The organism is Streptomyces sp. NPDC090025, assembly GCF_044748125.1.
GTDB lineage: Bacteria > Actinomycetota > Actinomycetes > Streptomycetales > Streptomycetaceae > Streptomyces.
Genome location: NZ_JBIVFL010000007.1, coordinates 254058 through 311728 on the forward strand (window position 1 = coordinate 254058; position 57671 = coordinate 311728).

47 protein-coding genes, 2 pseudogenes and 2 riboswitches (1 of these 51 only partly in view) are annotated in these 57671 nt (G+C 72.5%); of the genes and pseudogenes, 28 read left to right on the forward strand and 21 right to left on the reverse strand.

Annotated features, from left to right (window positions below):
- From ACIPXM_RS19070 to ACIPXM_RS19090, 5 genes and pseudogenes are all read right to left on the reverse strand, one after another.
- Positions 1–2397 (reverse strand): annotated as a pseudogene (locus ACIPXM_RS19070) (XRE family transcriptional regulator); the annotation flags it as partial.
- Between the two features lie 116 nt (positions 2398–2513).
- Positions 2514–2913: pseudogene (locus ACIPXM_RS19075) on the reverse strand (hypothetical protein); the annotation flags it as partial.
- A 514-nt stretch (positions 2914–3427) separates the two neighbouring features.
- Positions 3428–3595 carry a hypothetical protein gene (locus tag ACIPXM_RS19080; protein ID WP_401656684.1) on the reverse strand — a complete coding sequence of 56 codons (168 nt, stop codon included), beginning with the start codon at positions 3593–3595 and terminating at the stop codon, positions 3428–3430.
- A 183-nt stretch (positions 3596–3778) separates the two neighbouring features.
- Positions 3779–4414 (reverse strand): LuxR C-terminal-related transcriptional regulator, encoded by a 636-nt coding sequence (locus tag ACIPXM_RS19085; RefSeq protein ID WP_401656686.1) that lies wholly within the window; start codon positions 4412–4414, stop codon positions 3779–3781.
- Positions 4402–5634 carry a sensor histidine kinase gene (locus ACIPXM_RS19090; protein ID WP_401656688.1) on the reverse strand — a complete coding sequence of 411 codons (1233 nt, stop codon included), beginning with the start codon at positions 5632–5634 and terminating at the stop codon, positions 4402–4404. Before ACIPXM_RS19090 ends, ACIPXM_RS19085 begins: the two co-directional genes overlap by 13 nt.
- 184 nt (positions 5635–5818) lie before the next feature.
- Here ACIPXM_RS19090 and ACIPXM_RS19095 point away from each other — a divergent pair, with 184 nt between their 5' ends.
- The 4 genes from ACIPXM_RS19095 to ACIPXM_RS19110 all read left to right on the forward strand — a co-directional run bounded on the left by ACIPXM_RS19095 (position 5819) and on the right by ACIPXM_RS19110 (position 12921).
- Positions 5819–6544 carry an ABC transporter ATP-binding protein gene (locus ACIPXM_RS19095; protein ID WP_401656691.1) on the forward strand — a complete coding sequence of 242 codons (726 nt, stop codon included), beginning with the start codon at positions 5819–5821 and terminating at the stop codon, positions 6542–6544.
- Complete coding sequence (locus tag ACIPXM_RS19100) at positions 6541–8982, forward strand: FtsX-like permease family protein (RefSeq protein WP_401656693.1); 2442 nt, start codon at positions 6541–6543, stop codon at positions 8980–8982. Before ACIPXM_RS19095 ends, ACIPXM_RS19100 begins: the two co-directional genes overlap by 4 nt.
- Positions 8983–9227: 245 nt before the next feature.
- Entirely contained in the window at positions 9228–10319 is a 1092-nt protein-coding gene (locus ACIPXM_RS19105) for a serine hydrolase domain-containing protein (protein ID WP_401656696.1), read from the forward strand.
- Positions 10320–10599: 280 nt separating this feature from the next.
- Positions 10600–12921, forward strand: coding sequence for an alpha/beta fold hydrolase (locus tag ACIPXM_RS19110; protein ID WP_401656698.1), 2322 nt, complete (start codon positions 10600–10602; stop codon positions 12919–12921).
- 163 nt (positions 12922–13084) lie between these two features.
- Here the strand turns inward: ACIPXM_RS19110 and ACIPXM_RS19115 are convergent, their stop codons facing one another.
- Positions 13085–14275 (reverse strand): LLM class flavin-dependent oxidoreductase, encoded by a 1191-nt coding sequence (locus tag ACIPXM_RS19115; protein WP_401656700.1) that lies wholly within the window; start codon positions 14273–14275, stop codon positions 13085–13087.
- Positions 14276–14709: 434 nt separating this feature from the next.
- Between ACIPXM_RS19115 and ACIPXM_RS19120 the strand changes: the two genes are divergently transcribed.
- From ACIPXM_RS19120 to ACIPXM_RS19140, 5 genes are all read left to right on the forward strand, one after another.
- A complete protein-coding gene (locus tag ACIPXM_RS19120; protein WP_401656702.1) occupies positions 14710–15729 on the forward strand; it encodes an endonuclease/exonuclease/phosphatase family protein in 1020 nt (339 codons plus the stop codon).
- Positions 15730–15797: 68 nt separating this feature from the next.
- Positions 15798–16583: a two-component system response regulator CseB gene (cseB, locus tag ACIPXM_RS19125; protein ID WP_401656704.1), complete on the forward strand. Its 786-nt coding sequence runs from the start codon at positions 15798–15800 to the stop codon at positions 16581–16583.
- 26 nt (positions 16584–16609) lie between these two features.
- On the forward strand, positions 16610–17866 hold the full coding sequence (locus ACIPXM_RS19130) for a sensor histidine kinase (RefSeq protein ID WP_401656706.1): 1257 nt from the start codon (positions 16610–16612) through the stop codon (positions 17864–17866).
- 116 nt (positions 17867–17982) lie between these two features.
- Complete coding sequence (locus ACIPXM_RS19135; RefSeq protein WP_401656708.1) at positions 17983–19023, forward strand: D-alanyl-D-alanine carboxypeptidase family protein; 1041 nt, start codon at positions 17983–17985, stop codon at positions 19021–19023.
- 165 nt (positions 19024–19188) lie between these two features.
- Positions 19189–19578 carry a hypothetical protein gene (locus ACIPXM_RS19140; protein ID WP_401656710.1) on the forward strand — a complete coding sequence of 130 codons (390 nt, stop codon included), beginning with the start codon at positions 19189–19191 and terminating at the stop codon, positions 19576–19578.
- An 81-nt stretch (positions 19579–19659) separates the two neighbouring features.
- Here the strand turns inward: ACIPXM_RS19140 and ACIPXM_RS19145 are convergent, their stop codons facing one another.
- The 4 genes from ACIPXM_RS19145 to ACIPXM_RS19160 form a co-directional block, all read right to left on the reverse strand.
- Positions 19660–23280 (reverse strand): RICIN domain-containing protein, encoded by a 3621-nt coding sequence (locus ACIPXM_RS19145; RefSeq protein ID WP_401656712.1) that lies wholly within the window; start codon positions 23278–23280, stop codon positions 19660–19662.
- 149 nt (positions 23281–23429) lie between these two features.
- Positions 23430–24653: a bifunctional 2-methylcitrate synthase/citrate synthase gene (locus tag ACIPXM_RS19150; protein WP_401656714.1), complete on the reverse strand. Its 1224-nt coding sequence runs from the start codon at positions 24651–24653 to the stop codon at positions 23430–23432.
- Between the two features lie 21 nt (positions 24654–24674).
- Positions 24675–25580: a methylisocitrate lyase gene (gene prpB / locus ACIPXM_RS19155; RefSeq protein WP_401656716.1), complete on the reverse strand. Its 906-nt coding sequence runs from the start codon at positions 25578–25580 to the stop codon at positions 24675–24677.
- Positions 25580–27154 carry an MmgE/PrpD family protein gene (locus ACIPXM_RS19160; protein ID WP_401656718.1) on the reverse strand — a complete coding sequence of 525 codons (1575 nt, stop codon included), beginning with the start codon at positions 27152–27154 and terminating at the stop codon, positions 25580–25582. The genes prpB and ACIPXM_RS19160 overlap by 1 nt, the downstream gene beginning before the upstream one ends.
- 226 nt (positions 27155–27380) lie before the next feature.
- On the opposite strand from ACIPXM_RS19160, the gene ACIPXM_RS19165 reads away from it, so the two are divergent.
- Complete coding sequence (locus tag ACIPXM_RS19165; protein ID WP_401656720.1) at positions 27381–28820, forward strand: short-chain fatty acyl-CoA regulator family protein; 1440 nt, start codon at positions 27381–27383, stop codon at positions 28818–28820.
- 92 nt (positions 28821–28912) lie between these two features.
- A riboswitch (cobalamin riboswitch) is annotated at positions 28913–29146 on the forward strand.
- A gap of 164 nt (positions 29147–29310) precedes the next feature.
- Positions 29311–31650: a 5-methyltetrahydropteroyltriglutamate--homocysteine S-methyltransferase gene (metE, locus tag ACIPXM_RS19170; protein WP_401656722.1), complete on the forward strand. Its 2340-nt coding sequence runs from the start codon at positions 29311–29313 to the stop codon at positions 31648–31650.
- Between the two features lie 108 nt (positions 31651–31758).
- Here metE and ACIPXM_RS19175 read toward each other — a convergent pair whose 3' ends face one another.
- On the reverse strand, positions 31759–31935 hold the full coding sequence (locus ACIPXM_RS19175; RefSeq protein WP_401656724.1) for a hypothetical protein: 177 nt from the start codon (positions 31933–31935) through the stop codon (positions 31759–31761).
- A gap of 105 nt (positions 31936–32040) precedes the next feature.
- On the opposite strand from ACIPXM_RS19175, the gene ACIPXM_RS19180 reads away from it, so the two are divergent.
- From ACIPXM_RS19180 to ACIPXM_RS19205, 6 genes are all read left to right on the forward strand, one after another.
- On the forward strand, positions 32041–32394 hold the full coding sequence (locus ACIPXM_RS19180) for a hypothetical protein (RefSeq protein ID WP_401656726.1): 354 nt from the start codon (positions 32041–32043) through the stop codon (positions 32392–32394).
- Complete coding sequence (gene folP / locus ACIPXM_RS19185) at positions 32391–33290, forward strand: dihydropteroate synthase (protein WP_401656728.1); 900 nt, start codon at positions 32391–32393, stop codon at positions 33288–33290. Before ACIPXM_RS19180 ends, folP begins: the two co-directional genes overlap by 4 nt.
- A 73-nt stretch (positions 33291–33363) precedes the next feature.
- The gene (rpmF, locus tag ACIPXM_RS19190) at positions 33364–33534 is read left to right on the forward strand and encodes a 50S ribosomal protein L32 (RefSeq protein ID WP_401656730.1); all 171 of its coding nucleotides are present in this window, start codon (positions 33364–33366) and stop codon (positions 33532–33534) included.
- Positions 33535–33538: 4 nt separating this feature from the next.
- Positions 33539–34780, forward strand: a complete 1242-nt coding sequence (locus tag ACIPXM_RS19195; protein WP_401656733.1) for a GTP-binding protein — start codon at positions 33539–33541, stop codon at positions 34778–34780.
- Positions 34781–34980: 200 nt separating this feature from the next.
- On the forward strand, positions 34981–35640 hold the full coding sequence (locus ACIPXM_RS19200; protein ID WP_401656735.1) for a response regulator: 660 nt from the start codon (positions 34981–34983) through the stop codon (positions 35638–35640).
- Positions 35641–35684: 44 nt separating this feature from the next.
- Positions 35685–36893, forward strand: a complete 1209-nt coding sequence (locus tag ACIPXM_RS19205) for a sensor histidine kinase (RefSeq protein ID WP_401656737.1) — start codon at positions 35685–35687, stop codon at positions 36891–36893.
- 8 nt (positions 36894–36901) lie between these two features.
- On the opposite strand, the gene ACIPXM_RS19210 is transcribed toward ACIPXM_RS19205, so the two are convergent.
- On the reverse strand, positions 36902–37918 hold the full coding sequence (locus ACIPXM_RS19210; protein WP_401656739.1) for a GlxA family transcriptional regulator: 1017 nt from the start codon (positions 37916–37918) through the stop codon (positions 36902–36904).
- Positions 37919–38122: 204 nt separating this feature from the next.
- Between ACIPXM_RS19210 and ACIPXM_RS19215 the strand changes: the two genes are divergently transcribed.
- Complete coding sequence (locus ACIPXM_RS19215) at positions 38123–38539, forward strand: hypothetical protein (protein ID WP_401656741.1); 417 nt, start codon at positions 38123–38125, stop codon at positions 38537–38539.
- Positions 38536–38874, forward strand: coding sequence for a winged helix-turn-helix domain-containing protein (locus tag ACIPXM_RS19220; protein WP_401656743.1), 339 nt, complete (start codon positions 38536–38538; stop codon positions 38872–38874). The genes ACIPXM_RS19215 and ACIPXM_RS19220 overlap by 4 nt, the downstream gene beginning before the upstream one ends.
- Positions 38875–38965: 91 nt before the next feature.
- On the opposite strand, the gene ACIPXM_RS19225 is transcribed toward ACIPXM_RS19220, so the two are convergent.
- From ACIPXM_RS19225 to aceA, 3 genes are all read right to left on the reverse strand, one after another.
- Positions 38966–39883, reverse strand: coding sequence for a 3-hydroxybutyryl-CoA dehydrogenase (locus tag ACIPXM_RS19225; RefSeq protein WP_401656745.1), 918 nt, complete (start codon positions 39881–39883; stop codon positions 38966–38968).
- Positions 39880–41517: a malate synthase A gene (gene aceB, locus ACIPXM_RS19230; RefSeq protein WP_401656747.1), complete on the reverse strand. Its 1638-nt coding sequence runs from the start codon at positions 41515–41517 to the stop codon at positions 39880–39882. Before aceB ends, ACIPXM_RS19225 begins: the two co-directional genes overlap by 4 nt.
- 146 nt (positions 41518–41663) lie before the next feature.
- Positions 41664–42998: an isocitrate lyase gene (gene aceA, locus ACIPXM_RS19235; RefSeq protein WP_401656749.1), complete on the reverse strand. Its 1335-nt coding sequence runs from the start codon at positions 42996–42998 to the stop codon at positions 41664–41666.
- Between the two features lie 424 nt (positions 42999–43422).
- Here aceA and ACIPXM_RS19240 point away from each other — a divergent pair, with 424 nt between their 5' ends.
- The 5 genes from ACIPXM_RS19240 (at position 43423) to mmsB (ending at position 49933) form a co-directional block, all read left to right on the forward strand.
- Positions 43423–44835 (forward strand): short-chain fatty acyl-CoA regulator family protein, encoded by a 1413-nt coding sequence (locus tag ACIPXM_RS19240; protein ID WP_401656752.1) that lies wholly within the window; start codon positions 43423–43425, stop codon positions 44833–44835.
- Positions 44836–44900: 65 nt separating this feature from the next.
- A riboswitch (cobalamin riboswitch) is annotated at positions 44901–45086 on the forward strand.
- Between the two features lie 192 nt (positions 45087–45278).
- On the forward strand, positions 45279–46778 hold the full coding sequence (locus tag ACIPXM_RS19245; protein WP_401656754.1) for a CoA-acylating methylmalonate-semialdehyde dehydrogenase: 1500 nt from the start codon (positions 45279–45281) through the stop codon (positions 46776–46778).
- 4 nt (positions 46779–46782) lie between these two features.
- Positions 46783–47928, forward strand: coding sequence for an acyl-CoA dehydrogenase family protein (locus tag ACIPXM_RS19250; protein ID WP_401656756.1), 1146 nt, complete (start codon positions 46783–46785; stop codon positions 47926–47928).
- Positions 47925–49001 carry an enoyl-CoA hydratase/isomerase family protein gene (locus ACIPXM_RS19255; protein WP_401656758.1) on the forward strand — a complete coding sequence of 359 codons (1077 nt, stop codon included), beginning with the start codon at positions 47925–47927 and terminating at the stop codon, positions 48999–49001. Before ACIPXM_RS19250 ends, ACIPXM_RS19255 begins: the two co-directional genes overlap by 4 nt.
- Complete coding sequence (mmsB, locus tag ACIPXM_RS19260; protein WP_401656760.1) at positions 48995–49933, forward strand: 3-hydroxyisobutyrate dehydrogenase; 939 nt, start codon at positions 48995–48997, stop codon at positions 49931–49933. Before ACIPXM_RS19255 ends, mmsB begins: the two co-directional genes overlap by 7 nt.
- 24 nt (positions 49934–49957) lie before the next feature.
- Here mmsB and ACIPXM_RS19265 read toward each other — a convergent pair whose 3' ends face one another.
- Entirely contained in the window at positions 49958–50809 is an 852-nt protein-coding gene (locus tag ACIPXM_RS19265; protein ID WP_401656926.1) for a LysR family transcriptional regulator, read from the reverse strand.
- Positions 50810–50955: 146 nt separating this feature from the next.
- On the opposite strand from ACIPXM_RS19265, the gene ACIPXM_RS19270 reads away from it, so the two are divergent.
- Entirely contained in the window at positions 50956–51687 is a 732-nt protein-coding gene (locus ACIPXM_RS19270) for an SDR family oxidoreductase (RefSeq protein WP_401656763.1), read from the forward strand.
- Positions 51688–51727: 40 nt separating this feature from the next.
- Here ACIPXM_RS19270 and ACIPXM_RS19275 read toward each other — a convergent pair whose 3' ends face one another.
- The 3 genes from ACIPXM_RS19275 to ACIPXM_RS19285 form a co-directional block, all read right to left on the reverse strand.
- Entirely contained in the window at positions 51728–52144 is a 417-nt protein-coding gene (locus ACIPXM_RS19275) for a hypothetical protein (protein WP_401656765.1), read from the reverse strand.
- A 147-nt stretch (positions 52145–52291) separates the two neighbouring features.
- Positions 52292–53359 carry an NAD(P)/FAD-dependent oxidoreductase gene (locus ACIPXM_RS19280; protein WP_401656768.1) on the reverse strand — a complete coding sequence of 356 codons (1068 nt, stop codon included), beginning with the start codon at positions 53357–53359 and terminating at the stop codon, positions 52292–52294.
- A complete protein-coding gene (locus ACIPXM_RS19285) occupies positions 53356–54150 on the reverse strand; it encodes a hypothetical protein (RefSeq protein ID WP_401656770.1) in 795 nt (264 codons plus the stop codon). The genes ACIPXM_RS19280 and ACIPXM_RS19285 overlap by 4 nt, the downstream gene beginning before the upstream one ends.
- Before the next feature lie 464 nt (positions 54151–54614).
- Between ACIPXM_RS19285 and ACIPXM_RS19290 the strand changes: the two genes are divergently transcribed.
- Together ACIPXM_RS19290 and ACIPXM_RS19295 are read left to right on the forward strand one after the other, a co-directional pair.
- The gene (locus ACIPXM_RS19290; protein ID WP_401656772.1) at positions 54615–55127 is read left to right on the forward strand and encodes a MarR family winged helix-turn-helix transcriptional regulator; all 513 of its coding nucleotides are present in this window, start codon (positions 54615–54617) and stop codon (positions 55125–55127) included.
- A gap of 52 nt (positions 55128–55179) precedes the next feature.
- Complete coding sequence (locus ACIPXM_RS19295) at positions 55180–55788, forward strand: cysteine hydrolase family protein (protein WP_401656774.1); 609 nt, start codon at positions 55180–55182, stop codon at positions 55786–55788.
- Between the two features lie 20 nt (positions 55789–55808).
- On the opposite strand, the gene ACIPXM_RS19300 is transcribed toward ACIPXM_RS19295, so the two are convergent.
- Both ACIPXM_RS19300 and ACIPXM_RS19305 read right to left on the reverse strand, forming a co-directional pair.
- Complete coding sequence (locus ACIPXM_RS19300; protein ID WP_401656776.1) at positions 55809–56654, reverse strand: NAD(P)H-binding protein; 846 nt, start codon at positions 56652–56654, stop codon at positions 55809–55811.
- The gene (locus ACIPXM_RS19305; protein ID WP_401656778.1) at positions 56651–57091 is read right to left on the reverse strand and encodes a nuclear transport factor 2 family protein; all 441 of its coding nucleotides are present in this window, start codon (positions 57089–57091) and stop codon (positions 56651–56653) included. The genes ACIPXM_RS19300 and ACIPXM_RS19305 overlap by 4 nt, the downstream gene beginning before the upstream one ends.
- Positions 57092–57186: 95 nt before the next feature.
- On the opposite strand from ACIPXM_RS19305, the gene ACIPXM_RS19310 reads away from it, so the two are divergent.
- A protein-coding gene (locus ACIPXM_RS19310) for a TetR/AcrR family transcriptional regulator (protein WP_401656780.1) crosses the window boundary here: on the forward strand, positions 57187–57671 show its 5' portion. Its footprint extends 142 nt past the window's final position; only the first 485 of its 627 coding nucleotides appear in the window; its start codon is at positions 57187–57189; the stop codon falls past the right edge of the window.

Sequence of the window (57671 nt, forward strand, 5' to 3'; positions counted from 1 at the left end):
CGGCCCGAGCGGCGTGGGATGCGCGGGATCAGCGGTGTTCCACAGCCGCACCGTCTGGTCCCAACCCGCGGTGGCGAGGGTGCGGCCATCAGGACGGAACGTCAAGGAGACGCACCACTCGTGGGTGGGCAAGGGTGAGAAGAGCGCGGGATGCGCGGGATCTCGGACGTTCCACAACTGGATGCGATCCGTGGCAGCGGTCGCCAGGATACGGCCGTCGGGGCTGAAGGCCGTCGCGTCGACGGCCCTTCCGCCTCCGTGGTGGAGAGGCCGCGCGAGTGCGGTGGGACGTGTCGGGTCCTTGATGTTCCAGAGCCGGGCGGTGAAGTCCGTGCTGGCGGTGACGAGGGTACGACCGTCGGGGCTGAATGTCGCCGAGCTGATGGAGCTGGTGTGCCCCACCACCTGGGTCGGACGGCCGGAGCCGCCGACCTGCCAGAGCTGGGCCGTGTCGCCGTTGCTGTCGGCGGTGGCGAGGGTGTGGCCGTCGGGGCTGAAGCTCAGCACACCGGAATAACCGGCGTTGGTGGCGACCGTGACGGGGAGAGGAGCGTTCCCGGTGTTCACCAGAGCCGTCGCGGCTTGTGGCGATGCGCGAATGCGGTAAGCGGCGAGGTCGAGTTGGGCGGCCAGGGCGGGGTCGGCCTCCCGCATCTGCTGGGCCTGGGTGGTCAGCCCCGCGGCGATGGTGGTGTCACGTTGGCGCAGGGCGTCGGCGCGTTGTCGATCGGCGACGACGGCAATGGTCGCGGCAAGCACGGTCAGTACGCAGAGTGCGGCGACGGCAGCCCGTCCGGTTCTCCTGGCACGCCGTTCGTGGCGGCCGGACGCGTCGAGGAACTCCGTCACGTGCTTGTCCAGTTGCACGCCGTTCTGGTGTCTGCGGGTCCATTCGAGCGCGTTGGCGAGCCGGTTCCCCCGGTAGTGCCCGCTCGGGTCACGACCGTCCCGGTGCCAGGTCGTCGCGGCAATGGCCAGGTCCTGGTAGGTGAGCAGGCCCGCCCTGTCCTCGTCGATCCAGCGGCGCAGGCGCGGCCAGGCGTCCAACAGCGCTTCGTGGGTGATCTCGACGGTGGTGGCGTCCATGGTGATGAGCCGGGCTTGGGCCAGGGTCTCCAGCACGCTGTTCATGGCGGCGTGGGCACCCAGGTCGGCGCGCGGGACACGTCGCTTGGTGTCCCGGTCGCCGTCGCTGCCCGGAGCGACCAAGCGCAGGAAGAGGCCCCGGACGAGCTCGCGTTGCGGCTCGGCGAGCTGATCGTAGACGTGGTCGGCGGTGCGGGCCAGCGCGTGTGTGATACCGCCGACCGCTTCGTAGCCCGCCACGGTGAGGGTGGTTCCGCGCCGCCGGTGCCAGGTTTCGCGCAGCGCGTGGGAGACGAGAGGGAGTACGCCCGTCTGGCCTGCGGCGTCGGCGATGACGCGGGCGAGCAGGGCGCCTTCGACGGTGGCGCCGGAGCGGGTGGCGGGCAGACTGATGGCGCGTCGTAACTCCTCGGTGTTCATCGGCCCGATGAGGAGTTGCGCGTCGCGCAGGGCTTCGACGAGGGCCGGCTGCTCCGAGCAGCGGGAGTAGAAGTCGGCCCGCACTCCCAGGACAACGCGTGTGCGGCTGTTGGCCGCCTGCACGGCGGTGAGAAGTTGGGTGATGAAACCGCTCCGCTCCCGCTCCCCCGCGCACTGGGTGAAGGCTTCTTCGAACTGATCGACCACGATCAGGAGGTCCGCTTCGGCCGGGTGCTCGTGGAGCGCCTGGAGCACGTTCAGGTGCAGGGCGCGGGGGTTGTCCCGCAGCTCGGTGTGCACCTCGGTGGCGGAACGGTTGCTCAGCTTGGCCAGATGAGTGGCGCACTCCTCCAGCGGGTGAGCCCCGGGGGTGAGGAGAAGAGCCGGCCATGGCCACGGCTCCGGTGCGCTCCGGCCGGAGGAGCCGCTGCCCAGGAGACCGGCGCGCAGGAGTGAGGACTTGCCTGATCCCGATGCGCCGAACACGGCGAGGAACCGGCTGGTACGCACGCGGGAGACGATCTCTTCGGTGAGGCGTTCCCTCCCGAAGTACCGGTCGGCGTCCTCGGGCTGGAAAGCGCTGAGTCCGGCATACGGGCAGGACCCGTCGTCCACCGCGGACGGTTCGGCGGGTGCCGGGTCGGCGGCGATCTCGGCCGCGGCGTCGCGCCAGCGGGCCTCCCATTCCACGGCGTCGCCGTGGCAGGCTCGGACGTAGGCCAGGGTCACGTCGAGGCTCGGGAGCTTGTGCCCGCCCGCCGCGTCGGCGAGCGTCGTGGAGGAGTAGTTGGCCAGGGCGGCCAACTTCCGGTACGGGGGGCTGCCGGCTGTCCGCCGCAACTGCCGCAGACCCGACGCGAACCGGGTCAGGGCATCGTCCCTGTCCTCCAACGGACGCTCTCCACGGGGCATGTTCGCTCTTTTCGGCCAGGGTACGGGTGGGCGGGTGGATCAACGACGGCGCCCCGATGACGTCGTGGGGCGGATCGCAGGTTGGCTCGGAGTGATCACTGGCTTGTCTGGCTCTGATGACGAGGCGGGTAGGTGGTCGGTTGCCTGGCGAGGCGTCGAAGCTCTCGGGCGAGCCGCGCGACCAGTTGCGGGGAGCGGCGGCGGGCGCGCGGGCAGCCCGCTCCGACGTACGGGCCAGGGCGCGGCCAGCCCTCGTCAGCGACGGAGAGGCGGCGGAGGTCCCTGGGGTGGCGGGAGCCGGTCGGGGACATGCCGGTGTCGCCGTCGCGGCGGGCCGGCGGATCGAGGACCAGGCGGCCTTGGCGGACTCGCTCGCGAGCCGTGGCGAGAGCGTGGTCGCCGCATCCGGCCGCCGTACGGGTAGATGCCGGCGGCCCTGCTGCGGCCGAACTTGAGGTGCATCGGGGCACCGCGGTGGATGAGCTCAGCCATCTCCGCAACGGTTTCCGACGCATTCACACCGCGCACGGAGGGCCGCCGCTGAGCGTCCCCTACGCCCGATCGCTCCCGGCGCGCCCCGTCGCCCCCCGCCCCAGGGAAAGTCGCACCAAGATCCGGACCGCTTCCGGACCAACCCCCTGCCAGAAAGCCTCGCCAACCATCATTTGGCCTGGTCAGCGCGGATGCAACTGCTGTACCACCAGCAGACGAAGAACATGCTGGTGTCGTACTCGCCGAAGAAGCTCGGCTTCTTCTAGGGCGTGTGTCGAAAGTAGCGCCGGCTGCCCGAAGGGCAGGCCCGGCGGTGTCCGGTGCGTGCGATCGCAAGGCGGAGGGTCGCCCCGATACTGGACGTATCGGGGCGAGCCCGACAACGCGGCGAGCGTGCGTGCCGGGCGCCGCCGGGCAGGCGGGACTTTCGACACACGCCCTAGAGCACCGGGTCGAGCGGAAGAGGCTGTCCGGATCGTTCCGGACAGCCTCTTCACCCGTTACCGGCTGGTGCGGATCACTCCTTGCTGCCGGTCAGCCACAGGCCGAGTGCCGAGCCGACGAAGACGACGCCCGAGCCCACCGAGGCCATGACCCTGGTGGTGCCGGTGTAGTCGGCGAACGTGCTGACGTACACCGCGGCGGCGGTGGAGAGGGCGAGCAGCAGCCAGAGTGCGGGCTTCATGGGGGTTCCTCCTGGGTGTCTCCCCGACGCCCCTCTGCGGGGCGGCGAGAGCGGGTCGCTTCGTCGTCCACTCTCGCCGCCGGCCCCTTCCCGGCACATCGGGTCCTGCTCCCGAACCGCAGGTGTAGCCCGCTACACCTGCGGGGTGGGGTCGGCGACCGCCGTCGTGGTCCGTGCCGGGGTTCATGCCTTCAGGTAGGCGAGGACCGCCAGGACCCGGCGGTGGCCGCTGTCGCTGGGGGGAAGGTTCAGCTTGGCGAGGATGTTGCCGATGTGCTTGCTGACCGAGCGCTCGGTGATGAACAGGGTGGTCGCGATCGTCGGGTTGTCGAGGCCCTGGGCCATGAGGCTGAGGACCTCGCGTTCCCGCGGGGACAGCGCGTCCAGGGGGTCGTGGCGGGTCATGAGCTGGGAGACCACGTCGGGGTCGAGCGCGGTGCCCCCGGCGGCGACCCGCTCCAGGGCCTGCTGGAACTCCTCGATGTGGGAGACCCGGTCCTTCAGCAGATAGCCGACGCCTGAGGCGCCCTGGCCCAGCAGTTCGGTGGCGTAGCTCTCCTCGACGTACTGGGACAGGACGAGGATGGGCAGACCCGGCATCAGTCTGCGGGCCTCGATGGCCGCTCTGAGGCCCTCGTCGCGGAATCCGGGGGGCAGTCGGACGTCGAGCACGGCCGCGTCGGGCCGGTGTTCGAGCAGCGTGGGCACCACCTCGGGCCCGCTCCCCACGACGGCGACGATCTCGTGGCCGACGTCCTCCAGCAACAGAACCAGGCCCTCGCGGAGCAGGACGTTGTCCTCCGCGATCACGATCCGCACGGCAGTACCACCTCAATCGTCGTTCCGGAACCGACAGGGCTGTCGATCCTCGTCGTACCGTCCAGGGCGGCGACGCGCTGGCGTACGCCGTCGAGTCCGCTTCCCTCGCCCGATCCCGGCACCGCGCCGCCACGCCCGTCGTCCTGGACGAGGACGTGCAGCCCGGTCCGGTCGTACCGGAGGGACACCCGCGCCTGCCGCGCTTCGCTGTGCCGGGCGATGTTGGTGAGGGCCTCGGCGACCACGAAGTAGGCGGCGGCCTCGACGGCGGCCGGCGGCCGGCGGGCGGGCTCGGGAAGGTCGAGGGCGACCGGGATCGTACGTCCCGCGGCGAGTGATCGGATGGCGCCGTTCAGCCCGCGGTCGGAGAGGATCGGCGGGTGGATGCCGCGGATCACCGTACGCAGCTGCACGAGTGCCTCGTCCACTGTCGTCCTGGCGTCGAGCATGAGTTTCCTGGCGCTCGCGGGGTCCTTGTCGAATTTGCGGTCGGCCAGGCCGAGACGCATGGCGACCGCGACGAGCTGCGCCTGGGTGCCGTCGTGCAAGTCCCGCTCGATCCTGCGGAGTTCCGATTCGTGTGCCTGGAGCGCCCCGGCCCGGGAGGCGGTCAGCTCCTCGATCCGGCGTTCGGCACCGGTCCAGTTCCCCAGCAGCACCTCCGCGATGCGGGTCTCCCACCGGGCGGCGGCGGGGGCCAGCCAGAGGAAGAGGAGGGCGAAGATCCAGACGCAGACCGCCGACAGGACGACCGCCTGCAGCCAGGTCGTCAGGGGGGCGGCGAGGAGGGTGAGGGTGCCGCTGGGGACGGTCCACCACCACATCGGGATCGAGAGGCTGAGCAGGAGGCTGAACAGGGCGCCGAGGACGAGGACGGGCAAGATCAGGCCGACCACGCCGTGGAGCAGCATCCACGCCACGTCCTTGCCGGTCCCGGAGGATCGCAGCAGTTGGAGGGTCTGCCGGCGGGCGCTGCCCTGGAGTGTGGGGTACGGGCGTCGCACCGGACGGCCGAGGCGTCGTTCCGCGCGGCGGCGCTCGGCGTCGGCGAGGGACCGCAGGGGGCGGATCGCCCAGGGCAGTACCGGCGCGACGATCAGCGCGACGCAGACGAGCGGCAACAGCACGCAGCCGGCCAGGGACGCCAGGGCGGTCGCGAGGCCGCCGAGGAGATACCGCGTGGAACGCAGGCTGTGACGTGCGCGTGCCTTCAGGTCCATGGATCACGACGGTACGCCACGATTGATTCCCTGCCCTACCTGCCCCGCTCCACCATCTTGGTGGAGCGGGCTACACCTCCGGTGCGGGGGCGTGACCGCTGCCGGCCTCCCCTCTCCCGAGCCTAGTTTCGAAGCCTGATCTTGACCGACCGAGGGCATCGAAGGGCCACACATCATGCGACGGATGACGACGAGCGGGGAGACACCGTACGCCGTGTCCCTGGACCAGGTTTCCAAGTCGTACGGCGAGGTGACCGCGCTGGAGCAGGTGAGCTGGGGGTTTCGTACCGGCAGCTTCACCGCGATCATGGGCCCGTCCGGCTCGGGCAAGAGCACGTTCCTGCACTGCGCGTCCGGTCTCGACCGGCCGACGAACGGGTCGGTCCGGCTGGGCGGTGTGGACATGGGCGGGCTTCGCGAAGCCGAGCTGACCCGGCTGCGCCGGGAGCGGATCGGTTTCGTCTTCCAGGGCTACAACCTGATGCCGTCGATGGACGTCGAGCGCAACATCACCCTCCCGCTGTCCCTCGGCGGCCGGAAGGCCGACCGGCAGTGGCTGGGGGAGATCGTCCACCGGGTCGGGATGGCGGGCCTGCTCGGGCACCTCCCGGCGCGGCTGTCGGGTGGCCAGCAGCAGCGTGTGGCGGTCGCCCGGGCACTGGTGACGCGCCCCGAGATCGTCTTCGCCGACGAGCCGACGGCCGCGCTCGACCCCAGGTCGGCCGGGCACGTCCTGAAGCTGCTGCGGGAGGCGGTCGACGAGATGGGACGGACCGTCGTCCTCGTCACCCACGATCCTGTGGCGGCCGCGTGGGCCGACAGCGTCGTCTTCCTCGGTGGGGGCCGGATCGTCGACGAACTGACCGCTCCGTCCGCGGCAGCCGTCCTGGCCCGCTGGGACTCGCTGTGAGGCGCGGGATCGCCGCAGGCGTGGCGGCGGCGCTGCTCTTCGCCGCCGCGCTGACGGGCGCGTTCGGTGTCCTCCTCGAATCGGCGCTGCGGGCGCACGGTGCGGTCGACCGCTACGCCCCGGCCGTGGCCGTCGTCGCCGCGAGCCAGCGGGTCGAGATGACCGTGGACTCCGGTGAGTCCGAGCGTACGGAGGTCAGGCCGCTGCTGGAACGGGCGCGGGTACCGATCGCCCCGGCCGAACGGCTGAAGGAGGTTCCGGGGGTCGTACGGGTCGTCGCGGACGTGTCCGTACCCGTCGTCGCCGCCGACGGCACCGGACTCACCGGTCACGGATGGGAGTCGACCCTGCTCGGCCCGTTCGAACTGCGGTCGGGGCGTGCCCCGCAGGCACCGAACGAGGTGGCGGTGCCGGCCGGGAGCGGCCTGGAGGTCGGGGACACCGTCCGGCTCCAGGCGGGAGGCCGGGCACCGGAGCCGTACCGGGTCAGCGGCCTGGTGTCGGCTGGTCCGGGGGCGGACGGCGCCGTCCGCGCGAGCGCGTGGTTCGACGACAGGACGGCGCGGACGCTCACCGGCCATCCCGGACACGCCGACGCGCTGGTGGTCCTCGGCGAAAAGGGCACGTCCCCCGAGGCGCTCGGCGCGGCGGCCCCGGGTCTGCTGGTCGCGACCGGTGCCGCACGCGGGGACGTCGAGAACCCGGGGGTGGCGGCGGCGCGGCTCGACCTGATCGGGGTGAGCGCGTCCATCGGCGGCATCGCCCTGCTGGTCGTGCTGCTGATCCTGACCGGGCTGCTGGACATCTCCGTACGGGACCGGACCCGCGAACTCGCGGTGATGCGCGCCATCGGCGCCACCCCCCGGCAGGTGCGGCGGCTGATCGTCCGCGGCATCCTGAAGGTCGCCGTGCCCGCCGCACTCCTGGGCGGCCTGGGATCGCTCGGGCTCGGCGCGGTCCTGCACCGGTTCATGGCCGATCACGGTGTCCTCCCGCGAGAGCTGTCGCTCGTACTGAGCCCGCTGCCCGTCGCCGGCACCATGCTGCTCACCGTGCTCACCGCGGTCGGCTCCGCCTGGCTCGCGGCCCGGCGCGTCTCCCGCGTCCGGCCGGTCGAGGCCCTGGGCGAGGCGGCGACGGAGCCGGCGCGGCTGCCGCGCTGGCGGATGGTCACCGGGCTCTTCTTCCTGGCCGTCGGGCTGGGCGCGGCCTCCACGGCGCTCGCCTTCGGCGGGCAGATCGCCAGGGCGGCCATGGGCGGACTGGCGCTCACCCTGATCTGGGCCGCCGCGCTGCTGGGTCCCTGGATCGCGCGGGCCGGGATCCGCGTCCTGAGCCCTCCGCTGCGGCTGCTCCTCCCGGTGCCGGGCCGACTCGCCGCGGAGACCGCCTCCGTCGCCGCCGTCCGGCTGGCGTCGGTGATCACACCGATCGCGCTGGCGCTCTCCTTCGGGGCCGGGCAGCTCTTCGTCCAGACCACGGCCGTCAACGCCACCCGCACCCAGGCGGCCGTCGGTCTGCTCGCGGACCACGTGCTCGTCGCGGACGGTCCGGGCGTGCCGAGCGCGGCGTACGAGGAGGTACGACGGACGCCCGGGGCGGACGCGGTGACGGCCGTCAAGCGCACCACCGTCGTGAAATCGGTCGGCGACCAGCTCCAGTCACTGCCCGCGCAGGGCCTCAAGGGCGCGTGGTCGAACCTGGATCCGGGCGTCACCTCGGGCTCGCTGGCGGCACTGCGCGACACCGACACCGTCGCGGTCAGCTCGAACGTCGGCGACAGCGACGACCTCGGCACGACCATGTCCTTCTGGCTCGGCGACGGCACTCCGATCCACCCCCGGGTGGTCGCCGTCTACGACCGTGGGATGGGCTTCGGCGACGTCCTGCTGCCGCACGATCTGGTCGCGGCGCACGTCACCGACGGCGGTCATGACGACTACCTGCTGGTGAGCGGGGACGCCGACCTCCGGCCGGTGACCCAGCGTCTCCCCGGGGTACACGCCACGTCCGCCGCCGAGTACGGCGCGGCGCTGACCGAGCAGGCGCGCGTGCAGGGGCTTCCGGGCCTGATGGCGGTCGCGGCCATCGCCCTGTTCACCTTGATCGGCGTGGTGACCACGCTGGCCGTCGCCACCGCGTCGCGCCGACGCGAGCTGGCCCTGCTCCGTCTGATCGGCGCGACGCGCCGCCAGGTCCTGTCCATGTTGCGCCTGGAGACGCTGCTCGTCCTCGGGACGGGCACGATCGTCGGCACACTGGTGGCGGCCCTGACCCTGTTGACCTTCGCCCTCGCGGTGACCGGGCTGCCCGCGCTGTCCGTCTCCCCCGCCGTCTGTGTCGCCATCCTGGGCGTGGTCGGCCTGGCGGGCATGTCGGCGGTCATGCTGCCGGCACGGCGGCTGGTACGGCGTCGCGGCTCGCCCCGGATCGAGTAGGCGGCCGCGCGTCCCGGGTGCGCCCGTCTTCGGACGGGCGCACGAGCGGGGAAGCCGTTCCTTCATGCGCCTCGACCGTCAAGGACCAGGCCGAGCCAGCGGCGGGCCCGTCGCACCACGGCCACCTCTCACTGACCCACTGATGTTGTTCCCCTACCGACAGGAGTTGTTCCATGCACGCAGGTGTCTCGCCGAGGTTCCGTCCCGCGCTTTCGCGAGGCGGCCGACGTAAGACCTTGATCGCCATGACCGTGCTCACCGGGGCCGTCATGACCGCCGGTGCGCTGTTCCCGTCCGCGGCCTCCGCCGCCAAGCCGGACCCCGTTCAGAAGAGCCTGAACACCTTGGTGGTCGACGACAAGATGCCCGCCGCGTCGGCGAGCGTCGTGGACCGCGAGGGCCGGACGCGTCACTACACGGCGGGTGTCGGTGACCTCAGGACCGGCGCGAAGGTACCCAAGGACGGGCAGGTACGGGCGGCCAGCAATACCAAGGCCTTCACCGCCGTGGTCGCGCTGCAGCTGGTCGCCGAGAAGAAGCTCGCCCTGGACGCCCCCGTCGACACCTACCTGCCCGGTCTGCTGCGCGGCGAAGGCGTCGACGGACGCCGCATCACCATCCGCCAACTCCTCCAGCACACCAGCGGCCTGCCCGAATACCTGGACAAGGGCGCGGTCCTCAAGGACCCGCAGAGGTACTACGAGCCGCGCGAGCTCCTCGACAGCGCCCTCGCACAGAAGGCCCACTTCTCCCCGGGCGCGAAGTGGGAGTACAACAACACGAACTACCTGGTCGCGGGCCTGATCATCCAGAAGGTCACCGGCCGCCCGCTGGGCGAGGAGATCAACCGGCGCGTCGTCGACCGCATCGGACTGCGCCACACCTACTTCCCCACCCCCGGAGACATGACCATCCGCGAGCCCCACGCCAGGGGCTACCACCGGGACACAGCCGACTCGCCCTGGCGCGATGTCACCGAACTCGACCCGTCCTGGGGCTGGGCCGCGGGTGCGGTGATCACCACCAACAGCGACCTCAACCGCTTCTACACCGCACTCCTCGGCGGCAGACTCCTGCCCCCGGCCCAGCTCGCCCAGATGCGCACCACCGTCCCCACGGGCGCCCCCGGTGTCGGTTACGGACTGGGCCTGACCAGCACGCCGTTGCCGTGCGGCGGCGTCTACTGGGGCCACGGCGGAACCATTCCGGGATCCTTCACCTCGGGAGGTGTCACGGAGGACGGCCGTGCCGTCAACATCGCACTGACCGCCATGCCGGCCGACAGCGCCACCGAACAGCACGCACAGGCCGCCGTCGACACGGCACTGTGCCGCTGAGTGGTGTGCAGCACCAGCAGACGAAGACATGCCCGCAAAGCCACCGGCTCGCGAGGCGGCGGGCGGTGTGGGGTGGGGTGGGGTGGGCGCCCGGGCGGCGCCCATCGGCGGCCCGGATCCAGTTCCTCAGCGTCTCGGTGTCCGCCCCGAGTTCACCGACGACCGACGGCGACCGACGGCGACCGACGCGATCGCCGCTCCCGGCCTCGACCGGTAAAACGCAACCGCGTGGCGGCTGAAACATGACCGACGGACGACGGCAGCGTTCGCGGACGAGTCTTTGTCCAGCAGCGGCGCAGGAGGACACGCCTCCTGCCGTCCGGTTCGGCCCGTCCCGGGTGTCGTCGCCACGAGGCGCCCGCCGGACCGCATCCGTACCACCACGTCGCCGTTTCCCACCGAAGAGGTGCAGATCATCTTGCGGTATTTGACCGTCCCATCGATCGCGGCCGGAATCAGCGTTGTCGCCTCGCTGATCACCCTGGCAGCCGTTCCCGCCGACGCCGCGTCCGCCCCGGCCCCGGAAGGCGTGCGGTGGGAGCTCTGCCGGGACGCCGTTTCGGACTGGAATCGCAACGACGACCGCAGCGAATGCGTGCTCATCCCCGTCCCCGTGGACTATTCCAAGCCCGAGGGCAGAAAAATCGACATCGCGGTGAGCCGGGTCAAGGCCACCGGAAAGCGCACCGGTGCTCTCTTCGGCAACCCCGGAGGACCCGGACTGGCCGGCACCCCGTCCGCCCATGAACTCCTCGGCAGCCGCCTGGGGCCCCTGAACGAGACATGGGACTTCATCGGTATCGACACCCGCGGGACCGGCTACAGCGCCCAGATCTCCTGCGATGAGCCTGAGTTCAAGGGGGGTGAGACAGAGAAGGAGATGTTCGAGATGCGGGCGGACGCGAAGCGCGCATGCATCGCCAAGGACCCGGAACTCGCGCTCTCCATCAGCATGGAGAATGCCGCCCGGGACATGGACCGCATCCGGCAGGTGCTGGGATTCGACAAGATCAACTTCTACGGAAACTCCGGCGGGACGGCGCTGGGCGCGGTCTATCGCTCCATGTTCGACAAGCGCGTCGACCGCATGTGGCTGGACTCGATCATGTCCCCGGTCGGGCAGAGCGCAGCGGTCGAGGCAGAGGTGGCCGCCACCGACGCCGGGTACCGGCGGTTCTTCACGTGGCTGGCCGGAAAGGACTCCACCTACGGGTTCGGAACCTCGCCCAAGAGGGTCGAATCCGCCTTGAAGAAGCTGCAGGCGAAGGTCGGACGGGAAGAATTCGCCGCCCTCCTGGACAGCAACCTGGAAGCCATCCCTGACCGGTGGGAGCGATCAGCCGCGAAGTTGGCGGAGGTCCGGGACAGCGGAGCGGAGGTGACCGCCACGCAGCGGAACGCGGACCGGAATGCGGACCGGAAGTCCTTCGGCTTCGGAGAGATGGGGCGCAATTACGGCTTCACCCACGACGCCTTCATGTGCAATGCCAGCACCGATGGCCGGACGTATGCCGATCTCGTCCGTATCAGGAAGGAACGGCAGGCGAAGTACCCCTTCTCCACCGACTTCAACAACGATCCCGTCGCGAACTGCGCCGGCTGGCCCGCGGGCAGGTCGTGGGACTTGAAGCCTGGAAAGAGCCGACTTCAGCTGTCCGGCCACAAGTTCGAACTCGTCACGCCCTATGTATGGGCCAAGATGATGCACAAGAAGATCGGCGGATCGTTGCTGACCGTCATGGACGCGGAGCACTCCACCATGAAGTCCAAGGACCTCGCGTGCGGCTCCAAGGTGCTCGACTTCTTCCGGGACGGCACACCCGCGAAGGGCAGCTGCCCCGGTTTCCCGGCCGACCGGACGGGCCCCCCGGGACCGGCCGGCAACATGGCGGGAACCGTGAAACTCCCGTACTGCTCCGCTTCGCTGGTCCGCCCCCGCACCGCCCGTGACGAGGACAAGGCGCTCCTCCTCACGAACGGGCACTGCCACCCTGCGGGACGGCCGAAGCCGGGTGAAGTGATCACCGGCAAGAACGCCCCCATCGAAGGCACCGTCATGAGCCCGGCAGGCCGCGAACTCGGCCCGGTGACCGGGCGGGTCCTCTACGCCACGATGACGGGAACCGACATCACGCTGGCACAACTGGACTCCACGTACGCGGAGATCCAGCAGAAGTACAAGGTCGAGGCATTCCCGCTGGCCTCGTCCTCGCCCGTACCCGGGCAGAAGATCAAGGTGGCGTCCAGCTTCCTGGAGAGCGTCTGGTCGTGCCAGGCCGAGGCCGTGGTCCCGACCCTCAAGGAGGGCGACTACACCTCGACCCGCGCCATCCGTTACGCGAAGGAATGCGACACCCGGCCCGGGAGCTCCGGCTCGCCGGTCATCGACGCCGAGACCCGGGAGCTCGTCGCCGTGAACAGCACCAGCAACCGCGACGGCAAGGAGTGCGAACTGAACAACCCCTGCGAGGTCGACGGGACGGGCACCACCGTCCACCAGGGACGCGGGTACGCCACCGAGACCGCGGCGATCGCCGGGTGCATCGGGGACGCCAACACCCTGGATCTCAAGCGCCAGGAGTGCACCCTGCCCAAGCCCTGACCTGAGCCCACCTCACCTCACCCCCTCCCTTGACCTCCCCCCCCTTCCGCCCCTCCGTCCCACGGTCCCTTCCCGAAGGGAGCCCGGGGCGGAGGGGTGGGGCATGGGCGGACGGCATGGGCGGCCTCGGGGCGCGACGCCTCCGAGGCCGCCCCGGATCACCTCATCCTCGTCCGGGAACGTCACCGAGGCCGTCGGCCCTGGCCGCCCGCTCGGCGTCGTGACGGGTCCTCGCCTCGTCGAGCGCGTCGCCCATGCGCTGGTACAGCACCTTCCTGCGCCCGGCCGCGAGGGCCCGTGCGGCGTCGAGGCGTTCGAGACTGCCCTGGAAGTGCGGGGCGACCTGCTGCGCGAAGAGTTCGTAGTGCCGCCGGGTGGCGTCCGGCCTCGCCCATTCGTGCGCCATCATGAGGTAGCAGCCGAAGCCGCGGGACTGCTCCTGGAGTTGGCGGATGTGCCGGATCGCGTCGTCCGGTGTTCCGATGACGCCGACGCCGGACTCGTTGATCCAGTCGATGCGTTCCTTCAGCGTCGAGCCGCCGGGCTCGAAGTGCGGCACCGCGGCTTCGTACTGCAGGTAGCGGCACCAGTCGTCGAGTCCGTACGCGACGTCCTCGTATGCCTGTTCCTTCGTTTCGGCGACGTGCACGGGCCCGACGAGTCGCCATGCGGCGCGGTCGGGGGTGGTGCCGAACTGCCGGGCCCGTTCTTCCATCACGTCCCAGTGCGCGGCGAGCAGGTCGAGGTCCCCCGTCAGGGTCGCGCCGATGGACAGCAGCGCAAGCCCGTGCTTGCCCGCGATCCGGGGTCCGGAGGGCGATGCGATCGCCGCGACGCCGACTTCGAAGCAGGGCGTGGAGTACGGGCGTAACTGGCACCTGGCTTCGACCAGTTGGTAGCGGTCGGTCTTCCTGGTGACGGGCTCGTCCCCGGTGAGCAGCTGGATGAGGACGTCGGTGTCCTCTTCCAGCGCGGCCCGCTGCGAGACCGGATCGATGCCGATCATCGCCGCGTCCGTCGGGAGGGAGCCGGGGCCGAGGCCGAGCATGAACCGGCCCCGGGTGAGGTGATCGAGCAGGATCGCGCGGTCCGCCACCCAGAGCGGGTTGTGGTAGGGGAGGGAGAGCACGCCGGTCCCCAGCTTGATGTGCGTGGTCCGGGCCGCGACGTGCGCGATGAAGATCTCGGGGCTGGCGATCAACTCCGATCCGCCGGAGTGGTGTTCACCGATCCAGGCTTCGTCGTAGCCGAGCTCGTCGAGCTGCTGGAGGGTGGCCACGTCCCGCGCGAGGGCGGTCACGGGATTCTGCCCTTGAGCGGTGTGGAACGGCGCCATGAAGATTCCGAAGCGCATCTCAGATCCTTCCGTCACATCAGAGACCGGACCGGCGCCGCACCGGTGGAGGGCGCCCTTGCGTACGGTTCACACGTGCGTACGGTTCGTCCTTCGGGCGGTACGGGGACGCCCCGCCCATGCCTCGATGGCCGAACCGGCGTGTCCCCGGAGCCGGGAGGTGACACCACTGCGTCACCGGCCGAGTGCGGAGCGACACCATGATCGAGGCTAGCAAGCCGCCCGCGGCCCGGGGGCCGGAACGCCGGGAAGGCGGCGGGAAGCTCCGTACGGCGAGCCGTGCCGGTCGTTTCCCCGGGGCTGCCGCCACCGATACGTACCTGAAACAAAGCCGTGGGGCGCTCGAATCGCTGGTCACGTCGGCCGGAAGCGTGGCCACGCGACTCTGGGGCCGTACCCGATTCCCGGTGTACGTGATGCCGGAGGTCCTAGTCGTGTTGAGCACTCCCCACCGTCCCGGTCCCGCCGCCCCGACGGAGCCCGCCGAACCGCGCCCTGACGATGCCGGGGCAGGCGAGGCCCGTGTCCGCGCGGGCCGTCGTGGACGGCTGATCGCCGGTTTCGCGGTCTGCGCGGCCCTGCTGATGGCCCTGCTGATGGCCCTGCACGCCTGGATCCCCAACGGGTTCGGCCAGCTCGGCAGCCTGTTCGAGACCTTCCTGCCGTGGGCCGGGCTGAGCGTTCCCGTTCTGCTCGCCCTCGCGGCGGTCCGGCGCTCCCGGATCGCGGCCGTCGCCGTGATCGCGCCCGCGGTCGTCTGGGGCGCGCTCTTCCACGGTGTGCTGGCCGACAAGGGCTCCGCGGGTGGAGACCTGACCGTGGTCACCCACAACGTGGACGAGGCGAACCCCGACCCGGCGGGCACCGCGCGTGCCCTCGCCCGGTCCGGGGCGCACGTCCTCGCCCTGGAGGAGCTGTCCGCCAGGAGCACACCCGTGTACGAGCGGGAACTGGCCGCCGCCTACCCGTACCACTCGGTCCACCTCGGCATCGGGCTGTGGAGCACCTACCCGCTGCGCCAGGTGGAACCCGTGCCGATCATGCCCTGGACCCGTGCGGTACGGGCCACGGTCGACACCCCGCAGGGGCCGGTCGCCGTGTTCGCCGCCCATCTCGCGTCGGTACGGGTGACCCCCGGCGGCTTCGCCACCGCCCGCCGCAACGAGGCGGGCAGGAATCTCGCCGAGGCCGTACGGGCCGAGAAACTGCCCCGCGTCATCGTGATGGGCGACTTCAACGGAGCGTACGAGGACACCGCGCTCGGCCCGCTCACCTCGCAGTTGCGTTCCGCGCACGGCGAGGCGGGCGCGGGGTTCGGTCTCACCTGGCCGGCGTCGTTCCCGTTGGTGCGGATCGACCAGATCCTCGTCCGGGGCGTCAGCCCCGCCTCCGCCTGGTCGCTTCCGGCCACCAGCAGCGACCACCTGCCCGTCGCGGCCTCGCTGCGGCTGTGACCGCGGCGCCCGGCCCGCTGACTACGATGAACCAGAACACATGAACCAGAACATACGAAGCGGAACATATGCCCGCCCATGAGCAGAACGGTGGCCGGTCGGCCGTCCGAGCACCAGGCCCCGTCAGCGTCCTCGTCGTCGAGGACGACGCCGTCATCCGCCGTGCCGTCCAGCTCTTCCTGGAGCGCTACGGCTATCAGGTCGCCGTGGCCGCCGACGGCCTGGCCGGTCTTGAGGCGTTCCGGGCCGGCGCCCATGACCTGCTGATCCTGGACGTCATGCTGCCCGAGCTCGACGGCATCGGGCTGTGCCAGCGCATCCGGGAGGAGAGCCTGGTCCCGATCCTGATGATGTCCGCCCGCGGTGACGCCCTCGACGTCGTCGCGGGCCTGGAGGCGGGCGCCGACGACTACGTCGTCAAACCCGTCGACACCGCCGTCCTCGTCGCCCGCATCCGCATGCTGCTGCGCCGCGCGAGCTTCGGACGGCCCGAGGCGGCGGAGAAACCGCCGGCCCGCCATCCGGACACTCAGGGGCGCGCGAGCCGAGCCGGTGCGGCGGCCCCCGGCGTGCTGGTGTTCGGCGACCTGACCGTGGACACCGCCGGTCTGGAGGTGCACCGGGACGGCCGACAGGTCCCGCTGACCCCGACCGAACTGCGCCTCCTGCTGGAGCTCGCCGCCGCACCCGGCACCGTCCTCGACCGCCGACGGCTGCTCCGCGACGTCTGGGACTACGGCTGGGAGGGCGACTCCCGGGTCGTGGACCTGTGCGTGCTGCGCCTGCGCAAGAAGATCGGAACCGGCCGGATCGAGACCGTGCGCGGCTTCGGCTACAAACTCGTCCGCGACTGACCGACCCGAGAGACCGAACCCGGCCCATGGCACTCCTCAACCCCCGCGCCCTGCGCTGGAAGATCGCGGCCCTGACCGCGGCCGCCTGCTGCGCGGTCGCCGCGGTGATCGGCGTACTCGTCCACCAGGCCATCTCGGAACGCGGCAACCGCACAGGCCAGGAGCGCGTCGCCGCCCGGCTGGCCGCCGCGGAACGCGAGTACACCCGTACGGGCACGGCGCCCCCGGACATCGAGATCACTTCCCCGCAGAAACTGGAGGCGCCCCTCGCCCGCGCGCTGGCGGCCAAGGACCCGAACGGCCTGTTCGCGACCTGGTACGACCAGAAGCCTCCCAACTGGTACTGGCTGTGGGCGGCCCAGCCCGTCGCGGGCGACCGGGTGCTCGTCGCGCGGACCGACATGAGCACCGAGGTGCGCAGCCTCCAGCTCCTGGACCGCAGCATCATCAAGGCCGTGCTCGCCGCCCTCGCCGTCGTCGTGCCGCTGGCCGCGCTGGCCACCGAACCGATGAACCGCCGACTGCGGCACGGTTCGCGCACCGCCCGGGCCATCGCCGACGGCGACCTCGACGCCCGGATCGGATCCCGCGGCCGGGCCCGTGACGAGATCGCCGAGATGTCGGCCGCCATGGACGTGATGGCCGGAGCCCTGCAACGCAAGCTGGAGAACGAGCGGCGGTTCACCGCGGACGTCGCCCATGAACTGCGCACCCCGTTGATGGGCCTGTCCACCGCGGCGGGGCTGCTCCCCCAGGACGACGAGGCGGCGGATCTGGTACGCGACCGGGCCCAGGCGCTGAACGGTCTGGTCGAGGACCTCCTGGAGATCTCCCGGCTCGACGCCGGCGCCGAACGGGCCAGGACCGACGTCGTCCCCCTCGGGGACCTGGTCGCCGACGTCGTACGCCGGACCGGGACGCGGACCGCCGTCACGGCCAGGGACGCCGAGGTCGTGGAGACCGACCCGCGAAGGGTGGAGCGGATCGTGGTCAATCTGGTGACCAACGCGCACCGGCACGGCGCCGCCCCGGTCGAGGTCACCGTCACCGGCACGCGGATCGTCGTACGGGACCACGGCCCCGGCTTTCCCGCCACGCTGCTCGCCGAAGGGCCGCAGCGCTTCCGTACGGGGAGCGCCGAGCGGGGACGCGGCCACGGCCTCGGCCTCACCATCGCGCTGGGGCAGGCGGATGTCCTCGGCGCGCGGCTGACGTTCGCCGACGCCCCCGGCGGAGGCGCTCTCGCCACCCTCGACCTGGCCGCGCCCCCGGCTGAAACGTAACCGCAATACGACCCCGTGGCGGCGGAAACAGGGGCGCGCGAGGCCGGAAGCACGGGCCCTCGAAGGTGAGTTCAGGTGCGGGACACGCACCGGAGCCGCCCGGGAGGGACCCCACCATGTCCGACAGCACCCACCGTCACCGCCCCCGCCGTCACCACGCTCTTCTTCGCCGAACCGGTCTGCGCCGACCCGCCGCCCTGTACCTGTCCGCCGTCCTCCTGATCGGCGGCACGGCCGGTTGTCAGACCCTCGGCCTCGGCGGCGCGGAGTCGTCCGGCCTCAGCGCCGCGGGCAGCACGGACGGCGCGGGCGTCGCTCCGGATGCCGCGCTGAGCCGGGCGATGGACCTGCCGTGGCCGACGGAGGGCCAGGCGAGCGCGGCGGTCGAAGGCGTCGGAAGCCTCGGGACCAAAGGCGACCAGACACCGGTGCCGATCGCCAGCATCACCAAGGTCATGACCGCGTACGTGATCCTCACCGACCACCCGATGGCGGCGGGACAGCAGGGCAAGGCGGTGACCGCCGACCAGCAGGCCGCCGACGAGTCGTTCTCCGCGAGCGAATCGACCGCCCCGCTCGTGGCCGACCGGGCGTACACCCAGCGCCAGCTCCTGGAGCTCATGATGCTGCCGTCCGGCAACAACGTGGCCCGGCTGCTTGCCCGCTGGGATGCCGGAAGCCAGGAGGAGTTCGCCGAGAAGATGAACCGGGCCGCCGCGAAGCTCGGCATGGACCGCACCGTCTACACCGGCGCCTCGGGCATCGAGCCCACCACACGGAGTACGGCGACCGACCAGCTGAAGCTGGCCCGCGCCGTCATGAAGAACGAGACCTTCCGCCAGATCGTCGCCACTCCCGCCATGACCGCCCCCGGCGTCGGCGTGCGGATCGCCAACAGCAACCGGCTCCTCGGCCAGGACGGCGTGATCGGCCTGAAGACCGGCTCCTCCACCCCGGCCGGCGGCAACCTCATGTGGGCCGCCACCAAGGAGATCGGGGGCACCTCCCACCTGATCCTCGGTGTCGTCCTCCACCAGCGGGCGGGCACCAACCCCACCCAGGCCATGTCGGCCGCCTTCGACGCGAGCCGCACGCTGATCACGGCGATTCGCAGCGGGCTGCCGCGGGCTCTCTCCCGGGGCCTCGCGGTGCGGTGATCCGCGCGGCCGGGGAGCAGCGGACCGGAAACCGGGCCAGGAGGCGACCGGGAAACGGACCTGGCGCATCCGCATCCTGTCGTGATCGGACAAGACGAACCCCGCCCGACGTCGTCACTCTGAGCACCGCACGAACTCGTCCCACACCGGACTCAGGAGTCGATGATGAAGTTCAGACGTACCCTCAGCCTCGCGCTCTCCACCGCCGCCCTGATCGGTGCCGGCCTGGCCGGCACCGGCACCGCCCACGCCGCGTACGGCTGCGGAGGCCAGCTCTGGACGACCGTGTCCTCCGGCGTCGTCCGGGTGGAGCTGTACCGGGAGTCCGCCGACTGGTGCGCGGTCGCCGTGCATGTGAACGGCACCTACGGCACGTACTTCGCGACGTCCGTCCAGATCGAGGGCAGCGAGGGCGGCCTCAGCATCCTCGACTCCGGCAACTTCCGCTACTACGCGGGGCCGACGCGCTACCCGCGTGACGGGATGCCGGTCCGGGCGATCGGCTGGAGCTCGCGCACCGGCACCGTCCAGACCCGCTTCACCGACGTCGGCTGACGCCGGCCGAGGTCACCGGGTGACCCGGCGGGGCGGATCCCGGCCGGCCGACCGACCGGGATCCGCCTCGCCAGAACCTGGTCAGCGGTTGTTCAGGTTGATCCTCCAGAGCTGGCCGAGGTAGTTCGACGGCTCCTTGAGGGCCAGCGGTTCGCCCTCCGCCATCGCCGTCACCATCGTTCCGTCGAGGGCGCTGACGATGCGGTACCAGCCGCCGCCGGCCGGTTCGAGGCGCCACTGCTCGCCCTTGTTGTCGGCGACCGCGTCCATCAGGGTGACGGTCCCGTCCTGGGCGTCGTAGGAGACGTGCCGGGTGCCGAGGGCCATCGGGGCGAGGCGCCAGACGCCCTCGGTGCCGGGGTCGGCGCGCAGGTCCCAGATCTGGTTGTTCTTGCAGCGGCAGGGGGTCCAGCCGAGGATCTTGGTTCCCGCCGAGGTGTCTCCCGCGGTGAGGTCCATGGCCAGGCCGGTGGCGGACTGGAGGGTCACCCGGTCGTTGTCCTTGGGCGCGATGCCGCCCTCCCACTCCTCCGGAGCGGTGGCGCACTCGGTGGTGACCAGGGCGCCGTCCTCCCCCGGCTTCAGGCACTGGTCGTTGAAGACGGAGCGCAGGGTGTCACCGTAGTGGTACCACTGCTGGTTGTTCCCGCCGTTGCACTCCCACTGCAGGACTTCGAGGTTGGTGCGGTCGTAGTCCAGGCACTGCCCGGAGCTCTGGTTGACGAAGAAGAAGGCTCCGTGCGGGTCGGTGGCCGGATCCGCTGCCGCTGCCGCCGGGGCCGCACCGGCGCGGGAAGCGGGGGCGGTCACCGAGGCGCGGGCCTGCCACTGCTGGTCCTTGCCGTCGGCGCAGGCCGCGAGCCGGACCTGCTCCGCCTGGGCGCCGCTGACGCAGGTCTGCGCGGCGGACGACACGATCTGGCCGGTCGCGGAGGTGGACCAGCCGTCCGCGTGGGTCTGCGCCGCCACGGTGCCGGGCGCCTCGAACCACCACTGCTGGTTCATGTCGTACGTGCAGTGCTCGACGCTCAGCCAGCTCTGGTGGTCGTCCTTGCCGATCAGGCCCGGGTTCTGGCTGAGGCAGCCGATGATGTCGTACGCGCCCTGCCCGTTGCTCTCGTACGCGTAGAGCTGCGAGGAGCCGTCGTACAGCGTGTGGCCGACGGCCCACGAGACGGGCTTTCCGCCGCCGCCCGGCACGAGCTTCGCCCACCTGCGGCTGTCGTCGATGTGCAGGAAGTTGTCGCCGGACTTGATGGTGGCGACCGCGCGGACCGGCACGCCGGGGAGCAGTTCGCCGTCCAGCTTCTGGAAGTTGTCCACGTGCCACCGCTGGCGGGCGGAGCCGTCGGCGGCGGTGGCCTTGCCCCAGGCGCCGGCGCCTCCCCAGTCGGCGTCGATCAGGTCTCCGGTGGCGGCGTTGCGCAGCCGCATGTCCATGCTCACCGGGCCCGTCGCGCCGCCCGGCCACAGGGTGTCACCGTCCTTGTCGGCGACCTCGACCTGGTCGGGCGTGGCACCGGCCTGTCCGGAGCAGGTGAAGTAGCCACGCGAGCGCCAGCTGGTGGCGTCCATGGCCTTGGCCACGCAGGTGCCCAGGGCCTGCTGGCCGAAGGCGTTGGGGTGGATGGCCTCCTGCTTGTCCCCCTGGGCGTACGGGAGCCAGGTGGCGAGGCCGGGGATCCAGCGCACCCATTCGGCGGTCTTGGCCTGCGGCGGGTTGCCCGGCGCGTTCAGTTCGGACGCCTGGGACGATGCCTTGGCGCACAGTTCGTGTCCCGCGAAGGCGTTCTGGGTGTTGAGGAAGATGATGTTCTGCTCGTGCGCGGCGTCGGCGAGGGCCTCGTTCAGTTGCGGGACGACCTCGTAGTGCAGCCAGTCGAGGTCCGGGTCGAGCAGGGCGCAGCCGCCGGTCATCATGCGGGCCCAGCTCAACGCCTTCGACGGGTAGCGGTTGTTCTCCACCGAGGACACCGGGTTGGGGTACGCCTGCAGGATGATCTTCGGGTTCTCCTGGCCGGCGTCGCTCAGCGTCTCCTTGATCTTGACGATCGCCTTGGTGACCTTCTCCTGGATGCCCCTCGTCTTCGTGTAGACGTCGGAACGGCCGTTGGTGCTGCACGCCTTGTTGCCGACGTAGCCGACGACGCAGTTGAAGCCGATGTCGGAGAAACCGAGGTCGTTGCCGCCGATCGACAGCACCACGTACTTCACGTTGTTCTCGGCGGCGATCTTGGCGAGTTGCTTCACCTGTGGCTCTTCGCCCTTGAAGACGTTGTCCGTGACGTCCGTGGTGGTCGCGCCGGAGCAGGCGATGTTGAAGCGGCGTTCGGCCGGGATGCCGAGCACGTCGCCGATGCTCTTGATCGGCGCGAGATCGGAGCGGTGGCACATGTCGCCGCCCGCCGCCGTCTCGCCGTAGACCCGCTTGGGGTCGTGCTCGCAGACCTCGTCCTTGCCGGTGCCGGTGCAGTCGAAGGCCGCCCGGTCGGTGCCGAAGGCGGAGCCCTGGCGGCTGCGGTAGGACAGCTCGGGCGCGCCGTTGCCCTGCCAGCGTCCGCCCTCTCCGGAGATGTAGCTGTCGCCCATGGAGACCACCGCGTCGCCGCCGGTGCACGACTCCCCGGCCGCGGCCGCGCTCTGCGCGGTACGGGCGTCCAGGGCCGCCAGGGCGCCGGGGCTGTAGAGGGTCCGGCTGTCCCAGTCGGCCCTGCACTCACGCATGCCGGTGGGCGCGAAGCGGATGGGCCGGTGGTCCGATCCGCCGTTGCTGCTGATGGAGACGGCGAGGTCGGTGAGCGCCTCGCTGGACGTCATGAAGTCGATGGCGTAGCCGGACTGCTGGGTCGGTACGGGGACGCCGTTCGGCTTGCCGTTGCGGGTCCCGTAGTAGGTGTTGCCCCGGACCTGGGCGCGGAAGGACTGGGCGTCGGAGTTGAAGTCGCCCATGATCCGCCAGGGTTCGTTGCCGACGGCGTCGGCGACCGCCTGGGTCAGCGCCTTGGCGTGCGGGTTGGGCGTCGCGCCGGAACGTATGGAGGCGGCGTGGATGTTGAAGTACCAGGTGCCGTTGACGCGCACGCCGACCGCCGGACGCGAGCGCAGCCACTTGCCGTTGTCCCCGCGCGGGGTGACGATCTTGATGTCCTGGAGCGCGTCGAAGTTCGCGCCGACACTGCTGTTGACCCATACGGCCATCGACTTCTGCGTGTTGTTCTGGGTGTCCGGGTCCTCGTCGGGCCCGCTGCCGCCGGTGCCCCAGAGGCCCTTGTCGAGGATGTCCACCCAGAAGACCTGGCCGGAGGGCTCACCGCGGCTGCCGGAGCCGTATTTCTGCGTGAAGACGCGGTACTTCAGGCTCGGCAGTCCGCCGGGCGTGGTGGAGGTGTCACTCGTGTTGCTCAGCCGGGTCAGCTCGTCGTGGGTGACGAATTGCACCGGCGGGGTGTTGACCTCCTGCAGGGCCAGGATGTCGGCTTCCTTCATCATGTAGTCCCTGACGGCTTGCCATTTGTTTCCGCCCTGGGCGTTCCAGGTCACCGAGCGAAGGTCGGTCCTGGGCGCGGCCTGCGCCTGCGTGGCGGTCAGCAAGGAGACTAAGGAAGCGAGCAGGGCGCAGGTGACGACGAGCGCGAGATCCCGGACAAGGATTCGACGCGCGGCGCCGCCTCGCGGCGGGGACAGCGACGTGGTGAAGGCCATGGTTCCCTCTGACGATCGGACGTATCCATTCCATAGGCCGGCCCGGCGGGCCGACTCTGCAACATTGATGCAGGGCGAACGCAACCGATAGTTGCAATCGAAAAGTTGCCCGATTCGAGTTCACCTATGGCCGGGGAACCAGGGGTGGTTCAGCGGCCGCCCGCCGACCCCGTCGCCGCCACCGAGCTGGAGCGGGAGCCGTCGGGCAGCGGGCGCTGAGCCGGGCCCGTGTAGGCGCCGAGCGGGCGGATCAGGGCGTTGTGTTCGAGCTGTTCGGTGATGTGGGCGGTCCAGCCGGTGATCCTGCTCATCACGAACAGCGGGGTGAAGGCCGGGATGTCGAAGCCCATCAGGTGGTAGGCGAGCCCTGCCGGGTAGTCGAGGTTCGGGTGGAGGCCCTTGCGGGCGAGCATGGCGTGGCGCAGGGCCGTGTGGAGGGTGGCCAGGCGGGTCACGTCCGGGCTCGCGGCGCGGGCGACGAGTTCGTCGGTGGCCGCCTGCATGATGGGGACGCGGGAGTCTCCGTGTTTGTAGACGCGGTGCCCGAAGCCCATGACCGTACGGCCGGAGGCGAGGGCGTCGTCGAGCCAGTCGCCCGCCCGCTCGGGGTCGCCGATCTCGTGGAGCATGTGCATCACGGCCTCGTTGGCGCCGCCGTGCAGGGGGCCCTTCAGGGCGCCGATCGCGGCGGTGACCGCGCTGTAGAGGTCGGAGAGTGTGGAGGTGACCACACGGGCGGTGAACGTCGAGGCGTTGAAGCTGTGTTCGGCGTACAGGATGAGCGAGATCTCGAAGCAGCGCACGACCGCCGGGTCGGGGACCTCGCCGAAGCACATGTGGAAGAAGTTCTCGGCGTAACCGAGCGACGGGTCGGGCTGGACGGGCGGGAGGCCGCGCCTGCGGCGGTGGTCGGCGGCGACGACCACCGGGAGCTTCGCCAGCAGGGAGAGGGACTTGGCCCGGTTGGCGGCGGCGCTGCCGTCGTCCTCGGTGGGGTCCTTTGAGCCGAAGAAGCTGACGGCGGTGCGCAGCACGTCCATCGGGTGGCAGGTCTCGGGCAGCCGCGCGAGGACCTCGGCGGTGGTGCGGTCGAGCGGGCGCAGGGCCCGCTCCTGGGCCTGGAATTCCCGGAGTTGGGCGGCGTCGGGCAGTTCGCCGTGCCAGAGGAGGTGGGCGACCTCCTCGAAGCTGCGGCGGGCGGCGAGGTCCTGGACGGGATAGCCACGGTAGGTGAGGGAGTTGGTCTCCGCGATCACGGTGGAGATGGAGGTGGTGTCGACGACGACACCGGCCAGGCCCCGGTGGATCCCGGGCGCGGATGCGGGTGCGGATGCGGGCGCGGATGCGGATGCGGGCGCGGTGGTGGCGGTCATGGTGGTGGCCTCCGTCGGGGGTCAGTCGCCGGGCGGGAGGGTGAAGTCGAGGACGCCCGCGTCGAAGGTGGCGTAGTCCGCGTAGCCGAGGACCTCGTACAGCCGTGAGCGGGTCTGCATCCGGGGCAGCAGGGATTCCTGGGTCCCCCGCGCCGCGAGCGTGCGCAGGCCGTCCTCGATCGCGCCCATGGCGAGGCGGAAGAGGGTGACGGGGTACAGCGCGATGTTGTAGCCGAGGTCCTCCAGGGTCGCCGCGTCGAGCAGCGGGCCCTTGCCGAACTCGGTCATGTTGGCGAGCAGCGACACGTCGACGGCCTTGCGGAAGGCCGCGAACTCGGCCTCGTCGGCGAGCGCTTCGGGGAAGATCGCGTCGGCGCCCGCGTCGACGTACGCCTTGGCGCGGTCGATCGCCGCGTCGAGTCCCTCCACCGCGCGGGCGTCGGTCCTGGCCATCAGGAGGAAGTCCGGGTCGCGCCGGGCGTCGGCGGCGGCGCGGACGCGGCGGGCCATGTCGGCGCGCGGGACGACGGTCTTGCCGTCGAGGTGTCCGCAGCGTTTGGGGTTGACCTGGTCCTCCAGGTGGAGTCCGGCCAGCCCGGCGTCCTCCATGAGCTGCAGGGTCCGGGCGGCGTTCATCGGCTCGCCGAAGCCGGTGTCGGCGTCGACGAGGACCGGCAGATCGGTGACGCGGGTGACCTGCTGGGCCCGGGCCGCGATCTCCACGGAGGTGGTGAGGCCGATGTCGGGCAGTCCGAGGTCGGCGGCGAGGACCGCGCCGGAGAGGTACGCGGCGTCGAAGCCGGTCTCCTCAATGAGCCGCGCCGAGTACGGGTTGATCGCGCCCGGCATCTTCAACAGCCGCCCGGAGGCGAGCTGTTCGCGGAAGCGGCGGCGCCGCTCGGCGGGCGTGGTGCGGGTGTGCAGCATCAGAACAGGCCCTTCGGCAGGGTCGCGTCGTACGCGGCCACGGCGTCGGTGTCGACGGCCGGGAAGAGCTCGGCGAGGCCCGCCGTGTCCAGCTCGGCGAGCCGGGCCGCGGCGGTCAGGAAGCGGTCCTGGGCGGCGGGGGTGACGATGCCGTCGGTGAGGGTGCGGAACTTGGCGGTGTAGCCCGCCCGGTCGAAGGGCCGGGCGCCCGCGGGGTGGGCGTCGGCGACGGCGAGCGCGTCCTCGACGACGGTGCCGTCGTCGAGGGTGAGCACCGCCCGGCCGCCGAAGGCCCGGCGCGCCGGGTCCGGGTCGTGGTAGCGGCGGGTCCAGGCCGGGTCCTCGACGGTGGAGGTCTTCCGCCAGAGTTCGACGGTGGCGGGCCGCCGGGCGCGCTCGGGGGCGTACGAGCGCTCGTGGTGCCAGCCGCCGTCCTCCAGGGCGACGGCGAAGATGTACGGCACCGAGTGGTCGAGGGTCTCGCGGCTGGCGGTCGGGTCGTACTTCTGCGGGTCGCCGGAGCCGGAGCCGATCACATGGTGGGTGTGGTGGCTGGTGTGCAGGACGACCGAACGGATCCGGCCCGTCGGGCCGGCCTTCTCCCGCAGGCCGCGGGCCAGGTCGATGACGGCCTGGGCCTGGTACTCGGCGGAGTGCTCCTTGGTGTACGTGTCGAGGATCGCCCGGCGGGCCTCGCCGGGGCCCGGCAGCGTCACCGTGTACGACGCGCCCGGCCCGTCCAGGAGCCAGGCGAGGAAGCCGTCCTCGCCCTCGTAGATCGGCGAGGGGGATCCCTCGCCGCGCAGGGCGCGGTCCACGGCCTCGATCGCGGCCTTGCCGGCGAAGGCCGGTGCGAACGCCTTCCAGCTGGAGATCTCGCCCTTGCGGGACTGCCGGGTCGCGGTCGTGGTGTGCACGGCCTGCTGGACGGCCTGGTACACGGTCCCGGTGTCGAGCCGGAGCATGGCCCCGATGCCCGCGGCGGTCGCGGCGCCGAGGTGGGCGACGTGGTCGATCCGGTGGGCGTGCAGGCAGATGCCCTTGACCAGGGCGACGTGGATCTCGTACGCGGCGGTGATGCCGCGCAGCAGGTCGGCGCCGGTGCGCCCGGTGTGCTGGGCGACGGCGAGCAGCGGCGGGATGTTGTCGCCGGGGTGGGAGTAGTCGGCGGCCAGGTAGGTGTCGTGGAAGTCCAGTTCACGGACGGCGGTGCCGTTGGCCCAGGCGGCCCACTCGGGCGACAGCCGGGTCCCGGCGGGCAGGCCGAAGGCCGAGGCTCCGCCGACCGGACCGGTGGCTCGCCCGGCGTCCCCGGGTCCGCCCGGGCCCGTGCCGCGGCCGCGTGCCTGGGCGCTCGCCTGGGCGCGGGCGACGGCCACCGGGCGGCGGCGCAGCGCGGCGACGGCCACCGAGGCGTTGTCGATGACACGGTTGATCACCATCTCGGACGCCTCGGGGTCGAGGTCCGGGGCGTCCTGGGTGCCGGTGGCCACGGCGGCCAGCTTCCAGGCGAGTTGTTCCTCGCGCGGCAGCCGGTCGGCGCTGGGGTGGACGCGTACCTGGTGGTCGATCACGGGGCTCCTCACGGTGGCGGGTCGGCGTACGGCCTGCGGCGGACGGTCCGCGGCGAGCGGGGCGTCCGCCGGTGAGTCTTCCCCGCTCGCGGGCCCGGGGCGACGGCTCCACCCTGCGGAATCCCTCCATGCGAAGGCTGCGAATCTGCGAATTTTGCGAAATCTGCGGATGCTACCTTCGCAGCCCAGGGTGAGCCGAGGAACGAGCGGAGAGGAGCCCGGCGCGATGGCACGGCCGGCCGGACGGAAGATCTACGCCCACGCGAAACTGCGCAGGCTGCGCCGCGAGCGGGGCATGAACCAGGTGGAGCTGGCCCGGGCCCTGGGGCTGTCCACGAGCTATCTCAATCAGCTTGAACACAGTCAACGGCCGCTCACCGCACCGGTGTTGTTGCGGATCGCGGAAGTCTTCGGCGTCGAGCCGGAGTTCTTCTCCGAGGCGGGCGAGGAGCGGCTCGCGACCGATCTGCGCACCGCGCTCGGCGACGAGGCGTGCGGGGTCGCCGTCCCGCCGGAGGAGATCGCCGACGTGGCGCGCGACCATCCCGAGCTGGCCCGCGCCCTGGTCGCCCTGCACCAGCGCTATCGGAGCGCCTCCGAGCAGGTCGCCGCGCTGGCCGCGCCGGAGGACTCGGCGGGTCTGCTGCCGGCCGAACCGCACGACGAGGTACGGGACTTCTTCTACGCGCACCACAACCATTTCGCCGCTCTGGAGGCGGAGGCCGAGCGGACCGCCGAGGCGCTGGGGCTCGGCGTGGCCGGGCGGGCCGGGCGCGCGGCCGACGCGCTCACCGGCCGGCTCGCGGCCCGGCACGGGGTCACGGTGGTCCAGGCGGGTCCCGAACGGGCGGCGGACGCGCGGCGTTTCGACGCGGCCAACGGCCTGCTGCTGCTCTCGCCCTGGCTCACCGAGGGACAGCGCGCCTTCCAACTGGCCACCCAGCTGGCGTTCCTGGAGCACGGGCCGCTGCTCGACGCGCTGGTGTCCGCCGCCGGGCTCGCGTCGCCGCAGGCGGAGGGACTGGCCCGGATCGGCCTCGCCGACTACTTCGCGGGCGCGGTGCTCATGCCGTACACCGTGTTCCACACGGCGGCCGAGCGGGTGCGCTACGACATCGAACTGCTCCAGGCGCTGTTCGGCGTCGGTTTCGAGACGGTCTGCCACCGGCTCAGCACGCTCCAGCGGCACGAGCGGCGCGGGGTGCCGTTCTCCTTCCTGCGGGCCGACCGCGCGGGCAACATCTCCAAGCGGCAGTCCGCCACCGACTTCCACTTCTCGCGGTTCGGCGGCACCTGCCCGCTGTGGACGGTGTACGGGGCGTTCTCGGCGCCCGGCCGGATCCTCACCCAGGTCGCCGAGATGCCCGACGGCAAGCGGTACTTCTGGATCGCCCGTACGGTGACCCGCGGCGGCTTCGGCCATCACGCGCCGCGCGCCGAGTTCGCCGTCGCCCTCGGGTGCGAGCTGCGGCACGCGTCCCGGCTGGTGTACGCGGAGGGCGTCGCCCTGCACGAGCCGTCGGCCGCCACGCCGATCGGCCTGGGCTGCCGGATCTGCGAGCGCCGGGACTGCGCCCAGCGGGCCCGGCCGCCGGCCGGTGGCGGTCTCGCCGTCGACCCCGACCGGCGCACCCATGTGCCGTACCCGGTGGTCGCCGACGGCTGAGCGTGGCGCCGGGGAGCCGGCCCCTCCCCCATGTCGTCTCATTCTTGCGTCCGAATAGTGGGAATAGCTCGCCGCAGGGCGATCCGGGCCCCTAGTCTGGCCGGGCAGCTGGTTCGCCCCGTCCGCCAGGCGGGATGCGTCGCAAGAGGGAACCCGGTGGGAATCCGGGACTGCCCCGCAGCGGTGAGTGGGAACGACCGCCGTCATACGCACTGGGTCCGACGTACCGGGCCTGGGAAGCGACGGCCAGTAGGAAGGCCCGCCGGGTTCGCCCCGGCAGGACGTGCCCGCGAGTCCGAAGACCTGCCCGTTGCCCGCGCCCGGACGATTCCGTGTGCGGCCATTCCGGTGACCTCGTGGGCGGGTCGGCGTACACAGCGAGCGGCAGGTCCGGGCGTCTCCCGGACGTGGGCCGCACGTTCTGTCGTTCCCTTCGCGTCCGCTTCCCTCGCCGGGATGTTCCTGGACACAGCTCGCGAAGGAGAGTTCCGTGACAGCCGAGCCCGCAGCCGCGGCAGTACGCGCCACCGTGTACGGCTACCCCCGCCAGGGGGCGAACCGTGAACTGAAGAAGGCGATCGAGGGGTACTGGAAGGGCCGGGTCAGCGCCGACGCCCTCCGGACCACGGCAGCCGACCTGCGCCGGTCGAACTGGCGGGAGCTGGCCGACGCCGGGCTCACCGAGGTGCCGACCGGCGACTTCTCGTACTACGACCACATGCTCGACACCAGCGTGATGCTCGGCGCGATCCCCGACCGGCACCGCGAGGCCGTCGCCGCCGACACCCTCGACGGCTACTTCGCGATGGCCCGCGGCACCCAGGACGTGGCGCCGCTGGAGATGACCAAGTGGTTCGACACCAACTACCACTACCTGGTGCCCGAGTTGGGCCCTGACACGGTGTTCGCCGCGGACTCCGGCAAGCAGGTCGCCGAGCTGACGGAGGCCCTCGCGCTCGGGCTCACCGCGCGGCCGGTCCTCGTCGGCCCGATCACCTATCTGCTGCTCGCCAAGCCCGCGCCGGGCGTGGCCGCCGACTTCGAGCCGCTGACGCTGCTCGACCGGCTGCTCCCGGTGTACGCGGAGGTGCTGGCCGACCTGCGCGCGGCGGGCGCGGAGTGGGTCCAGCTCGACGAGCCCGCCCTGGTCCAGGACCGCACCCCGGCCGAGCTGAACGCCGCCGCCCGCGCCTACCGCGACCTCGGCGCGCTCACCGACCGGTCCAAGCTGCTCGTCGCCGGCTACTTCGGCCGGCTGGGCGAGGCCCTCCAGGTCCTCGCGGCCTCCCCCGTCGAGGGCCTGGCGCTCGACTTCACCGACAGCGGCGCCGCCAACCTCGACGACCTCGCCGCCGTCGGCGGTCTGCCCGGCAAGCGGCTCGTCGCGGGTGTCGTCAACGGCCGCAACATCTGGATCAACGACCACCAGAAGTCCCTCGCCACCCTCGGCACCCTGCTCGGTCTCGCCGGCCAGGTGGACGTGGCGGCCTCCTGCTCGCTGCTGCACGTCCCGTACGACGCCGCCGCCGAGCGCGACATCGACCCGGAGATCCGCGGCTGGCTGGCCTTCGCCCGGCAGAAGACCACGGAGATCGCCGTGCTCGCCCGCGGCCTGTCGCAGGGCACCGACGCCATCGGCGCCGAACTGGCCGCGAACCGGGCCGCCCTGGCCTCCCGCGCGAACTCCCCGCTCACCCGCGACCCGGCCGTCCGGGCCCGCACCGCCGCGGTCACCGACGCCGACGGCCGCCGCGCCCAGCCGTACCCGGAGCGGGCCGCCGCCCAGCGCGCCCAGCTCGGCCTGCCGGTGCTGCCGACCACCACCATCGGCTCGTTCCCGCAGACCGACGAGCTGCGGGTGGCGCGGGCGGACCTGCGGGCCGGGCGGATCGACGCCGCCGGGTACGAGGAGCGCATCAAGGACGAGATCCGCGAGGTCATCTCCTTCCAGGAGAAGACCGGCGTCGACGTCCTCGTGCACGGCGAGCCCGAACGCAACGACATGGTCCAGTACTTCGCCGAGCAGCTGACCGGCTACCTCGCCACCCAGCACGGCTGGGTCCAGTCGTACGGCACCCGCTACGTCCGCCCGCCGGTCCTCGCCGGGGACATCTCGCGGCCCGAGCCGATGACCGTGCGCTGGACCTCGTACGCCCAGGCGCAGACCGACCGGCCGGTGAAGGGCATGCTGACCGGGCCGGTCACGATGCTCGCCTGGTCGTTCGTCCGCGACGACCAGCCGCTCGGCGAGACCGCCCGGCAGGTGGCGCTCGCGCTGCGCGACGAGGTCAACGATCTTGAGGCGGCGGGCACTTCGGTGATCCAGGTCGACGAGCCCGCGCTGCGCGAGACCCTGCCGCTGCGGGCCGCCGAGCACGCCGCGTACCTGGACTGGGCGACCGAGTCGTTCCGGCTCACGACCAGCGGGGTCCGGCCGGACACCCAGATCCACACCCACATGTGCTACGCCGAGTTCGGTGACATCGTCCAGGCCATCGACGACCTGGACGCCGATGTGATCAGCCTGGAGGCCGCGCGTTCCCACATGCAGGTGGCGGACGAGCTGGCCGAGCACGGCTATCCGCGCGAGGCGGGCCCCGGTGTCTGGGACATCCACTCGCCGCGGGTGCCGAGCGCCGAGGAGGCCGCCGGGCTGCTGCGGAAGGGCTTGGCGGCGATCCCGGCCGAGCGGCTGTGGGTGAACCCCGACTGCGGCCTGAAGACCCGCGGTTGGGCCGAGACCCGCGCCTCCCTGGAGAACCTCGTCGCCGCCGCCCGTGACGTCCGCGCGGAGCTGGCGGAGCTGACGGACGGGACCGCCAAGGGCTGACGCCCCCGCCGGTCCGGGTGGGACGCCCGCCGCGTCCCGCCCGGACCACCCCCTGCCGGACACCAGCGGCGCGGCCCGGCCGACGCGGTCGCGCGGCGACGGGAGGTCTCAGGTGGCGAAGGCCCGGAAGGGCGCGAAGGGGCCGAGGCCGCGGCAGGTCCTGGTCGACGGGCGGCCCATGGTGGTCCTGACGCCGAAGGAGTACGCCGATCCGGTGGCCCTGCGTCGCCAGCTGGGCGATCTCGGCGCCCGGCTGCGGGTGGTGAGCGACACGCTCCGGGACACCACCGGATTCCTCGCGGCGCTGGTCGCCGCGCTCGACGCGGAGCCCGGGGCCGGGGCCCGCGCCGCCCCCGCCGAGAGCCGTTCAGAAGCCCGAAGAAGGACGACATGCCCACCCATCCACCGGCCCACCGCGTCGAGGTGCTCGGCCCGCCGGGCGACCGGCACGACGAGATCCTCACCCCCGCCGCGCTCGCCTTCCTGGCCCGGCTCGACGCGGCCTTCGCCGAGCGCCGCCGCAGGATCCTCACCGCGCGCCGGCACCGCCGCGACCTGCTCGCCTCGGGCTCGCCGCTCGGCCTCCCCCGCGCCACCTCGGGTGTCCGCGACGACCCGCACTGGCGGGTCGCCCCACCGGCCCCCGACCTGACCGACCGCCGGGTGGAACTCATCGCCCCGCCCACCCCGCGGGCGGCCGCGAACGCGCTCGGCTCCGGCGCCCGCCGGACGGTGGCGTCATGAGCGGCGTCGGCCACGGGAAGCGCCGTACCGTCGCGGGGCTGCCGGACTGGGACCGGTGCGCGGTGATGGGGGTCGTCAACGTCACCCCTGATTCGTTCTCGGACGGCGGCAGGTGGTTCGACGCGAGCACGGCCGTGAAGCACGGGCTCGACCTGGTGGCCGAGGGGGCGGATCTGGTGGACGTGGGCGGTGAGTCGACCCGGCCCGGTGCCTCGCGGATCGACGAGGGCGAGGAGCTGCGCCGGGTGATCCCCGTCGTACGGGATCTGGCCGCCGAGGGGGTCCTGGTGTCCGTCGACACCATGCGGGCCTCCGTCGCGGCGCGGGCGGTGGCGGCCGGGGCGGTGCTTGTCAACGACGTCAGCGGCGGCCTGGCGGACCCCGCCATGGTCCCGGCCGTGGCGGGCTGCGGCGTCCCGTTCGTGGTGATGCACTGGCGCGGCTTCAGCCACGACATGAACCGCCGCGCCGTGTACGGCGACGTGGTCGCGGAGGTCGTCGGGGAGCTCGGGGCGCGCGTCGAGGCCGTGGTGGCCGCCGGGATCCCGCCGGAACGCCTGGTGGTCGATCCGGGGCTCGGTTTCGCCAAGCACGCGGCGCACGATCTCGCGTTGGTGGCGGGGCTCGGGGCGCTGTGCGCCCTTGGGCGTCCGGTGCTGGTCGCCGGTTCCCGGAAACGGTTCCTCGGGCACGTGCTGGCCGACGCGGACGGCACCCCGCCGCCCGCGCACGGCCGGGACGCGGCGACGGCGGCGCTGTCGGCGATCGTCGCGCGCCAGGGCGCGTGGGGGGTGCGGGTGCATGACGTACGGGCGACGGCCGACGCGGTCAGGGTCGCGCGGGCGCTCGCCGCGCCGGAGCCGCCCCCGCTCCGTCCCGGCATACTCTCGAATTGAACATGGCATCCATTTTCATATAGCCTCCTTCGTGATCCGCCCCGCCCTGCCCCACCTCAACGGAGGAGTCCCCATGGCCGTCCCCAAGCGGAAGACGTCCCGCAGCAACACCCGTCACCGCCGCGCCCGGTGGAAGGCACAGACGTCCCAGCTCGTGCCGGTCACGATCGACGGTGTCGTCCACCGGGTGCCGCAGCGCCTCGTGAAGGCGTACGAGCGCGGCCTCGTCCGCCCGGAGGGCTGAGCGCGTGGACCCGGCGGACCGGCGGCTGCCGGTGACCGTGCTCTCCGGTTTCCTGGGCGCGGGCAAGACCACGCTGCTCAACCATGTCCTGGCCAATCGCGAGGGCCTGCGGGTCGCGGTGATCGTCAACGACATGAGCGAGGTCAACATCGACGCCGCTCTCGTGCGCGGGGGCGGCGCGGCGCTGTCCCGCACCGAGGAGCGGCTGGTCGAGATGACCAACGGGTGCATCTGCTGCACCCTGCGCGACGACCTCCTGGAGGAGGTGGACCGGCTCGCCCGCGAAGGCCGCTTCGACCATCTGTTGATCGAGTCCAGCGGCATCTCCGAGCCGATGCCGGTCGCCGCCACCTTCTCCTTCGCCCGGGACGACGGCGCCACCCTCGGCGACCTGGCCCGTCTCGACACCATGGTCACCGTCGTCGACGCGGCGAACTTCCTGCCCGAACTCGCCGACGGGGACGAGCTGGTGGCGCGCGGAATCGCGCCGTACGAGGACGACGAGCGGACCGTCAGCGATCTCCTCGTCGACCAGGTCGAGTTCGCGGACGTCATCGTCCTCAACAAGCTCGATCTGACCGGCCCGGACGAGGCCGCACGGCTGCGCGCCACGCTCGCCCGGCTCAACCCGGAGGCCCGGATCGTGCCCGCCGTACGGGGCCGGGTGGCGCTCGAACAGGTCCTGGGCACCGGGCTGTTCGACGTGGAGCGCGCCCAGCAGGCCCCGGGCTGGGTGAAGGAGCTCAACGGGGACCACGTACCGGAGACCGAGGAGTACGGCATCTCGTCCCTGGTGTTCCGGGCCGACGCGGCCTTCCACCCCGGCAGGCTCTGGACCTTCGTCACCCAGGACCTCGACGGCGGCGCCTTCGGCCGGGTCCTGCGCTCCAAGGGCTTCTTCCGGCTCGCCACCCGCCCCCGGGTGACCGGCCTGTGGTCCCAGGCCGGTGCCGTGGCCCGCTTCGAGCCGTCGGGCGCGGTCGGCCCGGACACCGCCCAGGGCCAGGAACTCGTCCTCATCGGCACCGGGCTGCGCGCCGACGCGCTCCGGGCGGCGCTCTCCGCCTGCCTGCTCGGCCCCGGCGAGCCGGTACCGGTACCGGCCGAGGACCCGTTCCCGGCCTGGGAGACGTACGGCGTCGACCATGCCTGCGAGGACCAGCCGCAGGTGGGCGGCGGCGCGCCCGTGGCCTGGGGGTTCCCGGGCCCGGGCGCCGTCGCCGGGCGCGGTCCCGCCGGGTCCTGAGCCGGACGTCCTTCCCACCTTTCAGGCCCTCTCCCGTGACCTCGCACGACCGCGCCACGCCCTCCGAGGGCCCCTCACCGCTGGCCCCCGGTCCCCTCACGGGCCCGCTCCGACGCCCGCGAGCCACCGCCCGCCCGGTCGATACTGATCCGAATGTGCTGGGCCGGACAGGGACGACGGCCCGAGGCTGAGGAGTTCGTGTGATCCGCGTGATGCTCGTCGACGACGAGGAGCTGGTCCGTACGGGGCTGTCGACGATCCTGGGCGGCGCGCCCGGCATCACCGTGGTGGCGTCCTGCGGGGGCACCGAGGCCGTCGAGGCCGCCCAGGAGTGCCGGCCCGACGTCGTCCTGCTCGACGTCCGGATGCCGGGCGCGGACGGCCTCACCGTGCTGCGGGCACTGCGGGCGCTGCCCGCGCCGCCGCACACGGCGCTGCTCACCTCCTTCGACGTGGACGAGTTCGTGACCGAGGGCATCCGGCTCGGCGCCTCGGGTTTCCTGCTGAAGAGCAGCAGCCCGGACGAACTCGTCAAGGCCGTGCGGGCGCTCCGTACCGGCGCGGGCTGTCTCACGCCGCCGATGGCGCGCCGCCTGGTCGGCCCGTACGACCGTCAGCGGACCGGCGCCCCGGCCCCGGGCGCGGATCTGTCGATGCTGACGCCGCGGGAGCGGTCGGTGCTCGCCCTCGTCGCCGAGGGGCGGTCGAACCACGAGATCGGGACGGAGCTCTTCCTGGCCGCCGCGACGGTCAAGGAACATCTCAGCTCGGTGTTCGGCAAGCTCAAGGTCGGCAATCGGGTGCAGGCGGCCGTGGTCGCGGTGCGCTCCGGGCTGCCGGGGGACGGGGAGGGTCCGTGAGGGCGGTCCGGTCGCCCCGCCGACTCGGCCTGTTCACGGGGCCGTTGAGCCCGAGTTCCGTCCGTTGGACGTTCTGCGCCGTCCTGGGGCTGCTGGCCCTGCTCGAAGGCTGGCCGCATGTGCACCGGCACGCCCCCTGGGAACAGGCCGTGCTGCTGGCCGCCTCGGGCGTCCTGCTCGTGCACCGCCGGCTGCCGCTCTGGTCCTTCGCCTTCACCGTGCCGGTCCTCGCGATCACCCACGCGCCCGTCGCCGTCTACCTCGGCCTGCGGGCCCTGCTCCACCACCGGCCGCCCGCCCGGGTCCTGGTCCCGAGCGCCGGTCTGCTGGGCGTCGGGACGCTGCTCCCCTGGGACCCCTGCCGTCCGCTGGCGGGCGTCGCGCTCCGGGGAGAGGGCTGGGCGGGGATCGGCTGCAACGCCGTCCATCTGGCCATGCTCGCCGCCGCGCCCGCCGCCGCGGAACTCCTGTACGTCGCCCGGCGCCGCCTCGCGCAGCAGGAGGACGCGGCGCGACGTCTCGAACGGACCGTCGTGGCGCGCGAACGCGCCCGGCTCGCCCGCGACATGCACGATGTCGTCGGCCACAAGGCGGGTCTGATCGCCCTGCACGCCGGTGCGCTGGAGACGACGGCCGCCGATGAGGGGACGCGGAGCAGCGCCGTACTGCTGCGGCGGCTCGCGGTCACGATGCTGGACGAACTCCGTTGGCTGCTCCTGGAGTTGCGGGTGTCGCACGCGGCGGCGGGCGGCACGGCCGCGCCCGGCATCGCCCGGCTCGCGTCGCTCGTCCAGGAGTCCGGCGTGGATGTCGAGCTGTCCGTCGACCCGAGGGCGCTGGAGGTCCGGCTCGCCGAGGAGGTGGACCACCTCGTGTTCCGCGCGGTCCAGGAGAGCCTGACCAACGCGCGCAAGCACGCGCCGTCCGCGCCGGTGTCGGTGCGGGTCGAACTGGACGCGGTGGGGCTGCGGTTGCGGGTGGTGAGCGGTTCCCCTCGGGCGGCACGTCCGCCGACCGGGTCCGCGCCCGGGCCCGGCTCCCCGCCCGGCTCCCTGCCGGGCTCCTTGCCGGGCTCCTTGCCGGGCTCGGGCCTGGGTCTGGACGGTCTGGCGGCCCGTACGAGGGAGTGCGGCGGTACGTTCACGGCCGGGCCGCTCCCCGACGGCGGCTTCGAGGTGGGCGTCGAACTCCCCCACGACCGGCTCTTCGCCGCCGCGCGGGAACCGCGCCCGCACCTCACTAACCGGGTGTGATCCGCGGCTCAGAACCGGCGGCGGTACTGCAGCGGCGACATCCCGAGGGCGCGCTGGAAGGCGCGGCGCATCGCCTCGGTGCTCGGGTAGCCGCTGCCCCGGGCGACGGCCGCCACGCTCTCCTTGGAGTCCTCCAGGAGCCGCCGGGCCGTTTCGAGCCGCGTCTGGTCGACGTAACGGCCGGGCGGGGTGCCCGTCTCGGCGGTGAACGCCCGGGTGAACTGGCGCGTTGAGAGGTTGGCGCGCCGGGCGAGGGCGCCGATCGTGAGGTCGGTGTCGGGGTGGGTGGCGATCCAGTCCTGGACGTCGCGCAGCGACTGGCGGTCGGCGAGCTGGGCGCGCAGATGGGTGCTGAACTGGCGCTGGGTGCCGGGGCGGCGCAGAAAGACGACGAGGTGGCGGGCGAGCGTGGTCGCCGCCTCGTGGCCGAGGTCCTCCTCGATGAGGGCGAGCATGAGGTCCATGGCGCTGGTGCCACCGGCCGAGGTGGCGATCCGGCCGTCCCTGATGAAGATGGGGTCGGCGTCCACGCGCACCTCGGGATGGGCCGCCGCCAGCCGCGCCGCCATGCTCCAGTGGGTGGTGACCCGCTTGCCCGCGAGAAGGCCCGCGGCGGCGAGCACGAACGGCCCGGTGCACAGCCCGACGACCCGGCGGCAGCGGGCTGCGTTCCCGCGCAGCCAGCGCACGACGTCCGGGTCGATCGCGATCGCCCCTTCGCCGCTGTACGGGCCGGGCACGATCACGGTGTGCGGTACGGGAGCGGCCTCCAGGGCGATGTCCGGCATCAGGGTCAGGCCGCTCGGACTGCGCACCGGGGCGCCGCCGGGGCTCGCGGTGAGGACGCGGTACGGGGGCTCGGGGCGCCGCCCGGCGGCCCCGGCTCCGTCGCCTGCGTTGCCCAGGTCGCCTCCGGGGCGGGTGGCCGCGTACACGTTGGCGGCGGAGAGCAGCTCCAGCGGGCTCACGACGTCCAGGGCGTCCGTTCCGTCGAAGAGCACGACGAGCGCGGTGCGTCGGCCCATGGGACCAGACTGCACCGCCACCCCCATGTCTGCAATGTCACGTTTCCCACCTATCGCGCCATGCGACCGGGGTCCGGGCCCGGCCGCCGTCACCTCCATAGCCTCCTCGATCCGCTCTCCATCCCGTCAAGTACTTGCTACATTGGAAAGTAGATGCCGAGGCGTAAACAACGGTGCCCCGGCGACAACGGGAGGGGTGTGGTCATGAGCGAACAGGCCGAGGCAGCAGCGTCGTTGAAGGGGTCCGCCCGGATCCAGGCGACCGCGCGGGCGCGCAGCCGCTGGTACGTGGGCTATCTGTGGATGTTCGCCGCCTGGCAGCTGGTCCTGGTCCCCGCCGTGCTGCTCTGGCGCGGGGCGACGGGGGCGCTGGTCAGCGCGCTGGCCAATGCCCTCGTGGTCGTGGGGCTGTCCCTGTTCGCCACGCGGCAGCCGGTGACCCCGCGCGGCCACGGCGGGCTGCACCTCAAGGTGATCGGGGCGTGGACGGCTGCCTACGTCCTGTCCCTCGCGCTCGGCTATCAGCTCTTCATGGGCAGCGTCGGCTTCGCCGCCGTGGCCGCTGTCGTGTGCGCGCTGCCGGCCGCCGTGGCGGCCCGGCGGGAAGGGCGTGCCGCGTGACGCCGGACGCCTCGGCCGACGCGGGGCACGGCCCGCACCCCCGGCACGAACTCGCTCCGCTCCTCGCGTCGCCGGTACGTCTGTCGATCGTCGCGGCGCTCGCCGCCGTGGAGAAGGCGGAGTTCGCCTATGTGCGGGATCTCGTGGAGATCTCCGACTCGGTCCTGTCGAAGCAGGTCTCGCGCCTGGAGGAGGAGGGCTGGGTGGCGGTCGAGAAGGGGCAGGTCGGGCGTCGGCCGCGGACCTGGCTGCGGCTGACCGAGGAAGGGGCGGACGCCTACCGGCGTCATCTGGCCGCACTGACGGCGATCGCGGGCCCGCTCGAACTCCGGTGACGGGAACGAACCGCCCCCGTTCCGGGGGCGGTTCGCGGCTTACCTGACTGTCCGGCCGTCCGGTCGTCCGGCCGTCCGGTCGTCCAATCGGTCAGGGCCGGTCGTACGGGTAGAAGCCCCGGCCCGTCTTGCGGCCCAGGAGGCCCGCCTGGACCATGCGGGTGAGGAGGGGCGGGGGCGCATAGAGGGGTTCTTTGAACTCGTCGTAGAGCGAGTGGGCGATCGCGGCGACGGTGTCGAGGCCGATGAGGTCGGCGAGGCGGAGGGGACCCATCGGATGGGCGCAGCCGTGCCGCATGGCCGTGTCGATGTCCGTCGGGGACGCGAAGCCGGATTCGGCCATGCGGATGGCGGACAGCAGGTAGGGGACGAGGAGGGCGTTGACGACGAAGCCCGCGCGGTCCTGGGAGCGGACCGGGGTCTTGCCGAGGGCGTCGCGGGCGAATGCCTCCACCGTGGCCAGGGTGTCCTGGGAGGTGTGCAGCGAGGAGACGACCTCGACCAGGGGCAGCACGGGCACGGGGTTGAAGAAGTGCAGGCCGAGGACGCGGTCGGCGCGGGTGGTGGCCATGGCCAGGCGCATCACCGGCAGTGACGAGGTGTTGGTGGCCAGGATGGCGTCGGGGTCGGCGACGGCCTTGTCGATCGCGGCGAGGACGGCGGTCTTGACGTCCACGTCCTCGGTGACGGCCTCGATGACGAGCTGCCGGTCGGCGAGGTCGTCGAGGTCCGAGGAGAACACCAGGCGGGCGAGGGCGTCCTCGGCGGAGAGCCGGTCCAGCTTGCCGCGCTGGACGGCGCGTTCGAGGGAGACGGCGATGCGTTCGCGGGCGGCTCGCGCGGCGGTGGCGTCGGTCTCGCAGACGACGGTGTCGAGTCCGGCGCGGGCGCAGACCTCGGCGATGCCCGCGCCCATCTGGCCGCCGCCGACGACGCCGACCCTGCCGATGACGGTGCCGGTGCCGGTGCCCGTGCCGGTGCTCGTGCCGGTGCTCGTGGTGTCGCTCATGCCTGGGCCTCCGGTCGGCGGACGAGGTGACGGGTGTAGGCGTCGGGGGTGAAGAAGGCGGGCAACTCACGTTCCAGCGCGCCTCGTTCGAGGATCGCCCGGGCCTCGGCGACGCGGGCGTCGGGCCGTTCGGTGGCGAGGGCCGCGCACTCCTGGTCGATCACCCCGCGCAGGGTGTCCGGGTCGGTCCTGCGGTGACGCAGCCACTGCCACAGCTGCACGCGGGCGATCTCGGCGGTCGCCGCGTCCTCCATCAGGCCGTACAGCGCGACGGCGCCGTGCCCGCGCAGCCAGGCGTCGAAGTAGCGCAGGGCGACGGCGACGTTGGCGCGGATGCCCTCGGGGGTGGGCGGGCCGCTGGTCCTGCGGACCGCGAGGAGGTCCGCGGCCCGCACCTCGACGTCGTCGCGGGTGCGGTCGAGCTGGTGCGGGCGGTCGCCGAGGACGGCGTCGAAGACCTCGCGGCAGCCGGGGACCAGGGCGGGGTGGGCGACCCAGGAGCCGTCGAAGCCGTCCTCGGCCTCGCGTTCCTTGTCGAGCCGCACCGTGGCCAGGGCCGCCGCGTTGGCCTCGGCGTCCTTGCTCGGGACATGCGCGGCCATGCCGCCGATGGCGTGGGCGCCGCGCTTGTGGCAGGTGCGGACGAGGAGTTCGGTGTACGCGCGCATGAAGGGGGCCGTCATGGTGACCTTGGCGCGGTCCGGCAGCTGGAAGTCGGTGCGGTGGCCGAAGGTCCTGATGAGGCTGAACAGGTAGTCCCAGCGGCCCGCGTTGAGTCCGGCGCTGTGCTCGCGGAGCTCGTACAGGATCTCCTCCATCTCGCAGGCGGCGGTCACCGTCTCGATGAGCACGGTGGCGCGGACGGTGCCGCGCGGGATGCCGAGGAGTTCCTGGGCGAGGAGGAAGACGTCGTTCCAGAGCCGGGCCTCGTAGTGGTTCTCCAGCTTGGGGAGGTAGAAGTACGGGCCGTGCCCGGCGGCGATCTGACGCCGCGCGCAGTGGAAGAAGTACAGGCCGAAGTCGACCAGGGACGCGGGGACGGGGCGGCCGGCGATCTCCAGGTGTTCTTCGAGGAGGTGCCAGCCCCGGGGCCGGACCATGATCGTGGCGAGGTCCGTGCCGAGGCGGTACTCCTTGCCCTCGGGGGTGGTGAAGTCGATGCGGCGCTCGATCGCGTCGAGCAGGTTGAGCTGTCCGCCGATCACGTTGTCCCAGGTGGGGGCGGTGGCGTCCTCGAAGTCCGCCATCCAGACGCGCGCGCCGGAGTTGAGCGCGTGGACGGTCATCCGCCGGTCCGGCGGGCCGGTGATCTCCACCCGGCGGTCGGTCAGGCCGGGCGCGGGCGGGGCCACCCGCCAGTGCGGGTCGGCCCGGACGGCGGCGGTGGCGACCGAGAAGTCCAGCGGGGTGCCGGCGACCAGCCGGTCCTGGCGGCGGCGCCGCTCCTTGAGCAGGTCCTCGCGGCGCCGGCCGAAGGCGGCGTCGAGCGCGCCGATGAAGTCGAGCGCGGCGGGGGTGAGGATCTCGTCGTGCCGGTCACCCGGTGCCGCGAGGACCCGGACCCCCGTCGGGGCCGATTCGGTGACGGCGGCAGGGCTTGCGGTGGGGCCGGTGGCGGTGGCGGTCGTGGACATGCGGGTCTCCTGGGGTCTCCCGACAGGCGGAGCGGGGCAGGGCGGAACAGGCAGAGCGGCCGGGGCGGGCGGGGGCCGGACGATGGCCGTCGTCCGGCTCCCGCTCCCGGTGTCGGCGGGGCGGCCGAGGCGGCCCCGGACAGGCCCTAGTGGAACTGCTCCTCCTCCGTGGAGCCGCTGAGCGCCGTGGTGGAGGAGGCCGGGTTGACGGCGGTGGAGACCAGGTCGAAGTAGCCGGTGCCGACCTCGCGCTGGTGGCGCACCGCGGTGAAGCCCTGCGCCTGGGCGGCGAACTCCCGCTCCTGCAGGTCGACATAGGCGGTCATGCCGTGCTCGGCGTAGCCGCGGGCCAGGTCGAACATGCCGTGGTTGAGGGAGTGGAACCCGGCCAGCGTGATGAACTGGAACTTGTAGCCCATCGCGCCGAGTTCGCGCTGGAACTTGGCGATCTGGTCGTCGTCGAGCGCGGCCTTCCAGTTGAACGAGGGCGAGCAGTTGTACGCGAGCATCTGGTCCGGGTACCGGGCGTGGATCGCCTCGGCGAACTCGCGGGCCTGGGCGAGGTCGGGGGTGCCGGTCTCGACCCAGATGAGGTCGGCGTACGGGGCGTAGGCGAGGCCGCGGGCGATCACCGGGCCCATGCCGCCCCGGACGTGGTGGAAGCCCTCGGAGGTGCGCTCGCCCGTGACGAACTCGGCGTCCCGCTCGTCGATGTCGCTGGTGAGCAGGGTGGCGGCGAGGGCGTCCGTACGGGCGACGATCAGGGTGGGGGTGTCGGCGATGTCGGCGGCCAGGCGGGCCGCGTTGAGGGTGCGGATGTGCTGGGCGGTGGGGACGAGGACCTTGCCGCCGAGGTGGCCGCACTTCTTCTCGGAGGCCAGCTGGTCCTCGTAGTGGATGCCCGCCGCACCGGCCGCGATCATCGCCTTGGTCAGTTCGAAGGCGTTCAGCGGGCCGCCGAAGCCCGCCTCTGCGTCGGCGACGATCGGCGCGAGCCAGTCGGTGGTGTCGGTGCCGCCCTCGGCGGCGGCGATCTGGTCGGCGCGCAGCAGCGCGTTGTTGATGCGGCGCACGACCTGCGGGACGGAGTTGACCGGGTAGAGGCTCTGGTCGGGGTAGGTGTGCCCGGCCTGGTTGGCGTCGGCGGCGACCTGCCAGCCCGACAGGTAGATGGCCTGGAGTCCGGCGCGCACCTGCTGCACGGCCTGGCCGCCGGTCAGGGCGCCGAGGGCGTGCACGTAGTCGAGCTCGTGCAGCTGGCGCCAGAGCCGTTCGGCGCCGCGCCGGGCCAGGGTGTGCTCCTCGCGGACGCTGCCGGAGAGCCGGATCACGTCCTCGGCGGAGTAGGTGCGCTCGATGCCCTGCCAGCGGGGGTCGGTGGCCCACCGCTGCCGCAGCCGCTCCGCCGCCCCGCCCGCCGTGTCCGTGGCGCCGGTGGTCGTGCCGGTGGTCGTGCGCGCCGTCGTGTTCGTGTCAGCCATGGCCGTCACCGTCTCCATGAGTCGTCCGTCATGAGTAGCGTGGTCTGCCAAGGTCTCCGTCGGTCGTGACGTGAGCCCGGCACTGTATGGCACTGTGTGCCTATTTCTTGAGGTTGCGGCCGCCGGTCCCTGTCGGGTGGAGGGTGAGCAATCGACGCCGGGCGGTCCGGCGGTTCCGCCGGAATCTCCGACGTCAGGGCGTGAGTCGCGCCCGGTTTCGCCACCTGGACCGCCGGGGTCCGGCGGGCCGCACCACAGACTCTGGCAGCGGCACGCAGTGCCATCAACGGGGGATCCATGCCAAGTTCTGCGAATCTTCCGGCCTCGGATTGCCATGTTTGCGAAGGTCCCGGAGACCCCGATCACGCGTACGCTGAGGCCCGTCGGGACCGAGGGGACCGAGGGAGCGCGAAGGGGAGCCCGGGTGAGCAAGACGTACGCGGGAGCACGGCTGCGGCGGCTGCGCGAGGAGCGCCGGATGAGCCAGGCCGAGCTGGCCCGGGTCCTGGCCATCTCGCCCAGCTATCTGAACCAGATGGAGCACGACTCCCGCCCGCTGACCGTGCCCGTGCTGCTGCGGCTGACGGAGGCGTTCGGCGTCGATCCCGGTTTCTTCTCGGAGCGCGACACCAGCCGTCTGGTCGCCGATCTGCGGGAGGCGCTGGCGGCCGAGGTCGCCGAGGCCCGGGTCTCCCCCACCGATCTGGCCGAGCTCGCCTCCCGGATGCCGGCGGTCGCCGCGGTGCTGCTCGACCTGGGCCGCCGGAGCCAGTTGCTCGCGGAGCGGCTTGCGGACGCGGCCGACGGGCGGGACGGCGGATCCGCCGCGCCGGGCTCGCCGCGCTCGCCGCACGAGGAGATCCGGGAGTTCTTCTACCGGCGGCAGAACTATCTGCACGACACCGACCTGGCCGCCGAGGAGCTGGCCGGGGAGCTCGGGGTCCGGCCCGGCGAGGTGGTCCGGGTGCTGACGCGGCGCCTCGCCGACCGGCACGGGATCCGGGTCGCCGCCGACTCCGACCGGCTGCACCGCTTCGACGCGGCGACCCGGGTGCTGCACCTGTCGGGGCGGCTCCGCCCCGGGCAGCAGGCGTTCCGGATGGCCACCCAGCTGGCGTTCCTGGAACACGCGGACGAGCTGGACCGGCTGGCCGCCGAGGACTTCGCGCCCGGCTCCCCCGCGCACCGGCTCGCCCGGATCGGCATCGCGAACCATTTCGCGGCCGCGCTGATCCTCCCGTACCGCGCCTTCCACACGGCGGCCGAGGAGTTCCGCTACGACATCGAGCGGCTGACCGACCGCTTCGGGATCGGCTACGAGACGGTCTGCCACCGGCTGAGCACCTTGCAGCGGCCCCGGCTGCGCGGTGTGCCGTTCTCGTTCGTCCGGGTGGACCGGGCCGGGAACATGTCGAAGCGGCAGTCCGCCACCGGCTTCCACTTCTCGCGCGCGGGCGGCACCTGTCCGCTCTGGAACGTGTACGAGGCGTTCGCCGCGCCGGGCCGGATCCATGTGCAGGTCGCCGCCATGCCGGACGGGCAGCGGCATCTGTGGACGGCCCGCGCGGTGACCCGGCACCGGGGCGGCTGGGGCGAGCCCGGCAAGACCTTCGCGATCGGGCTCGGGTGCGAGATCCGGCACGCGCACCGGCTCGTCTACTCGGACGGCCTGGACCTGGGCAATGTCTCGGCCGCCACGCCGATCGGCATGGGCTGCCGGCTGTGCGAGCGGCTGGACTGCCCGCAGCGCGCGGTGCCGCCGCTGGGTCGTGAGCTGGCGGTGGACGAGCAGAGCAGCACGTTCATCCCGTATCCGGTGGTGCCCGAGCGGAGTTGAGCCGCGTCCGAAACCGGGGGGCTCGCGCGGCCGGCCGCCGCCGCGCCCTCTGGACTTACTAGGACGTCCAACTATATGTTCGTGGCACTAGGTCCGCGGTGCAGGGAAGCCGGTGTGAATCCGGCACGGTCCCGCCACTGTGACCGGGGAGTGTGCTGCCGTCCACACGCCACTGACGAGGTCTGTCGGGAAGGCGGGCAGCACGCGGTGATCCGGGAGTCAGGATACCGGCCGCGGCTGTTCCGTGTTGTCCACGAGGATGGAGCAGACACGCATGGCACCGGTTTGTCCCCACGACCCTGGTGATCCGGCGGAGCGCGCGCACCACACTTCCGCGCGCTCGTAGTTCCCACGACTCCGCGCCTCGGCGCGCCCCCATCGGGCGCCGCCGTGCGTGCTGCCGTGCCATCCCCCGGATCCAACCTGACGAGAGCAGGCATCCCATGGTCCGTGAACTCACCCATTTCATCGGCGGAAAGCACACCCCCGGCACGTCCGGGCTGTTCGCCGACGTGTACGACCCGAACACCGGCGGCGTCCAGGCCCGGGTGCCGCTCGCCGGGCACGCCGACACCACGGCAGCCATCGCCAACGCCCAGGAAGCACAGGCCGATTGGGGCCAGTGGAACCCGCAGCGCCGGGCCCGGGTGCTGCTGCGGTTCCTCCAGCTCGTCGACGGCGAGCGGGAGGACCTGGCCCGGCTGCTCTCCGCCGAGCACGGCAAGACCGTCGCCGACGCCCATGGCGACCTGCAACGCGGCCTGGAGGTCGTGGAGTTCGCCGCCGGTATCCCGCACCTGATGAAGGGCGAGTTCACCGACAACGCCGGGACCGGCATCGACGTGCACTCGCTGCGCAGCCCGCTCGGCGTGGTCGCGGGCATCACCCCGTTCAACTTCCCCGCCATGATCCCGCTCTGGCAGGCCGGTCCCGCGCTCGCCTGCGGCAACGCGTTCATCCTCAAGCCGTCCGAGCGCGATCCCTCCGTACCCCTGCGGCTCGCGGAGCTGTTCCTGGAGGCCGGGCTGCCGCCGGGCGTCCTGAACGTGGTCAACGGCGGCAAGGAGGCGGTCGACATCCTGCTCACCGATCCCCGGGTGCAGGCCCTCGGCTTCGTCGGGTCCACGCCGATCGCCGCGCACATCTACGCCACCGCCGCCGCGCACGGCAAGCGCGCGCAGTGCTTCGGCGGCGCCAAGAACCACATGATCGTGATGCCCGACGCCGACCTGGACCAGGCGGTGGACGCGCTGATCGGCGCCGGGTACGGCTCGGCGGGCGAGCGCTGCATGGCGGTCTCGGTCGCCGTCCCGGTCGGCGAGGAGACCGCCGACCGGCTCGTCGCGGCCCTCAAGGAGCGGATCGGGACGCTGCGGATCGGCCGGTCCGACGACGCCGGGGCCGACTTCGGCCCGCTGGTCAGCCGTGACGCCCTCGACCGGGTGCGCCGCTATGTCGACGTCGGCGTCACCGAGGGCGCCGAACTCGTCGTCGACGGCCGGGACTTCACCCTCGAAGGGCACGAGGACGGCTTCTTCACCGGCGCCTCGCTGTTCGACCGGGTGTCCCCGCAGATGCGGATCTACCGCGAGGAGATCTTCGGGCCGGTGCTTTCCGTGGTCCGGGCCGCCGACTTCGAGGAGGCGCTGCGGCTGCCGAGCGAGCACCCGTACGGCAACGGGGTGGCGATCTTCACCCGGGACGGCGACACCGCACGGGAGTTCACCCGCCGGGTCAACACCGGCATGGTGGGCGTGAACGTGCCGATCCCGGTGCCCGTGGCGTACCACACCTTCGGCGGCTGGAAGCGGTCCGGCTTCGGCGACCTCAACCAGCACGGGCCCGACTCGATCCGCTTCTACACCCGCACGAAGACCGTCACCTCGCGCTGGCCCTCCGGGGTCAAGGAGGGCGCGACCTTCACCATGCCGACGATGGGGTGACGCCGTGACCAGCACCCTCACCGAGGACCAGCTCGCGCTCGCCGAGGTCACCCTCGACTTCGCCCAGGAGCAGCTGGCCCCGCACGCCGTGGCCTGGGACCAGGACAAGCACTTCCCCGTCGACGTGATCCGGCGGGCCGCCGCGCTCGGTCTTGCCGGGGTGTACGTCGACGAGGAGCACGGCGGCTCCGGGCTCAGCCGCGCCGACGGCGTCCTCGTCTTCGAGACCCTGGCCACCGGCTGCCCGTCCATCGCCGGATATCTGTCGATCCACAACATGGTCGCCTGGATGATCGACCGGTACGGCGACCCCGGGCAGCGCGCCCGCTGGCTGCCCGATCTGTGTTCCGCCACGACGCTCGGCAGCTACTGCCTGACCGAGCCCGGCGCCGGCTCGGACGCGGCCGCGCTGCGCACCCGGGCCGAACGGCAGGGCGACCACTATGTGTTGACCGGGGTGAAGCAGTTCATCTCCGGTGCCGGAGTCTCGGACCGGTACGTGGTCATGGCGCGCACCGGGGCGCCGGGCCCGGGCGGGATCTCCGCGTTCGTCGTGGAGCGCGAGGACCCGGGCGTCTCCTTCGGGCCCAACGAGCGGAAGATGGGGTGGAACGCGCAGCCGACCCGCCAGGTGATCCTGGACGGGGTGCGGATCCCGGCGGACCGGCGGCTCGGGGCCGAGGGCGACGGGTTCCGGATCGCCATGAGCGGTCTCAACGGGGGCCGGCTCGGCATCGCCGCCTGCTCGCTCGGCGGCGCGCAGAGCGCCCTCGACCGTTCGCTGTCCTATCTGGCCGACCGTGAGGCGTTCGGCACGCGGCTGCTCGACGCCCAGGCTCTGCAGTTCCGGCTCGCGGACATGGCCACCGAACTGGCCGCGGCCCGCGCGCTGGTGCGACAGGCGGCCCAGGCCCTGGACGCGGGCGATCCGCTGGCGCCGCGGCTGTGCGCGATGGCCAAGCGGTTCGCCACCGACACCGGGTACGCGGTGGCCGACGCGGCGCTCCAGCTGCACGGCGGCTACGGCTACCTCAGCGAGTACGGCATCGAGAAGATCGTCCGTGACCTGAGAGTGCATCAGATCCTGGAAGGAACCAACGAGATCATGCGGGTGATCGTGGCACGCGGACTCACGGAGACCCTGCGATGACCGACGACGTCCTGTTCCGTACGGAGGGCCGCGCCGGGTATCTCACGCTCAACCGGCCTCGCGCGCTCAACGCCCTGACCCATGGCATGGTGCTGCGGATGACCGAGGCGCTGGACGCCTGGCGGGATGATCCGGCGGTCGAGGTGGTCGTGATCGACGGGGCGGGTGAGCGGGGTCTGTGCGCGGGTGGTGACATCCGCGCGATCCACGCCGACGCGGTGGCGGGCGGTACGGCCTCGGTCGGTTTCTGGCGGGACGAGTACCGGCTGAACGCGCTGATCGCCCGCTATCCGAAGCCGTACGTGGCCCTGATGGACGGCATCGTGATGGGCGGCGGTGTCGGCGTATCGGCGCACGGCAGCGTCCGGATCGTCACCGAACGCTCCAAGGTCGCCATGCCGGAGACCGGCATCGGCTTCGTCCCCGACGTCGGCGGCACCTATCTCCTCGCCCTCGCGCCCGGCGAACTCGGCACCCACCTGGCTCTCACCGGCACGCCCGTCGGCGCCGCCGACGCCCTCCTGGCCGGCCTCGCCGACCACCACGTCCCCGCCGACCGGCTCCCCGCCCTGAAGAGCGAGCTGGCCACCAGGCCCGTGCACGAGGTCCTCGAACGGCATGTGACGGCGGCACCCGGCGGTGAACTGGCCGCCGCCCGCGCATGGATCGACACCTGCTACGCCGCCGACACCGTCGAGGAGATCATCGAACGACTGCTCGCGTCCGGGGTGCCCGCCGCGAAGGCCACGGCCGACACCCTGCGGGGCAAGTCACCGACGGCGGTCAAGGTCACCCTGGAAGCGCTGCGCAGGGCCCGTCGGCTCGGACCGCTGGAACGGGTCCTGGAGCAGGAGTTCCAGGTCTCCCTGGCCGCGCTGGCCTCGCCCGATCTCGTCGAGGGCATCCGCGCCCAGGTCGTCGACAAGGACCGCGCCCCGCACTGGACCCCGGCCACCTTGGAGGAGGTCGGCCGGGCCGCCGTGGACCGGTTCTTCCCCCCGCTCGACGCGAACGTGTTCCCGGGCGGGCCCGGGTCCTTCGCGCATCCCTCGGACCAGGAGGTCGTGTGGTGACCAGCAGCACCGTCGCGTTCATCGGGCTCGGCCACATGGGCGGCCCGATGGCGGCCAACCTCGTGAAGGCCGGGCACCGCGTCCTCGGCTTCGACCTCGTGCCCGGTCTGCTCGCCGCGGCGGCCACCGCCGGGGTCGAGCCCGCCGGGTCGGCCGTCGGGGCCGTCACGGAGGCGGACGTGGTCATCACCATGCTCCCGGCCGGCCGCCATGTCCTCGCCCTCTACCGCGAACAGGGCGTGCTGGCCGCGGCCCGGCCCGGCACCCTGTTCGTCGACTGCTCGACCATCGACGTCGCCGACGCCAGGGCCGCGCACACGGCCGTCGCCGAGGCCGGTCACCGGTCGCTCGACGCCCCGGTGTCGGGCGGTGTGGTGGGCGCCGAGGCGGGCACCCTCACCTTCATGGCGGGCGGTGGCGCCGAGGAGTTCGCGGCGGCCGGGCCGCTGCTCGACGCCATGGGCAGGAAGGCCGTCCACTGCGGCACGGCCGGTGCCGGACAGGCCGCGAAGATCTGCAACAACATGATCCTCGCCGTCTCGATGATCGGGGTCAGCGAGGCGTTCGTGCTCGCCGAGAGCCTCGGCCTCGACCATCAGGCGCTGTACGACGTGGCCTCCACGGCCTCCGGTCAGTGCTGGGCGCTCACCGTCAACTGCCCGGTGCCCGGCCCCGTACCGACGAGTCCCGCCAACCGGGACTACCAACCCGGGTTCGCCGCGCCGCTGATGGCCAAGGACCTCGGTCTGGCCGCGGCGGCGCTGCGGGCCGGTGGCGTGGCCGCGCCGCTCGGGCTCAAGGCCGCCGAGCTGTACGCCGAGTTCGCCGCCGGGGACGGTGCCGGGCTGGACTTCTCGGCGATCGTCCGCACCCTGCGGCCCGGCGCCACCGGACCGGAGGGCGGTGCTCACGAGAGCGGAACGCCCGCCTGACCGGCGACGGGGCCACCCGCACGGTCACGGGAGCCGGGTCGCGGTCCTGACCAGGTCGGCCACGGCTCTGGACCGGCTGTGCGGTGGCCAGGCGATCACGGTGGTGACCTGGGGCACGTCAAGGACCGGCACGGCGGCGAGGTCGCCGGGCAGGTGGGTCCGGGACGACTCCGGGGCGACCGCGCAGGCCCGGCCGAGCGCGATGAGCTGGAGCAACTGCGCGTGGTCGCGGACCTTCGGTCCCGGTCCCGGCGGGTAGCCGCCGTCGGGGCCGGGCCAGCGCGGCAGGGGCAGGCCCGGCAGATCGGCGATGTCGGCCAGGTGGACATGGGCGCGGGCGGTGAGCGGGTGACCGGCGGGCAGAACCGCCACCTGGCCCTCGGTGCCGAGCTCCTCGGTGTGCAGCCCGGCCGTCGAGTCGAACGGCCGGTGCAGCAGCGCCACGTCGGCCCGGCCCTCGCGCAGCAGTCGTTCCTGCTCGGCCGGGCCGCACAGGATGACGTCGACCGGGACCGCGCCGGGTTCCGCGGCGTACGCGTCGAGCAGCCGTGCCACCAGCTCGCGGGCGCCGTTCGCCTTGGTGACCAGGACGATCCCGGGGCCGCCGGTCATGGCATTGGCGGCGCGGCGGGTCCGGCGCTCGGCGGCGTCGATCGCGTCGAGGGCGGCACGGCCCTCGGTGAGCAGCACCGCACCGGCCCCGGTCAGCGTGACGACCCGGCCCGTCCGGTCGAACAGCGCGGCCCCGATGCGGCGTTCGAGCTGCTGGATCGCCCGCGACAGGGGCGGCTGCGCGATCCCGAGCCGCTGCGCGGCCCGCCCGAAGTGCAACTCCTCGGCGACGGCGACGAAGTAGCGCAGCTCCCGGGTCTCCAGTCGGCCACCGTGCTCCGACCGTCGCTCCGTCCCTCGCGCGTCCCGCCCGTCCCGCCCGCCCCGCACGTCGTCCATACCCTGACGGTATCGCGGGCCACCCGATCGGTCTTGGACCGCGCCCGACGACCGCGGGCAGCATGATGCCCATGCATGAGCGAACGATTGCGCTGGTCACCGGCGCGAACAAGGGAATCGGCCACGAGATCGCCGTGGGCCTGGGCGCCCTCGGCTGGAGCGTCGGTGTCGGCGCCCGCGACGACGGGCGCCGCGCGGACGCGGTGGAGCGGCTGCGCGCGGCGGGTGTCGACGCCTTCGGCGTACCGCTGGACGTGACGGACGACGCGAGCGTGGCCGCCGCCGCGCGGCTGATCGAGGACCGGGCAGGACGCCTCGACGTGCTCGTCAACAACGCCGCCATCGCGGGACCGATGCCGCAGCACCCCACCCACGTCGATCCCGGAACGGTCCGAGCGGTCGTGGAGACCAACGTGATCGGTGTCATCCGCGTCACCAACGCGATGCTGCCGCTGCTGCGGCGCTCCGCCTCGCCGCGGATCGTGAACATGTCCAGCAGCGTCGGCTCGCTCACCCGGCAGTCGGGCCCCGACGCGGAGCTGACGGCGGGCCCGGTGGCCGTCGCGTACGCGCCGTCGAAGACGTTCCTGAACGCCGTCACCCTCCAGTACGCCCGGGAGCTGCGCGACACGGACATCCTCATCAACGTCGGCTGCCCCGGCTACGTCGCGACCGACCTCAACGAATTCCAGGGCGTGCGCACTCCCGGGCAGGGCGCGGCGATCGCCATCGAGCTGGCGACCCTGCCCGACGGCGGTCCGACCGGCCGCTTCTTCGACGACGCGGGCGTCGTGCCCTGGTGAGGGACGCACCGGGCACGACACCCGACGGGCGGCAGGCGGGTCAAGGGCGGCTGTAGCGCACGCACTTGTAGTAGGTGGGCTCCGGAGCGCCGTCCTCCAGGCAGATGCGTACGACGTTGACCCCGGCGCGATCGGTCGACACGGGGAAGCCGAAGTCGCCGCTGGCGCCGCAGACGATCTCGGGGCTGCTGGCGTGGCCCACGTCCGCGCTGCCCGAGTCGAGCAGGAAGGCCGTGGTCCCGCGACAGGAGCCGGCGTCGACGGACTTGTGCTCGCCCGCGACCCGCACCGAGCGGTTGTACCAGGTGATGGTGCCGCGGGTGTACGTGTTGCCGTAGGTGACGTCGAAGGTGCTGGTGGCGGTGGCGGACGCGGTGGCGGTGGGGGCGGCGAGGAGGGTTCCGGTGGCGAGGACGGCGGCGGCGACGGCTGCCGTACGGGCGAGGGACCTGCGCATGTCAGCTCCGATGCTGGTGGCTCAACCTGCGGGAAGAAACCGGCAGTTCAGTATGGAACCGTAAGCGGAACCGGTCCACCCCGCCTCCGGATGACGTCTGCCGCCACCCCGTGAGGGGTGGCGGCAGGGGCTCAGGTGCCTCCGGGGCTACTTCCCGAGATAGAGGTCGCGGACCAGCTCGCCCGCCGCCGGGGCCTGGCAGACGCCCTGGCCGGAGAAGCCCGCCGCGTAGAGGAACGGGCGGGCGGGGTCACGGCCGATGAGGGCGGTGCCGTCCGGGCCCAGGTCGATCGAGCCGCCCCAGCCGCGGTGCAGCCGGGTGCCCGCGAGGGCGGGGTACACCGTGCCGAGCTGCCGCGAGACCCGCTGGAGCCAGTCCTCGCGCGACTCGTCGGGGCCGGGGCGGCCCATGCCGACGAGCACCCGGTCGTGCCAGGCGCGGATCCGCAGCTTGGACGGGTGCAGGGTCATCGGCAGCGTGGTGCTCGGGACACCGGGAGCGCCGGGGAGCGGTTCGGTGAGGGGGTCGGTGAGGAGGAGTTCCGTCGGTTCCGGGCGTACCGGGAGGTCGACGCCCGCGAGGGCGCCCACCTCTCCCGCCCAGGGTCCGGCCGCGCAGATGACGGTGTCGGCGCGGATGCTGCCCGCCGGGGTGTGCACCCGCCCGTCGGGGTCGATGGCGATGACGGGGCTGTCCGGCAGCAGCACGGCCCCGGCGTCGGCGGCCGCTGCGGCGTAGCCGCGCACGACGGCGACGGGGTCGCAGGAGTACGCCTCGGGCGCCCAGGCCGCGGCCACCACCTGGCGCGCGTCGAGCAGCGGGTTCAGCCGGGCCGCGTCGGCCGGGGTCACCAGTTCGACGTCGACGCCCGCGGCGCGCTGCGCGGCCTGGTCGCGGCGGAACTCCGCCACCTGCGCCTCGTCGGTGAACAGCACCATGAATCCGACGCGGCGCAGGCCGAGGGGCGTTCCGGTGCGCTCGGCGAAGGAGTGGTAGGCGGCCACGCTGCGTACGGCGAGGGCGCCGGTACGGGCGTCGCCGGGGAAGTAGGTCCGCACGACGTGGGCGGTGGCCCCGGAGGCGCCGGAGCCGAGGCTGCCGCGCTCCAGGAGGACGGTGTCGACGCCGGTCTCGGCGAGGTGGGCGGCGATGGAGGTACCGATGACTCCGCCGCCGATGACGAGTGCTTCGGCGCGTACGGGAAGGGTGTTCATCGGGTCGACCCGGTCTCGGCGGGCCGCTGCTGGCGCAGCGGGTCGGCCGCGTCCCAGGGGAAGAGGTGGAGGTTCCAGGCGCCCAGGCAGTTGATGTAGAGGGCGAGGTGGCGGGTGACGGCGAGGAAGTCGGCCCGGTCGAGGCGGTCCAGGCAGGCGAGGAAGCGCTGGGTGAAGTCGCCCAGCTTGTCCAGGCCGCAGTAGTCGAGGAACTCGGCCGGGACCGCGACGAGCAGTCGGGCCATCTCGCGCACCGAGTCCATCGGCATGCCGGAGACGGCGGCGCGGATCAGGCCGCCGTAGGCGGCGTAGCCCAGCGGGCGGGTCTCGCCGTTGACGAAGAGGAGGGTGGGCAGGACGGTCCCGTGGGTGCCGGCGCGGGAGGGGATGAGTCCCCGGTGCAGATTGCCGAGCTCGGCGGGTTCGGCGAGCCAGATCCGCTCGGTCTCGACGTGCACCTCGTGGATCAGGCGCTCGGCCTCGGGCTCGGTCGCGGCGAGCCGGGGTATCCGGTGCCCGCCGGACGTACCGGCCCTGCGGACCTCCACCAGGATCTGTTTCTTCGTCGAATAGACCGCTTCCCAGACGGCCTGGCCGACGCCCCGCAGGGTCGGCAGGTCCGCGTCCCGGATCCGGCCCACCGGGGCGGCCGGCATGGGTTCGGTCAACTCCCCGTATTTGATGCCGAGATGCTGGAGCGCGGAACAGAACACGGTGCCGTCGGGCGCCTCGCGCCGGTCCGCGATTTTCTGGTTCGCGTGGGTGTGGAGCAGCGAGTGGATCGGGGCCACGTGATAAAGGTGCTCGCCCGCGATCAGGGCATGGCCCTGGAGGCTCTGATAAGGCAGCGAATCCCAGAGGGAATCGGCCAATTCGGGGTTTCGGTCGTCGAGTTCCGCGGTGACGGTGCAACCGAGGCTGGGCCAGGAGATTTCGATGTGCCGTTCGGACGACGGAGGCGTTTCGGACACGGCTTTCCTTTTGCTTTCGGCGAGTTGCGTACCGGAGCGACGCTATTTCGTTCAACTTCCGGGCCAGAAGGAGGTTTTCAGGCATCCTCTCCGGACGTCCGGATTTCCTGGTGTTCACGACCGCCCGGCTGGCCGGATTTCCTTTCCGGATACGGCCCCGGAGGCGCGGCATCCGGATGTCCGCCCCGCCCGGTACCGGTCGGCACGCTCGGCACGGGACGCCGGAGCACGGCAGATAGCCAAGTAACTTGGCAAAGTTGCTTGGCTTGTTCTAGGCTGGTGACATGACCGAGAAGTCCCGTCCCGCACCGCACCCCACCCCCACCGCCCGCACCGCGGAGCGGCTGGGCGACGCCATGATGCGGCTGAAGGCGCGGCTGCGGACGGAATCGGGTCTGCACACCACCGGACTGAGTTCCACGCAGCTCGCGGTGCTCGCGCGGGTGGTGCGGGAGGGGCCCGTCACCGCGGCGCGGCTCGCGCAGACCGAGCATGTGAGCGCCCAGGCCATCGCGCAGAGCCTCGCCGTCCTGAAGGCCGCGGGCCTCGTGCACAGCACGCCGGACCCCGGCGACGGGCGGAAGAAGCTGATGAGCGCCGACCCGGCGGCGGCGCGGCTGATCGAGCGGCTGCTCGACGGACGGGCCGCGTTCCTGACCCGGGCCATCGACCGGATCGTGGCCGAGGACCCGGGGGCGGACGTCGAGGCGGCGATCGGGCTGCTCGAACGGCTCGCCGCCGTGGATCTGACCGACGGCGGCCCGGAGAAGCGCCACCCCCGCGATCCGGCCCGCTGACCGCCCGTACCCCCGAGCCCCCCTCCCTCCCTTCTCCGACAGGAGCGACCCCATGACCGGCCCCACCCCGCTTCCCCCGCTCGTCCCCGCGCGGACCGCGCTGCTCGCGATGGACTTCCAGTACGCGATCGTCCCGCTCGCCCCCGAGCCCGAGGCGCTGCTCGCCCGGGTGGGCGGCGCCATCGCGGACGTACGGGCGGCGGGCGGGACGATCGGGCACGTGCGGGTGGCGTTCACCGAGGACGACTGGGCGACCGTCCCCGACCGCAACATCACCTTCAGCGCGGCCGCCGCCATGAAGGGCATGCACCACGAGGACGACCTCACCCGGATCCACCCGGAGGTGGCCCCCGAGGACGGGGACATCGTGATCCGCAAGGTGCGGTTCGGCGCCGGTTCCACCACCGACCTGTTCGAGCGGCTGGCCGCGCGGGGCATCGACACCCTCGTCCTCGCCGGGGTGAGCACCAGCGGTGTCGTCCTGTCGACGCTGATGGACGCCGCCGACCGGGACTACCGGGTGTTCGTCCTCTCGGACGGGGTCGCCGACCGCGACCCGGAGGTCGACCGGGTCCTGGTCGAGAAGGTGTTCCCGTCCCGGGCGCACGTCATCGACACGGCGCGGCTGCGGGAGCTGCTGGGCGCGCACGAAACGGTCTGAGGAGTGCCCTGCCGGGCCGGTCAGCCCAGTTCGCGGCGCGCGACCTCGTGGAAGGCGCGCGGCGGGCGGCCGGTGATCCGTTCGACGGCGTCGGTGACGCGGTCCTCCGCGCCGTCGGCGATGGCGCGTTCCATGTCGGCGAGCAGGGTGGCGAACTCCCCCGGCATGACGGTGCCGAGCCAGGCGCACAACTCCCCGTGGGACAGCGCCCGGTGGGTGACCTGGCGGCCGGTGACCTCGGTGACGACCGTGGCGATGTCGTCGTAGCTCAGCGCATCGGGCCCGGTCAGGACCAGGTCGGTGTTCGGGGCCTCGGGGTCGGTGAGGGCGTGCACGGCGACGGCCGCGATGTCGTCGGCGTCGACGAAGCCGACCCGGCCGGTGCCGGTGGCGGTCGACAGGACGCCGTCGGTCCTGATGGCCTGGGCGTGCAGGTGGTCGCCGGTGAAGTTCTGCATGAACCAGGACGGCCGCAGCACCGCCCATTCCTCGAAGAGGTCCGGCAGCGCCTGGTGCACCTGACCGACGGCGGGGCCGCCCGCCGGGATCGACGAGGCGCTGAGCAGCACCGCGCGGCGCACCCCGGCGGCCCGCGCCCGCCGCAGGAAGGGCAGCATGACGGCGGCCGGGTCGGGGTCGCCGATCGGCGGGACCAGATAGACCCGGTCGGCGCCTGCGAGGGCGGCGGCGTGGGTCTCGGGGGCGTACCAGTCGAAGCGCACCGGCTCGCCGCCCGGTACCGGCGCCGCCCCGCGGCCGGCCGCCCGGGCCGGGTGTCCGGCGGCGGCGAGCCCGGCGACGACGCGGCGCCCGGTGGTGCCGGTGGCACCGATGACGAGGGTGGCCGGGGCGGTGGTGTCGTTCATCGGGCGGTTCCGAGGTCGGCGCCGGACGCGGTGACGGCCAGCGGGTTCCAGTAGTCGCGGTACGAGGTGAACAGCCCGTCCTCGACGGTGACGACGGCGATGTACCGCATGTCGAACGGGTCGCCCGTGCCGACCAGCCGTCCGACGCCCCGCATCTCGACCACGATCGTGCGCGGGTCGGCGGTCTGGTGGATCAGGAGGTCGGCCTCGGGGAAGTCGTGCAGGTCGATCTGCTCGGGATAGGGGCGCATGTACGCGTCGATCGCGTCCCGGCCGTCCAGCCGGGCGGGCCACCCGGGCGGCGCGAACGGAAATTCCATCGCGCCGTGCTCGGCCCACAGGGACACCCAGCCGGGGATGTCCTCGGCGAGCAGCAGCCGCAGGCCGTGCCGGTACACCTCGGCGGGCGACATCGCGAGGGAAGGGGATGCGGACATGGCCGTCCTCCGTCTCATAGAATGCGGACTAACGGTCCGCTTCGACGGAGACGACGATACGGACTACGGGTCCGCTTTGCAATTGGAGGAGTCACGTGGCATCCGAGACCAGTCCTGGGCCGTCCTCCGAGCCCGGCCGCAGGACCCGCAAGGACGCCGCCCGCAACCAGCGGGCCGTCCTCGCCGCCGCCGACGCGCTGTTCGCGCGCTCCGACCGGCCCGAGGAACTGACGATGGCCGACATCGCGGCGGCGGCCGGGGTCGGCAAGGGGACGCTGTTCCGCGCGTTCGGCGACCGCGCCGGGCTGCTCAGGGCGCTGTACGAGGCCCGGCTCGAACCGGTGCGGGAGGCGGTGACCTCGGGGCCGCCGCCACTGGGGCCCGGCGCGCCCGCGCGGGAGCGGGCGGCGGCGCTGCTCGACGCGGTGCTGTGCTTCAAGCTCGACAACCGGCCGCTCGCGCTCGCCCTGGAGGACAGCGGCACCGGCCCGTACCAGGCGGAGCACTACGCCCGCTGGCACGAACTCCTCCGGTCCGTCCTGGCCGAGCTGCCGGGCCTGCCGGAACCCGGCTTCACCGC

Bases quoted from the DNA above. Each gene is read 5' to 3' on its own strand.
- ACIPXM_RS19080 (WP_401656684.1), bottom strand. From the start codon at position 3,595: ATGAAGCCCGCACTCTGGCTGCTGCTCGCCCTCTCCACCGCCGCCGCG.
- ACIPXM_RS19090 (WP_401656688.1), bottom strand. From the start codon at position 5,634: ATGGACCTGAAGGCACGCGCACGTCACAGCCTGCGTTCCACGCGGTAT.
- ACIPXM_RS19095 (WP_401656691.1), top strand. From the start codon at position 5,819: ATGACGACGAGCGGGGAGACACCGTACGCCGTGTCCCTGGACCAGGTT.
- ACIPXM_RS19105 (WP_401656696.1), top strand. From the start codon at position 9,228: ATGACCGTGCTCACCGGGGCCGTCATGACCGCCGGTGCGCTGTTCCCG.
- ACIPXM_RS19115 (WP_401656700.1), bottom strand. From the start codon at position 14,275: ATGCGCTTCGGAATCTTCATGGCGCCGTTCCACACCGCTCAAGGGCAG.
- cseB (WP_401656704.1), top strand. From the start codon at position 15,798: ATGCCCGCCCATGAGCAGAACGGTGGCCGGTCGGCCGTCCGAGCACCA.
- ACIPXM_RS19130 (WP_401656706.1), top strand. From the start codon at position 16,610: ATGGCACTCCTCAACCCCCGCGCCCTGCGCTGGAAGATCGCGGCCCTG.
- ACIPXM_RS19135 (WP_401656708.1), top strand. From the start codon at position 17,983: ATGTCCGACAGCACCCACCGTCACCGCCCCCGCCGTCACCACGCTCTT.
- ACIPXM_RS19140 (WP_401656710.1), top strand. From the start codon at position 19,189: ATGAAGTTCAGACGTACCCTCAGCCTCGCGCTCTCCACCGCCGCCCTG.
- ACIPXM_RS19145 (WP_401656712.1), bottom strand. From the start codon at position 23,280: ATGGCCTTCACCACGTCGCTGTCCCCGCCGCGAGGCGGCGCCGCGCGT.
- ACIPXM_RS19150 (WP_401656714.1), bottom strand. From the start codon at position 24,653: ATGACCGCCACCACCGCGCCCGCATCCGCATCCGCGCCCGCATCCGCA.
- prpB (WP_401656716.1), bottom strand. From the start codon at position 25,580: ATGCTGCACACCCGCACCACGCCCGCCGAGCGGCGCCGCCGCTTCCGC.
- ACIPXM_RS19165 (WP_401656720.1), top strand. From the start codon at position 27,381: ATGGCACGGCCGGCCGGACGGAAGATCTACGCCCACGCGAAACTGCGC.
- ACIPXM_RS19180 (WP_401656726.1), top strand. From the start codon at position 32,041: ATGCCCACCCATCCACCGGCCCACCGCGTCGAGGTGCTCGGCCCGCCG.
- folP (WP_401656728.1), top strand. From the start codon at position 32,391: ATGAGCGGCGTCGGCCACGGGAAGCGCCGTACCGTCGCGGGGCTGCCG.
- rpmF (WP_401656730.1), top strand. From the start codon at position 33,364: ATGGCCGTCCCCAAGCGGAAGACGTCCCGCAGCAACACCCGTCACCGC.
- ACIPXM_RS19210 (WP_401656739.1), bottom strand. From the start codon at position 37,918: ATGGGCCGACGCACCGCGCTCGTCGTGCTCTTCGACGGAACGGACGCC.
- ACIPXM_RS19215 (WP_401656741.1), top strand. From the start codon at position 38,123: ATGAGCGAACAGGCCGAGGCAGCAGCGTCGTTGAAGGGGTCCGCCCGG.
- ACIPXM_RS19225 (WP_401656745.1), bottom strand. From the start codon at position 39,883: ATGAGCGACACCACGAGCACCGGCACGAGCACCGGCACGGGCACCGGC.
- aceB (WP_401656747.1), bottom strand. From the start codon at position 41,517: ATGTCCACGACCGCCACCGCCACCGGCCCCACCGCAAGCCCTGCCGCC.
- aceA (WP_401656749.1), bottom strand. From the start codon at position 42,998: ATGGCTGACACGAACACGACGGCGCGCACGACCACCGGCACGACCACC.
- ACIPXM_RS19245 (WP_401656754.1), top strand. From the start codon at position 45,279: ATGGTCCGTGAACTCACCCATTTCATCGGCGGAAAGCACACCCCCGGC.
- ACIPXM_RS19255 (WP_401656758.1), top strand. From the start codon at position 47,925: ATGACCGACGACGTCCTGTTCCGTACGGAGGGCCGCGCCGGGTATCTC.
- ACIPXM_RS19270 (WP_401656763.1), top strand. From the start codon at position 50,956: ATGCATGAGCGAACGATTGCGCTGGTCACCGGCGCGAACAAGGGAATC.
- ACIPXM_RS19275 (WP_401656765.1), bottom strand. From the start codon at position 52,144: ATGCGCAGGTCCCTCGCCCGTACGGCAGCCGTCGCCGCCGCCGTCCTC.
- ACIPXM_RS19280 (WP_401656768.1), bottom strand. From the start codon at position 53,359: ATGAACACCCTTCCCGTACGCGCCGAAGCACTCGTCATCGGCGGCGGA.
- ACIPXM_RS19290 (WP_401656772.1), top strand. From the start codon at position 54,615: ATGACCGAGAAGTCCCGTCCCGCACCGCACCCCACCCCCACCGCCCGC.
- ACIPXM_RS19295 (WP_401656774.1), top strand. From the start codon at position 55,180: ATGACCGGCCCCACCCCGCTTCCCCCGCTCGTCCCCGCGCGGACCGCG.
- ACIPXM_RS19300 (WP_401656776.1), bottom strand. From the start codon at position 56,654: ATGAACGACACCACCGCCCCGGCCACCCTCGTCATCGGTGCCACCGGC.
- ACIPXM_RS19305 (WP_401656778.1), bottom strand. From the start codon at position 57,091: ATGTCCGCATCCCCTTCCCTCGCGATGTCGCCCGCCGAGGTGTACCGG.